49 protein-coding genes (1 of these 49 running past the window's edge) are annotated in these 57,671 nt (G+C 65.8%); 30 read left to right on the top strand and 19 right to left on the bottom strand.

Going from position 1 to position 57,671, the window contains the following annotated elements; translation table 11 throughout:
- Positions 1–202: the end of a LytTR family DNA-binding domain-containing protein gene (locus ACIPRS_RS00245; protein WP_446537122.1), read on the top strand. It extends 683 nt beyond the left edge of the window; the window shows 202 of its 885 coding nt (coding positions 684–885); its start codon lies off the left edge, out of view; it ends in the stop codon at positions 200–202.
- On the opposite strand, the gene ACIPRS_RS00240 is transcribed toward ACIPRS_RS00245, so the two are convergent.
- On the bottom strand, positions 199–2,163 hold the full coding sequence (locus ACIPRS_RS00240; RefSeq protein WP_446537121.1) for a diguanylate cyclase domain-containing protein: 1,965 nt from the start codon (positions 2,161–2,163) through the stop codon (positions 199–201). The genes ACIPRS_RS00245 and ACIPRS_RS00240 overlap by 4 nt on opposite strands.
- 80 nt (positions 2,164–2,243) lie before the next feature.
- Here ACIPRS_RS00240 and prfB point away from each other — a divergent pair.
- From prfB to ACIPRS_RS00220, 4 genes are all read left to right on the top strand, one after another.
- A protein-coding gene (prfB, locus tag ACIPRS_RS00235; RefSeq protein WP_446537120.1) for a peptide chain release factor 2 occupies positions 2,244–3,369 on the top strand; the annotation gives its coding sequence in 2 pieces (ribosomal slippage) (positions 2,244–2,318 and positions 2,320–3,369; 1,125 coding nt in all).
- Positions 3,370–3,472: 103 nt separating this feature from the next.
- Positions 3,473–4,984, top strand: coding sequence for a lysine--tRNA ligase (gene lysS / locus ACIPRS_RS00230; RefSeq protein ID WP_446537119.1), 1,512 nt, complete (start codon positions 3,473–3,475; stop codon positions 4,982–4,984).
- A gap of 409 nt (positions 4,985–5,393) precedes the next feature.
- Complete coding sequence (locus ACIPRS_RS00225) at positions 5,394–6,479, top strand: response regulator (protein ID WP_225590977.1); 1,086 nt, start codon at positions 5,394–5,396, stop codon at positions 6,477–6,479.
- A gap of 3 nt (positions 6,480–6,482) precedes the next feature.
- Positions 6,483–8,675, top strand: a complete 2,193-nt coding sequence (locus ACIPRS_RS00220) for an ATP-binding protein (protein WP_446537118.1) — start codon at positions 6,483–6,485, stop codon at positions 8,673–8,675.
- A gap of 181 nt (positions 8,676–8,856) precedes the next feature.
- Here ACIPRS_RS00220 and ACIPRS_RS00215 read toward each other — a convergent pair whose 3' ends face one another.
- On the bottom strand, positions 8,857–9,723 hold the full coding sequence (locus ACIPRS_RS00215) for a crotonase/enoyl-CoA hydratase family protein (protein WP_446537117.1): 867 nt from the start codon (positions 9,721–9,723) through the stop codon (positions 8,857–8,859).
- Between the two features lie 265 nt (positions 9,724–9,988).
- A complete protein-coding gene (locus ACIPRS_RS00210; RefSeq protein ID WP_446537116.1) occupies positions 9,989–11,668 on the bottom strand; it encodes a long-chain fatty acid--CoA ligase in 1,680 nt (559 codons plus the stop codon).
- 125 nt (positions 11,669–11,793) lie between these two features.
- On the opposite strand from ACIPRS_RS00210, the gene ACIPRS_RS00205 reads away from it, so the two are divergent.
- Entirely contained in the window at positions 11,794–12,225 is a 432-nt protein-coding gene (locus tag ACIPRS_RS00205; RefSeq protein WP_337729807.1) for a nuclear transport factor 2 family protein, read from the top strand.
- Here ACIPRS_RS00205 and ACIPRS_RS00200 read toward each other — a convergent pair whose 3' ends face one another.
- Positions 12,226–12,684 carry an LppP/LprE family lipoprotein gene (locus ACIPRS_RS00200; protein ID WP_446537115.1) on the bottom strand — a complete coding sequence of 153 codons (459 nt, stop codon included), beginning with the start codon at positions 12,682–12,684 and terminating at the stop codon, positions 12,226–12,228.
- Between the two features lie 254 nt (positions 12,685–12,938).
- Positions 12,939–15,707, bottom strand: a complete 2,769-nt coding sequence (acnA, locus tag ACIPRS_RS00195; protein WP_446537114.1) for an aconitate hydratase AcnA — start codon at positions 15,705–15,707, stop codon at positions 12,939–12,941.
- A gap of 226 nt (positions 15,708–15,933) precedes the next feature.
- Here acnA and ACIPRS_RS00190 point away from each other — a divergent pair, with 226 nt between their 5' ends.
- From ACIPRS_RS00190 to acnB, 3 genes are read left to right on the top strand one after another with little or no spacing between them, the layout of a single operon-like run.
- Entirely contained in the window at positions 15,934–16,140 is a 207-nt protein-coding gene (locus ACIPRS_RS00190; protein WP_337729804.1) for an AbrB/MazE/SpoVT family DNA-binding domain-containing protein, read from the top strand.
- Entirely contained in the window at positions 16,137–16,538 is a 402-nt protein-coding gene (locus ACIPRS_RS00185; protein WP_337729803.1) for a type II toxin-antitoxin system VapC family toxin, read from the top strand. Before ACIPRS_RS00190 ends, ACIPRS_RS00185 begins: the two co-directional genes overlap by 4 nt.
- Before the next feature lie 49 nt (positions 16,539–16,587).
- Entirely contained in the window at positions 16,588–19,179 is a 2,592-nt protein-coding gene (gene acnB, locus ACIPRS_RS00180) for a bifunctional aconitate hydratase 2/2-methylisocitrate dehydratase (RefSeq protein WP_446537113.1), read from the top strand.
- Positions 19,180–19,244: 65 nt separating this feature from the next.
- On the opposite strand, the gene hflD is transcribed toward acnB, so the two are convergent.
- From hflD to ACIPRS_RS00160, 4 genes are read right to left on the bottom strand one after another with little or no spacing between them, the layout of a single operon-like run.
- Complete coding sequence (gene hflD, locus ACIPRS_RS00175; protein WP_337729801.1) at positions 19,245–19,856, bottom strand: high frequency lysogenization protein HflD; 612 nt, start codon at positions 19,854–19,856, stop codon at positions 19,245–19,247.
- Positions 19,853–20,971 carry a tRNA 2-thiouridine(34) synthase MnmA gene (mnmA, locus tag ACIPRS_RS00170; RefSeq protein WP_446537112.1) on the bottom strand — a complete coding sequence of 373 codons (1,119 nt, stop codon included), beginning with the start codon at positions 20,969–20,971 and terminating at the stop codon, positions 19,853–19,855. Before mnmA ends, hflD begins: the two co-directional genes overlap by 4 nt.
- Positions 20,968–21,429: an NUDIX hydrolase gene (locus ACIPRS_RS00165; RefSeq protein ID WP_337729799.1), complete on the bottom strand. Its 462-nt coding sequence runs from the start codon at positions 21,427–21,429 to the stop codon at positions 20,968–20,970. Before ACIPRS_RS00165 ends, mnmA begins: the two co-directional genes overlap by 4 nt.
- The gene (locus tag ACIPRS_RS00160; RefSeq protein WP_446537111.1) at positions 21,430–21,912 is read right to left on the bottom strand and encodes a hypothetical protein; all 483 of its coding nucleotides are present in this window, start codon (positions 21,910–21,912) and stop codon (positions 21,430–21,432) included. It abuts the gene before it with no gap.
- Positions 21,913–22,010: 98 nt separating this feature from the next.
- Here ACIPRS_RS00160 and clpS point away from each other — a divergent pair, with 98 nt between their 5' ends.
- Together clpS and clpA are read left to right on the top strand one after the other, a co-directional pair.
- Complete coding sequence (clpS, locus tag ACIPRS_RS00155; RefSeq protein ID WP_192201152.1) at positions 22,011–22,331, top strand: ATP-dependent Clp protease adapter ClpS; 321 nt, start codon at positions 22,011–22,013, stop codon at positions 22,329–22,331.
- 149 nt (positions 22,332–22,480) lie between these two features.
- On the top strand, positions 22,481–24,760 hold the full coding sequence (gene clpA / locus ACIPRS_RS00150; protein WP_446537110.1) for an ATP-dependent Clp protease ATP-binding subunit ClpA: 2,280 nt from the start codon (positions 22,481–22,483) through the stop codon (positions 24,758–24,760).
- A 68-nt stretch (positions 24,761–24,828) separates the two neighbouring features.
- On the opposite strand, the gene ACIPRS_RS00145 is transcribed toward clpA, so the two are convergent.
- The 6 genes from ACIPRS_RS00145 to trxB form a co-directional block, all read right to left on the bottom strand.
- Positions 24,829–25,191, bottom strand: a complete 363-nt coding sequence (locus tag ACIPRS_RS00145; protein WP_446537109.1) for a hypothetical protein — start codon at positions 25,189–25,191, stop codon at positions 24,829–24,831.
- Positions 25,192–25,388: 197 nt separating this feature from the next.
- Positions 25,389–25,607, bottom strand: coding sequence for a translation initiation factor IF-1 (gene infA / locus ACIPRS_RS00140; protein ID WP_055943174.1), 219 nt, complete (start codon positions 25,605–25,607; stop codon positions 25,389–25,391).
- A gap of 86 nt (positions 25,608–25,693) precedes the next feature.
- Positions 25,694–26,440 (bottom strand): leucyl/phenylalanyl-tRNA--protein transferase, encoded by a 747-nt coding sequence (gene aat / locus ACIPRS_RS00135; protein ID WP_446537108.1) that lies wholly within the window; start codon positions 26,438–26,440, stop codon positions 25,694–25,696.
- Positions 26,441–26,481: 41 nt separating this feature from the next.
- Positions 26,482–27,609 (bottom strand): GNAT family N-acetyltransferase, encoded by a 1,128-nt coding sequence (locus ACIPRS_RS00130; RefSeq protein WP_446537107.1) that lies wholly within the window; start codon positions 27,607–27,609, stop codon positions 26,482–26,484.
- A gap of 9 nt (positions 27,610–27,618) precedes the next feature.
- Positions 27,619–28,506 (bottom strand): metallophosphoesterase, encoded by an 888-nt coding sequence (locus ACIPRS_RS00125; protein WP_446537106.1) that lies wholly within the window; start codon positions 28,504–28,506, stop codon positions 27,619–27,621.
- Between the two features lie 27 nt (positions 28,507–28,533).
- The gene (trxB, locus tag ACIPRS_RS00120) at positions 28,534–29,487 is read right to left on the bottom strand and encodes a thioredoxin-disulfide reductase (protein WP_337729792.1); all 954 of its coding nucleotides are present in this window, start codon (positions 29,485–29,487) and stop codon (positions 28,534–28,536) included.
- 290 nt (positions 29,488–29,777) lie between these two features.
- Between trxB and ACIPRS_RS00115 the strand changes: the two genes are divergently transcribed.
- From ACIPRS_RS00115 to ACIPRS_RS00075, 9 genes are all read left to right on the top strand, one after another.
- Positions 29,778–32,141 (top strand): DNA translocase FtsK, encoded by a 2,364-nt coding sequence (locus ACIPRS_RS00115; protein WP_446537105.1) that lies wholly within the window; start codon positions 29,778–29,780, stop codon positions 32,139–32,141.
- Positions 32,142–32,294: 153 nt separating this feature from the next.
- Complete coding sequence (lolA, locus tag ACIPRS_RS00110; protein ID WP_192201160.1) at positions 32,295–32,918, top strand: outer membrane lipoprotein chaperone LolA; 624 nt, start codon at positions 32,295–32,297, stop codon at positions 32,916–32,918.
- Positions 32,919–32,965: 47 nt separating this feature from the next.
- Positions 32,966–34,333: a replication-associated recombination protein A gene (locus ACIPRS_RS00105; protein ID WP_446537104.1), complete on the top strand. Its 1,368-nt coding sequence runs from the start codon at positions 32,966–32,968 to the stop codon at positions 34,331–34,333.
- A gap of 25 nt (positions 34,334–34,358) precedes the next feature.
- Positions 34,359–34,772, top strand: a complete 414-nt coding sequence (crcB, locus tag ACIPRS_RS00100; protein WP_192201162.1) for a fluoride efflux transporter CrcB — start codon at positions 34,359–34,361, stop codon at positions 34,770–34,772.
- 203 nt (positions 34,773–34,975) lie between these two features.
- On the top strand, positions 34,976–36,502 hold the full coding sequence (locus ACIPRS_RS00095) for a hypothetical protein (protein WP_337729788.1): 1,527 nt from the start codon (positions 34,976–34,978) through the stop codon (positions 36,500–36,502).
- A 117-nt stretch (positions 36,503–36,619) separates the two neighbouring features.
- Positions 36,620–37,042, top strand: a complete 423-nt coding sequence (locus ACIPRS_RS00090; protein WP_337729787.1) for a hypothetical protein — start codon at positions 36,620–36,622, stop codon at positions 37,040–37,042.
- Entirely contained in the window at positions 37,039–37,743 is a 705-nt protein-coding gene (locus ACIPRS_RS00085) for a C39 family peptidase (RefSeq protein WP_337729786.1), read from the top strand. The genes ACIPRS_RS00090 and ACIPRS_RS00085 overlap by 4 nt, the downstream gene beginning before the upstream one ends.
- Position 37,744: 1 nt before the next feature.
- Complete coding sequence (locus ACIPRS_RS00080) at positions 37,745–38,248, top strand: hypothetical protein (protein WP_446537103.1); 504 nt, start codon at positions 37,745–37,747, stop codon at positions 38,246–38,248.
- 53 nt (positions 38,249–38,301) lie between these two features.
- Positions 38,302–39,807, top strand: a complete 1,506-nt coding sequence (locus ACIPRS_RS00075) for an acetate kinase (protein ID WP_446537102.1) — start codon at positions 38,302–38,304, stop codon at positions 39,805–39,807.
- A 9-nt stretch (positions 39,808–39,816) separates the two neighbouring features.
- Here the strand turns inward: ACIPRS_RS00075 and ACIPRS_RS00070 are convergent, their stop codons facing one another.
- A complete protein-coding gene (locus ACIPRS_RS00070; protein ID WP_446537101.1) occupies positions 39,817–40,191 on the bottom strand; it encodes a DUF4345 domain-containing protein in 375 nt (124 codons plus the stop codon).
- Positions 40,192–40,348: 157 nt separating this feature from the next.
- On the opposite strand from ACIPRS_RS00070, the gene ACIPRS_RS00065 reads away from it, so the two are divergent.
- Positions 40,349–40,798 (top strand): hypothetical protein, encoded by a 450-nt coding sequence (locus tag ACIPRS_RS00065; RefSeq protein ID WP_446537100.1) that lies wholly within the window; start codon positions 40,349–40,351, stop codon positions 40,796–40,798.
- A 10-nt stretch (positions 40,799–40,808) separates the two neighbouring features.
- Here the strand turns inward: ACIPRS_RS00065 and hemN are convergent, their stop codons facing one another.
- Entirely contained in the window at positions 40,809–42,215 is a 1,407-nt protein-coding gene (gene hemN, locus ACIPRS_RS00060) for an oxygen-independent coproporphyrinogen III oxidase (RefSeq protein WP_446537099.1), read from the bottom strand.
- 45 nt (positions 42,216–42,260) lie between these two features.
- On the bottom strand, positions 42,261–43,508 hold the full coding sequence (locus ACIPRS_RS00055; RefSeq protein WP_446537975.1) for an MFS transporter: 1,248 nt from the start codon (positions 43,506–43,508) through the stop codon (positions 42,261–42,263).
- A 181-nt stretch (positions 43,509–43,689) separates the two neighbouring features.
- Between ACIPRS_RS00055 and ACIPRS_RS00050 the strand changes: the two genes are divergently transcribed.
- The gene (locus tag ACIPRS_RS00050) at positions 43,690–46,002 is read left to right on the top strand and encodes an FdhF/YdeP family oxidoreductase (protein WP_446537098.1); all 2,313 of its coding nucleotides are present in this window, start codon (positions 43,690–43,692) and stop codon (positions 46,000–46,002) included.
- Positions 45,986–46,801, top strand: coding sequence for a formate dehydrogenase accessory sulfurtransferase FdhD (fdhD, locus tag ACIPRS_RS00045; protein ID WP_446537097.1), 816 nt, complete (start codon positions 45,986–45,988; stop codon positions 46,799–46,801). The genes ACIPRS_RS00050 and fdhD overlap by 17 nt, the downstream gene beginning before the upstream one ends.
- Before the next feature lie 80 nt (positions 46,802–46,881).
- Here the strand turns inward: fdhD and ACIPRS_RS00040 are convergent, their stop codons facing one another.
- On the bottom strand, positions 46,882–47,955 hold the full coding sequence (locus ACIPRS_RS00040; RefSeq protein WP_446537974.1) for a LacI family DNA-binding transcriptional regulator: 1,074 nt from the start codon (positions 47,953–47,955) through the stop codon (positions 46,882–46,884).
- Here ACIPRS_RS00040 and ACIPRS_RS00035 point away from each other — a divergent pair.
- The 7 genes from ACIPRS_RS00035 to xylB form a co-directional block, all read left to right on the top strand.
- On the top strand, positions 47,849–48,229 hold the full coding sequence (locus ACIPRS_RS00035; protein WP_446538019.1) for a hypothetical protein: 381 nt from the start codon (positions 47,849–47,851) through the stop codon (positions 48,227–48,229). The genes ACIPRS_RS00040 and ACIPRS_RS00035 overlap by 107 nt on opposite strands.
- A 363-nt stretch (positions 48,230–48,592) precedes the next feature.
- Positions 48,593–51,736 (top strand): TonB-dependent receptor, encoded by a 3,144-nt coding sequence (locus tag ACIPRS_RS00030; RefSeq protein ID WP_446537096.1) that lies wholly within the window; start codon positions 48,593–48,595, stop codon positions 51,734–51,736.
- A gap of 154 nt (positions 51,737–51,890) precedes the next feature.
- Entirely contained in the window at positions 51,891–52,649 is a 759-nt protein-coding gene (locus ACIPRS_RS00025) for a SapC family protein (RefSeq protein WP_446537095.1), read from the top strand.
- A 26-nt stretch (positions 52,650–52,675) separates the two neighbouring features.
- The gene (locus ACIPRS_RS00020; RefSeq protein ID WP_446537094.1) at positions 52,676–53,677 is read left to right on the top strand and encodes a cupin-like domain-containing protein; all 1,002 of its coding nucleotides are present in this window, start codon (positions 52,676–52,678) and stop codon (positions 53,675–53,677) included.
- Positions 53,678–53,698: 21 nt separating this feature from the next.
- Positions 53,699–55,228, top strand: a complete 1,530-nt coding sequence (locus ACIPRS_RS00015; protein WP_446537093.1) for a tryptophan halogenase family protein — start codon at positions 53,699–53,701, stop codon at positions 55,226–55,228.
- A gap of 24 nt (positions 55,229–55,252) precedes the next feature.
- The gene (locus ACIPRS_RS00010; RefSeq protein WP_446537092.1) at positions 55,253–55,951 is read left to right on the top strand and encodes a DUF6445 family protein; all 699 of its coding nucleotides are present in this window, start codon (positions 55,253–55,255) and stop codon (positions 55,949–55,951) included.
- A 228-nt stretch (positions 55,952–56,179) separates the two neighbouring features.
- Positions 56,180–57,671, top strand: a 1,492-nt coding sequence (xylB, locus tag ACIPRS_RS00005; protein WP_446537091.1) for a xylulokinase, incomplete at its 3' end; no start/stop codon positions are given.

Below are 57,671 nucleotides of genomic sequence, written 5' to 3'. Positions count from 1 at the left end.
CGCCGGCATCGAGACCCGCCTGGATCCACGCCGTTTCACCCGCATCCACCGCAGCTACATCGTCAGCCTGGACCAGGTGGCCTCGATCGAGCCGCTGGACACCGGTGATGCGCGCGTGCACATGAAGGATGGCAGCGCGCTGCCGTGCAGCCGCCGCTACCGACAGGACCTGCGTCAGCGGACCGGGGCCGAAGCCGCCTAGGCGGCGCGGATCGCCGGCACGCGCGGCAGACGTTCCACGGCGTAGCTGGCCACCAGTTCGATGGCACCGCTGCGGACCGCGCCTTCAGGCTCCTCCAGCAGCGCTTGCAGGGCGACGCCGGGTGGGAGCGTGCGTCCCCACAATCCGGCCCAGGCGTTGCGGCGGTCCTTGGCCGCATACAGGGCGCGGTCGGCCATGCGCAGCGCGTAGTCCCAACCGCCTGTGGTGTTGTCGAAGAACGGGAAAGGGGCGAAGCCCAGCGAGACGGTCAGTGGCCAGCGCTGGCCTGGCGCCAACTCGTGCGTATCGCACAGTGTTTCCTGCACGCGCGCCGCCACCGCGCAGGCCTGGGCTTCGGTCAGGTCCGCGCACGCCATCAGGAACTCCTCGCCACCCCAGCGGGCGATGACGTCGTCCGCACGCCCCAGTTCGCGCAGCTGGCGCGAGAGCGCCACCAGCACCTGGTCGCCGGCGTGGTGACCATGACCATCGTTGACCTGCTTGAAGTGGTCGATATCGATGAGGAACAGCACATGGCGCGTACCGGCGGCGGGCCGCTGCAACGACATGGCCTTCAGCGACTCCGTGGCGGCGCGGCGATTGCGCAGGCCGGTCAGGGGATCAGTGGCACTGACCTTGCGCAGCTGCCGGTTCTTGCGACGCTGCAACAGGCCGAAGCCGACACCTGCCAGCACCAGCAGGGTCATCAGCGTCACGCCCGCACGACGCAACAGCGCGGATTTCTCGTCATTCAGCACGCGGATCTGTGCCTGGTGACGCATCTGCTCCAGTTCGCGCTGGGCCTGTGCGCTCTCGCTCCGCGCCTGCAGGTCGGCCAGCAACTCCAGCCGCTGATGCCTCAGCGCTTCCATCTCCAATCCGTGCAGGCGGGCACCCACCGCCAGTGCCTGCTCCGCTTGCCCCAGCGCGGCATGCGCCGCCATCCACGCGAGCAGCACTTCGCGCTGCTTCTGCGGCTGTGGCTGGTCGTCCACCAGGGCCCAGGCTGCGCGCGCGGTCTCCAGCGCCTGCATGCGTTCACCGGCCTTGCGCTGCAGGACCGACAGTTTCGCAAGCGAGCCCGCCTGCCCGGGCAGGTCCCTGTTCCTCGCCTGTTCGCGGATGGCTGCCGCCAGCACCGGCCGGGCCCGTTCCAATTGCCCCTGCCGGATCCACAGGCCTGCACGCTCGCTGCGCAGGCGATGCACCACGGTATGGGCCTGCTGGCGCTGGGCCATGGCTTCACCGGCGTCGATCGTTTCCATGGCGTCTGCATCGCGCTCCAGCGCGACCAGGTTGAGCGCATGGTTGTGCACGATCAGGGGGTCTTCCAGGCCCACGCTGGCCGCTGCGGCCAGGGCTTTGAGGTAGTACCCGTCGGCCACCTCGGGCGAGGCCAGATAGTCGGCATGGATCAGCCCGATATTGTTGAGCGTGGCGGCCTGCACCAGCCCGGCATCGCGTTCGTCGAGCCGCGAAGAGACGTCGTAGGCACGGAGGTACGCGGCCTCCGCGGCGCGGATGTGGCCGGCGCCCTGGTAGATCGACCCGATCTGCGAATACGCGCGCATCCGCAGCGCGGGTGCGAGCGAGGGCGTTTCATCGACGCGCCGTTCCATCCGCTCGGCGGCGCTGATCGCCCGCTCCGGCTCACCGCTCAGGCCGGCGGCGATGCCCAGGCAACTCAGCGTCTTGAGTTCATCCTCGACGTTCAGGTCTTTCGCTTGCAGCAGCGCGCTCGCCAGCACCACCGCCCTGGCAGGTTCGTCGCGCCTCAGTTTCAGGCACTGGCCGACCTGGTTCGCACGGTCGGCCACGGGCGCCGTCGGCGCGTCGCCGGCACAGGCCACGGAGAAGGCGAACACCAGCGCCAGGCCGAGCAGGCCGGACAGCAGCGATGCGGACGGTGCGATGTGGGTGGTCATGCCGGCGGCGACTCTGGGCAGGGCACCGGATGTCATGCAAGAACCGTTCCGCAGCCGGCGCGGCGCACCGCTCTGGTATCCTTCCCGACCGATTCCGCATCCCTGCCACGCACCCCATGATCGAGCTGAATCCCATCCGCCAGCGCATCGCCGACCTGCAAGACAGGCTGGCCTCGCTCCGGGGGTATCTTTGACTACGATTCCAAGCACGAACGCCTGGAAGAAGTGAACCGCGAGCTGGAAAGCCCGGATATCTGGAACAACCCCGAATACGCACAGCAGTTGGGGCGCGAACGTTCCCTGCTCGACAAGACGGTCAACGGCATCCGCGAGATCGAGGAAGGCCTGGCCGGCGGCTCCGAACTGCTGGAGCTGGCCGAAATGGAAAACGACGAGGACACCGCGCAGGCCGTGGTAGCCGACGTGGAGCGCTACGCCTCGCACGTGGACAAGCTGGAATTCCAGCGCATGTTCTCGGGCAAGATGGACGCCTCCAACGCCTTCGTCGACATCCAGGCCGGCGCCGGCGGCACCGAGGCGCAGGACTGGGCGGAAATCCTGCTGCGCATGTACCTGCGCTGGTGCGAGTCGCGCGGCTGGAAGACCGAGCTGATGGAAGCCAGCGGCGGTGACGTGGCCGGCATCAAGTCCGCCACGCTGCGCGTGGAGGGCGATTTCGCCTACGGCTGGCTGAAGACCGAGACCGGCGTGCACCGCCTGGTGCGCAAGTCGCCGTTCGACTCCGACAACCGCCGCCATACCAGCTTCACCTCGGTGTTCGTGTCGCCGGAAGTCGACGACAACATCGACATCGACATCAATCCGGCCGACCTGAGGACCGACGTTTACCGCTCATCCGGTGCCGGTGGCCAGCACGTCAACAAGACCGAATCGGCGGTACGCATCACCCACGTGCCCACCGGGATAGTGGTGGCCTGCCAGACCGGCCGCAGCCAGCACCAGAACCGCGATAACGCGATGAAGATGCTGGCCGCCAAGCTGTACGAGCTGGAAATCCAGAAGCGCAACGCCGAACGCGACGCGGTGGAAGCCACCAAGTCCGACATCGGCTGGGGCAGCCAGATCCGCAACTACGTGCTGGACCAGAGCCGCATCAAGGACCTGCGCACCGGCGTGGAGCGTTCGGACACGCAGAAAGTGCTGGACGGCGATCTGGACGAGTTCGTCGAGGCCAGCCTGAAATCGGGCCTGGAAGCGGGTTCGAAACGCATCGACGCCTGATCCGCCCACGAGTCACCCGTGGGAGCGACGCAAGTCGCGGGCTCTTCTCCGGCACTCGTTCGCGACTCACGTCGCTCCCACGCTCCAGAACACGACACGACCCATGACAGACCACACCCTTCCGCAGGACGAGAACAGCCTCATCGCCGAGCGCCGCGCCAAACTGGCGGCGTTGCGCGGGCAGGGCATCGCGTTCCCCAATGACTTCCGTCGCACCGACTACGCGGGCGATCTGCAGGTGCAATACCAGGACCCGGAGCTCTGGACCGGAGAGGCGCTCGAAGGCGGCGGCCGGCGCGTGAAGCTCGCCGGACGCATGATGGCCAAGCGGGTGATGGGCAAGGCCAGCTTCGTCCAGATCCAGGACGAATCCGGGCGCATCCAGCTGTTCCTGCAGTCCAATGCGCTGGGCGAGACCTACGATGCGTTCAAGGGGTGGGACATCGGCGACATCGTGGGCGTGGAAGGAGGGCTGACACGGACCCGTACCGGCGAGCTGTCCGTGAAGGCCGATGCCTTCCGCCTGCTGACCAAGGCGCTGCGTCCGTTGCCGGACAAGTGGCACGGCCTGTCCGACGTGGAACAGCGCTACCGCCAGCGCTATGTGGACCTGATCGTCACGCCCGAGGCGCGCGATGTCTTCATCAAGCGCTCGCGCATCATCCGCGCGATCCGCGAATGGCTGGACGCGCGCCGCTTCCTGGAAGTTGAAACGCCGATGATGCATTACATCCCCGGCGGCGCCGCAGCCAAGCCCTTCACCACGCACCACAACGCGCTGGATCTGGACCTGTACCTGCGCGTCGCGCCCGAGCTCTACCTGAAGCGGCTGGTGGTCGGCGGACTGGAGCGCGTGTACGAGATCAACCGCAACTTCCGCAACGAGGGCGTCAGCACGCGGCACAACCCGGAATTCACCATGCTCGAGCTGTACGAGGCCTACGCCACGTATACCGAGATCATGGACCTGACCGAGGGCGTCATCCGCGACGTGGCGCACGAGGTGCTGGGCACCGGCCAGGTGGCGTGGGACGGCCAGGACATCGACCTGGAGCCGGCGTTCCGCCGCTGGCGCATGGACGAGGCCGTGCGCCACCACAACCCCGAGATCAGCGCCGCCGACTGTACCGACCGCGACGCGCTGGCCCGCCACTGCGAGCGCCTGAAGATCCACGTCAAGCCATCCTATGGCTGGGGCAAGCTGTTGCTGGAGATCTTCGAGAAGACCGTGGAACACACCCTCGTCCAGCCGACCTTCATCACCGACCACCCGGTCGAGGTGTCGCCGCTGGCCCGCGCCAACGACAACGACCCCGGTTACACCGACCGCTTCGAGCTGTTCATCAACGGCAAGGAGCTCGCCAACGGGTTCTCCGAGCTCAATGACCCGGAGGACCAGGCGGCGCGCTTCATGGCCCAGGTCCAGGCGAAGGAGGGGGGAGACGATGAAGCCATGCACTTCGACGCTGATTACATCCGGGCACTGGAGGTCGGCCTGCCGCCGACAGGCGGGCTGGGCATCGGCATCGATCGCTTGGTGATGCTGCTGACCGGTTCGGACTCCATCCGTGACGTACTGCTGTTCCCCTACATGCGCCCGGAAAGCCAGGGCTGACGGGGGCGCCCCAAGCGTCAAGAGAGTGACGCTCAGGGGCAGAATGGGCTCCCGTCTGCATGAAGCGACGGGCCACCGGCCGCCGGCGGAGCTGTTTTCCGGCGCGCCACCCTGATCCACCGCGCGCCAAGGATGGACGGAAAGGCCTCATTCCGTGACGGAGGTCACCATGTTCTGCCCTGACACCCCCTGGCCACGGCTGGCACGCTTCCTGCGAAGATTCACACGCAGGACGGTCAATTTTCCGCCGCCCGCGCCGATAGAGATCAGGGGAGGGGGCCCCGGGATTCGCATCGGTTCCCTTCGTGGATCACGGACCCTGCCCGGGTCCGCGCCGCCGAACAGGACTGCCGACATGTTAGATGCGAGCGCTGCCACCGCCGGAGTATCCTTGCCCGACAGCCACGTGATGTGGCCACAAGGGGTGGGTAACGCTTTGAATATCGTCATCGTCGACGATCAGACGTCTGCGCGCACGATGCTGCGCCATGTCATCGAGGACATCGCGTCCGAGCTGACCGTCCATGATTTCGGCGATCCGCTGGCAGCGCTGGAGTGGTGCGAGAAGAACCGCACCGACCTGCTGCTGCTCGACTACCGCATGCCGGGCATGGACGGGCTGGAGTTCGCGCGGCGCTTCCGCCGGCTGCCGATGCATCGCGACATCGCGATCATCCTGATCACCGTGGTGGGCGATGAGCCCATCCGCCAGGCCGCGCTGGAAGCCGGCGTGATCGACTTCCTGGTCAAGCCGGTGCGTCCGCGAGAACTCCGTGCACGCTGCCGCAACCTGCTGCAGCTCCGCCAGCAGTCCGAGAACGTCAAGCAGCGTGCGCTCTCGCTGGAGCAGCGCCTGCTGTCCAGCATGCACGAGGTCGAGGAGCGCGAGCGCGAGACACTGTCGCGGCTGGCGCGTGCCATCGAGTATCGCGACAGCGGCACCAGTGCATACCTGGAACGCATGGCCCATGTGGCCGGTCTGATCGCCGAACAACTCGGCCTGCCCGAAGACGAAGTACGCACCATCGAGATGGCCGCCCCGTTGCACGACATGGGCAAGATCGCCATTCCCGATTCGGTGCTGATGAAGGCCGGTCCGCTGACGGCCGAAGAAACCGATGTCATGCGTCGCCACCCGAAGATCGGCCACCAGTTGCTGTCGGGCAGCCAGAACCGCTTCATCCAGACCGGCGCCCTGATCGCCTTGCGCCACCATGAGCGCTACGACGGCAGCGGCTACCCCGATGGCCTCGTGGGTGAGCAGATTCCGTTGGAAGCGAGGATAGTGGCGGTTGCGGATGTCTTCGATGCGTTGATTTCACCGCGGCCGTACAAGAAGGCCTGGGAGAAGGACGCGGCGCTGGCTTATCTGTACGCACAGCGCGGTCGCCTGTTCGATCCAGCATGTGTCGACGCGCTGATCCGTGGGCGGGCGCGGCTTGACGACATCTGCGAACGCTACTCGACGGTGCAGAGCCGTCCAGGGATGGAGTAAGCCATGTCCAATGTCCTTGCATGGATCAAGTCCCGCCTGGCGCACCGTGGCGACAGCGAGCACGGGCAGGCGCTGATCCGGATCGCGCTGATCTCCATCATCCTGACCTATGCGTTGCTGCCGTCCTCGCGCACCGCGCTGCCGGCGGACGAATACACCATCGTCCTGACCATCATCACGTCGGGCCTGGTCAACAGTCTCGGCATCTTCGCCTGGCTGCTGGTGCAGCCGGGCAAGTCCCACGTCCGTCGCGGACTGGGCATGATCGCCGACTACGGATTGCTGGCAGCGGCGATGAACGGCATGGGCGAACCGCTCTCGTGGGCGTACGTCGTGCTGATGTGGATCACGGTGGGCAATGGCCTGCGCTACGGCAATCGCTACCTGGTGGTTGCGGTTGCGATGGCCAGCACCGCCTTCGCGGCCGTGGTCGCGATGAACGACTACTGGCGCGCCAACACGACCCTGGGCGTCGGCCTGGTGCTGGGCCTGATCGCCGTGCCGATGTACCTGTCCGGCCTGCTGCGCGACCTGACCCGCGCGACCGACGAGGCGCGTCGTGCGAACGAGGCGAAGAGCCGGTTCCTGGCCAACATGAGTCATGAATTCCGCACGCCGCTGAATGGTCTGGCAGGCATGTCGGAACTGCTGGCGACCACCCGGCTGGATGCCGAACAGCGCGAATGCCTGTCCACCATCCAGGCTTCCACGCGTACCCTGCTGGGTCTGGTTGAGGACGTGCTGGACATTTCCGCCATCGAGGCGGGCAAGGTCAAGCTGAACGTGGTCGAGTTCGCGCCCCGCGAACTGGTGGAGAGCATCGGGCTGATCCTGATGCCGCAGGCGCGTGGCAAGCAGGTGCGTTACGAAGGACACGTGGACGATGCCATCCCGCTGAAGCTGCGCGGTGATGCCGGCCACCTGCGCCAGGTGCTGCTCAACCTTGCCGGCAACGCGGTCAAGTTCACCGATGAGGGCGAGGTGCGGGTGGCTGTCACACCGATGATGGTGGATGGCCAGCACATGCGCCTGCGCTTCACCGTCACCGATACCGGCATTGGTGTCCCCGTCGCCTTGCGCGAACGGTTGTTCGAAGCGTTTGAACAGGCCGACGGCAGCCTGTCGCGGCGCTACGGTGGCACGGGCCTGGGCACGACCATCGCGAAGGGGTTGACCGAGGCGATGGGCGGCACCATCGGCTTCGAAAGCAATGAGCAACGGGGCAGCTGCTTCTGGGTCGAGTTGCCCTTCGAAGCCGTGCCCGAACGGGTCATGGTGCCGGCGGTGCACGGGCACGCCGAGTGGCTGCAGGAAGAGCCGGAAGCCTCGAGCGCGGAGAACATCATCGCGTTCTCCGATCCGTTCCTGCGCCATCGTGCACGCGTGCGCAGCATGCAGATCCTGGTGGCCGACGACCACGAGGCCAACCGCATGGTCGTGCAGCGCCTGTTGCAGAAGGCGGGGCACCGCATCACCTGCGTCAACGGTGGTGAAGAAGTGCTGGACGCGCTGGAATCGGCGTCTTACGACGCGGTGATCTGCGACCTGCACATGCCCGGCCTGAGCGGCCTGGATCTGCTGAAACAATTGCGCGTGATGGAAGCCGGCAGCGGCAGCCGCACGCCGGTACTCATCCTCAGTGCCGACGTGACGCCGGAGTCGATCCAGCGCTGCGAACAGGCGGGTGCGCGCGCCTTCCTGGCCAAGCCCGTGGTCGCCACGCGGTTGCTGGATGCGCTGGCGGACATCGCCACGTCGGGCCGCATCTCCGCGACCGCGACGGTGGCCGCGCCCGTGCGTCCGGAAATGTCGGACGGTGTCCTCGATGTCAGCGTGCTGGACGAACTCACCGCACTCGGTATGGGGGATGCCTTCGAACGCGAGTTCATCGAGCAATGCCTCAACGATGCGGACGGATGCATCGGCGCCATGGCCCATGCGATGGAACGGGGCGACGGCGAACACCTGCGCGAGCACGCGCACGCGCTGAAAGGCGTGGCCAGCAACCTGGGCCTGGTGAAGCTTGCTGCAGCCGCAGGCGAGATGATGAGCCTGGCCGATTGGCAGATCACGCGTGAATGGCGGCACCGCCTGGCGGCGCTCAACTCGCACCTGAGTCACGGTCGCGCGGCGCTCGATGCGCGGCAACGGGTGCGTGGTGCCATCGAGAAAGGCGGCGAGGGCACTTCGTCGTGACGCGCGGATCCGCCGCTGTTCATGCGATGGCATGCAGTGGCGAAACGCAGCGCGTCGGGTGTCCACGGGATGGATGGTCCCTGGCGAGTACGGTGACCCGGACTCGCCCTTGAAGGCGCGAAGGCGCGCTTCAACCCCCTGATTTTCCCTGCGTGTTTGCAGCAGACTACGGACGCTGCTCTCAGGCGGCGCGGATCGACCGCTTCTCCTGCGCGCGGACGATGCGCTCCATCATCTTCAGCGACTTGTCGCCCAGGGTCAGTGCGGTATCCACCCACACTTCGGTGATGCCCATCAGTTCGTCGTAACCCACGGGTTGGGCCAGGTTGCGGCAAGCATTCAGCGCCAGATGCGCGTGCGGTGAACGACGCTGCTTGTCGATGATCGTCTGCACGGCGCCGGCGCCCTGGCCCTTCGGCACCAGTACGTCGACCACGCCCATCCTGTACAGCTCGTCGCTGGTGTAGATGTTGCCTTCCAGGATGATCTTCTCGGCGACCTGCGGCGACACGCGCTTGCACAGGAAGGAGTAGGCGCCCATGCCCGGGAACAGGCCGAACAGTACTTCCGGCAGTCCCATGTCCACGCCTTCTTCGGCCACGATCGTGTGGCAGGACAACGCGATCTCCAGGCCGCCGCCCAAGGCATCACCCTGGATCAGCGCGATGGTGCGGACGTCGCCGCCGAGGCCGGTGTTGAGGTGGTGGACGCCATCGATGCAGCGGCGCGCGTAGCTGAGCAGTCGGTCGCGGTTGTTCTCGCGGATCAGTTGCGAGAACAGTTCCAGATCGCCGCCAAGGTTGAACGCATTCGCGTCCGACGCGATGACGAGGTGACGCAGCTTGCCCGGCTGGCGCTGCGACTCGCGCAGGGTGATCGAGTTGGTGAAGCTCAGCACATCGTCGAGCATCTGGCTGCGGAAGCACGGACGCACGCCGGGTGCGGCATCGGAGTGCATGTACAGCCAGTGGGCATCACCGCTGGGTTCGGATTCGACGCGGATGGTCGGGAAGGCACGGGTGCGCTGCAGTTTTTCGACGTTGTTCATGAGGAGCTCCTTGGAGGGTTTCTTGCCCGCGCGGCAGGGGAAGCGGGTGACGGATTAATGTGACGCAGGTGGCATCACGCGCCGATCCTACACCTGAACGAATAATTAAAATCCAGTGCACGAGCGCGCTTGTGCGATGGAGAGCGCGCCAATGGCATACCAGCATCACAATCTGTGATGGGCGTCTAGAATTCGCCCCTAAAGTCCTGACGGAAAAGAAAAAGGCCGGCGCATGGCCGGCCTTCTTCAGACACATGAACAGGGCTCAGGACGCCTTGGCGGGCTCCCGAAGTTCCTTGCGCAGGATCTTGCCGACATTGGTCTTGGGCAGCTCCGTGCGGAACTCGATGTGGCGCGGTTGCTTGTAACCGGTCAGGTTGTCGCGGCAGTACGCCTTCACTTGTTCGGCGGTGAGGTTGGGATCCTTCTTCACGATGAAGACCTTCACGGCTTCACCCGACTTGTCGTCCGGCACGCCGATCGCAGCGACTTCAAGCACCCCTTCCAGGCCGGCGATGACGTCCTCAACCTCATTCGGATACACGTTGAAGCCGGAGACCAGGATCATGTCCTTCTTGCGGTCGACGATATAGAAGAAACCGTTCTCGTCCATCTTCGCCATGTCGCCGGTATGCAGCCAGCCATCGGCGTCCATGACGTTCGCGGTTTCCTCGGGGCGCTGCCAGTAGCCCTTCATTACCTGCGGACCCTTGATGCACAGTTCACCGACCTCGCCGACGGGCATGATGTTGCCATCGTCGTCCTTCAGGCAGGCATCGGTGGAGGGAACCGGCAGGCCGATGGCGCCGTTGTAGTCGTGCAGGTTCATCGGGTTGATGCAGGCCGCTGGCGACGTCTCGGTCAGTCCGTAGGCTTCGACCAGCGTCACGCCCGTGACCTTCTTCCATTTCTCCGCCACCGCACGCTGCACGGCCATGCCGCCACCGAGCGTCATCTTGAGGTTGGAGAAATCGACTTCATCGAAACCGGGCGTGTTGAGCAGGCCATTGAACAGCGTGTTGACGCCGGTGATCGCGGTGAAGCGGGTGGCCTTGAGTTCCTTGACGAAGCCCGGCATGTCGCGCGGGTTGGTGATCAGGTGGTTCAGTCCGCCCAGCTTCATGAAGACCAGGCAGTTCGCCGTCAGCGCGAAGATGTGGTACAGCGGCAGCGCGGTGATGATCACCTCGTTGCCGTAGTCCAGCCCCGTGCCCACCCACACGCCCGCCTGCTGCATGTTGGCCACGAGATTGCGGTGCGTGAGCATCGCGCCCTTGGCTACGCCGGTGGTGCCTCCGGTGTACTGCAGGAAAGCGATGTCGCCGGAATCGATGTCGACTTCGGGCAGCGTGTGCAATTGTCCCAGCGTCAACGTGTCCTTGAAGCGTACGGTGCCCGGGATGTCGTAGTCCGGCACCATCTTCTTCACGTACTTCAGTACGAAGTTGACGATCGCACCCTTGGGGAAACCGACCAGGTCGCCCAGCGCCGTGGTGATGACCTGCTTGACCTGCGTGCCCGCCAGGGCTTCCTGGGCGGTCTTGCCGAAGTTGTCCACGACCAGCAGCACGCTGGCGCCCGAGTCCACCAGCTGGTGCTTCAGTTCGCGCGGGGTGTACATCGGATTGACGTTGACGACCGTCAGTCCCGCGCGCAGCACGCCGAAGATGGCGATGGGGTACTGCAGGCAGTTCGGCATCATGATGGCGACACGGTCGCCCTTCTTGAGCTTCAGTTCGCCGAGCAGGTAGGCCGCGAATTGCCGGCTGAGCTTGTCGATCTCACCGTAGGTCAGGGTCTTGCCGAAGTTGCGGAACGCGGGACGGTCGCGGTACTTGCTGATCGCCTCATCGAAGACGGACACGATGGAGCGGTACTGCTCCAGGTCCACTTCCTGCGGCACGCCTTGCGGGTAACTCTTGAACCACGGACGTTCCTGACTCATCGTTCTGCTCCCTCCCCAGGGTCTTCGGGCTGCCTTGCGGCGAACTGTGGGCGAGCGCCCGGTCACGGACGCGTGTCGGGAGCATACCGTTCCGGATGGAAAAGGCGAAGGTTTCGATGTCGACAATGAGGTGGAAGGGAGCCGGATGTCTGCTGGCGCTGATGCTGGGTCTGGTCGCGTGCACGACCGATACACCCGAAGCGCAGGTGCGGCAACGGTTCGACGACATGCGGGCGGCCGTGGAAGAGGGCCGCGTCGGCGATTTCATGGATGGCGTGAGCCGCGACTTCAGTGGCGATGGCGGCATGGACAATGCTGCGTTGCACAACCTGCTCAAGATGCAGACGCTGGCAAATGCACGCATCGGCGCCACCACGGGACCGCTGGACGTTCGGGTGGAGGGCGACAGTGCTTCGGTTGCGTTCCGCGTACTGCTGACAGGGGGCAACGGCCGATTCCTGCCCGAGCAGGCGCGCAGCTACCAGGTGACGACAGCCTGGCACAGAGAGGACGGCGACTGGCGTGTGTATCACGCGCGATGGGAGGACGCCCGGTGATCATTTCGCCGGCGTGAGTTTTCCGGCCGTCCATCGGTAGCGCAGCGTCCTCTCGACGGTCGGACAGCAACGCGGATCGTTCGGGCCGGGCCATTTCGTCTTGAGTTCAACCACGCGATCGCGGACGGTCATTGCTTCGACGCTGCCCAAAGGTTCGTGCGTTTCGCCTGCCGGCACGTAGCGTGCTCCTTCCTGCGCCAGGACGGCCACACCATGGTGCCAATAGGTGGGGCCGTACAGGGTCCACAGCACGACGATCTCGTCCTGTCCGTCGTTGTCGAGATCGGTGATGACGACATCCCCCGCCTCGTAGCCTTCCTGCGGATTTCCACCTGCCGACTGCTTGTCGGCGACGTACTGTTCGGCGATACGCCGGGCCTGTCCTGCATCGGGCGACGCCGCCAGCGCTGCCGGGGCCGAGGCGCCGGCGATGCAGGCAGACGCCAGCAGCACGCTCAAGCGAAGGATCATGATGTCCATGGCAGGGCACTCTGCAGCCTTCGAACGAAGGCCCTCTGCAGTGCAACGGAACCGGCGTGCGCAACCGGCAGCATGGAGGCCCGCTCCAAGAGTGCATTTGCATGCAAGGCCCCCCGCTGAGGTGAAGCAGGGGCGGGCACGGGCCTCGAAATCCTCGGGCCAGGCCACGCGCAGGAAGAAGGCCGCCCGAAGGCGGCCCCATTCTCTTGCGCCGGAACCCCGCGACTGGCGGGTCAGGCTGCCTTGCGCGCCGCCAACTGGCGAAGGACGTAATGCAGCAGGCCGCCATGGCGGAAGTACTCGACTTCCTTGGGCGTAAGCAGCAATACCTTGGCCTGGAACTTCACCTCGGTACCGTCGACCTTGCGTGCACCGACCGTGGCGACCTTGGCGGCGCCGTCCTGCAGGCCAGTGACATCGAACGTCTCCGATCCGTCCAGGCCTAACGACTGCGCGTTCTGTCCGTCGATGAACTGCAAAGGCAGCACGCCCATGCCGACGAGGTTGGAACGGTGGATGCGCTCGAAGCTCTCCGCGATCACCGCTTTCACGCCCAGCAGATTGGTGCCTTTCGCGGCCCAGTCGCGCGAGGAGCCCGTGCCGTATTCCTTGCCTGCGATCACCACCAGCGGCACGCCATCGGCCTTGTACTTCATTGCGGCATCGTAGATGGACATCTTCTCGGGCGGCGTGCTGCCGAAGTACAGCGTGTTGCCGCCTTCCTCGCCGCCGAACATCAGGTTCTTGATGCGGATGTTGGCGAAGGTGCCTCGCACCATGACGTCGTCGTTGCCGCGGCGGCTGCCGTAGCTGTTGAAGTCCACGGGCTGTACGCCCCGCTGCTGCAGGAAGCGGCCCGCGGGCGAGTCCTTCTTGATGTTGCCGGCCGGCGAGATGTGGTCGGTGGTGATGGAGTCGCCGAACAGCCCCAGCACGCGCGCGCCATGCACGTCATCGATGCTGCCCACCTCCATTGACATGCCATCGAAGTAGGGCGGGTTCTTGATGTAGGTCGAGCCGCCGTCCCACGCGTAGAGCGCGCCATCGGGCGAGGCGATGGTGTTCCAGCGGCTGTCGCCCTTGAACACGTCGGCATAGTTCTTCGCGAACATTTCCGGCCCCACGGTGCGCGCGATGAAGTCGCCGATTTCCTTGTTGGTGGGCCAGATGTCCTTGAGGTACACCGGCTGGCCATCGCTGCCCCGACCCAGCGGTTGCGTGGTCAGGTCGATGTCGGTGGTACCGGCGATCGCATAGGCCACTACCAGCGGCGGGCTTGCGAGGTAGTTCATTTTCACTTCGGGATGCACGCGGCCCTCGAAGTTGCGATTGCCCGACAGCACCGAGGCCACCACCAGGTCGTTCTTGGAGATGGCGGCCGACACGTCGTCGGGCAGCGGGCCGGAATTGCCGATGCACGTGGTGCAACCATAGCCGACCACGTAGAAGCCGAGCTTCTCCAGGTCCGACAGCACGCCAGCCTTTTCCAGATAGTCGGTGACCACGCGCGAACCCGGGCCGAGCGATGTCTTGACCCAGGGCTGCGCCTTCAAACCCTTGGCCACCGCGTTGCGCGCCAGCAAGCCCGCGCCGAGCATCACGGCAGGATTGGACGTATTGGTGCAGGACGTGATGGCGGCGATGACCACCGAGCCATCCTGGAGATTCCAGGCGCCGCCGCTGTCCGGCGAGGATTCATGCGCGGCTTCGTGGGCGCCGACAGCGGTGCCGCCGCCACCCTCGTTCTTCAGGCGGTCTTCCTGCACCACGTCGATACGCTTGCGACGTGCGTCGATGAAAGGCGTCAGGTTGTCGCGGAAGTTCTGCTTCATGTCCTGCAGCAGCACGCGGTCCTGCGGACGCTTGGGGCCGGCCAGCGAGGGCCTTACGTCGCCCATGTCCAGGTGCAGCGTGGCACTGTATTCGGCGTGGGGACTGTTGGCGTCGTGCCACAACCCCTGCGCCTTGGCGTAGGCCTCGACCAGCGCGATCTGCTCCTCGCTGCGTCCGGACAGGCGCAGGTAGGTCAACGACTCGGTGTCGATCGGGAAAATGCCGCAGGTCGCACCGTATTCCGGCGCCATGTTGCCGATGGTGGCGCGGTCGGCCAGCGGCAGGTGCTGCAGGCCGTCGCCATAGAACTCGACGAACTTGCCCACCACGCCCAGCTTGCGCAGCATCTGGGTGACCGTCAGCACCAGGTCCGTCGCGGTCGCACCTTCCGGCAACTTGCCCGTGAGCTTGAAACCGACCACCTGGGGAATGAGCATCGAGGAGGGCTGGCCCAGCATGGCGGCCTCGGCTTCGATACCGCCCACGCCCCAACCCAGCACACCGATGCCGTTGATCATCGTCGTATGGCTGTCGGTACCGAAGACGGTGTCCGGATAAGCGATGGCCTGGCCGTCCTTTTGCCCCGTCATGACCACGCGGGCCAGATTCTCCAGGTTCACCTGGTGGACGATGCCGGTGTTGGGCGGTACCACCTTGAAGTTGTCGAACGCCTTCTGGCCCCAGCGCAGGAAGCCGTAGCGCTCCTTGTTGCGTTCGAACTCGATCTTGCCGTTGAGATCCAGCGCATCCGCGCTGCCGAACACGTCCACCTGCACGGAATGGTCGATGACCAGTTCGGAGGGGATCAGCGGATTGATCTGGTCGGCGTTGCCGCCCAGTTTCACCACCGCATCGCGCATGGCCGCCAGGTCGACCACGCAGGGGACGCCGGTGAAGTCCTGCAGCACCACGCGGGCCGGCATGAAGGCGATCTCGGTGTCGGGTTCCTTCGCCGCCTCCCAGTTCGCGACGGCATGGATATGCTCGGGGAGCACCGATACGCCATCTTCGCAGCGCAGCAGGTTCTCCAGCAGGATCTTCAGGGAGTAGGGCAGGCGGGCGAAACCCTTGGCCGGGTCCAGTCGCTCGGCAAGGGCCGGGAGGCTGAAATAGGTGTAGGACGTGCCGTTGACGTCCAGGGAACGGCGGGTGGCGAAGGAATCGCTCATCGCGGAGGCTCCTGTAGCTATGGGAAGGGGCGCAGGAGCAGCATAGGCCGCCGTTCCTTCGCGTCTTGTCGATGCTTGCCCGGATTATCCGTCAAGACCGAGACGGTCGTGACCCGACCAAAGCCGAAGGGCGGGACGGGCAGTGATAAGGGACGAGGCGAACTCCTGTGCTGGGGTATGCCGGAGAAAGTATGTATAATTCGTCCATACTCAAGAGGGCGTGACGATGGAAGCCACCGTTGCCGAGCGCGGACAGATCACGCTCCCGAAGGCCGTGCGGGACGCACTGGGCCTGACCAAGGGAAGCGTGCTCAAGGTCGAGCTGGAAGGTAGCCGCATCGTGTTGCGGAAGAGTGTCGACGACGCGATCTCGCGCGTGCGCGGCAAGTTCGCCCTCGATGCGGTGCCGACACCGGATACGCCCGCCGAATGATCGCCGTCGACGCGCCCGTCCTGATCGAACTGCTGACCGACGGCCCGCGTGCGGACGCCGTGGAGGCCGGCCTGCGCCAGAGTCTGGGCGGCGGTCGCGTGGTCGTCTGCGATGCCGCGCTGGCGCAGCTGTGTGCTTCGCTGCGCAACGGCGCCGATGCGCTGGCGGCGCTGGAGGAGATGGGCGTGCATTTCCACCCGGTCGAGGCCAAGTCCGCGCTGCGGGCGGGCGAGATGCAGCGACGTCATCGCCAGCGCGAAGGCGGGTCACGGCCGATCGCCGACTTCCTGGTCGGCGCGCATGCGCTGCTGCAGTGCGATGGGCTGATTACCTTCGATACCGCGTTCCACCGCGACTATTTCAAGGGCCTGAAACTCATCGTGCCCGCCAACGAGTAAGCCTCAACCGTTTTCCTCTCCACCGCCCCATCGAACGACCGGAGTCACCATGTTGGAAGCCTATCGCCACCACGTAGCCGAGCGCGCCGCGCTGGGCATCCCGCCGCTGCCGCTGACGGCCCAGCAGACGGCCGAGGTCATCGAACTCCTGAAGAACCCGCCGGCCGGTGAAGAAGACTTCCTGGTCGAGCTGATCACCCACCGCGTGCCTGCCGGCGTCGATGATGCTGCCAAGGTCAAGGCGTCCTACCTGGCCGCCGTGGCCTTCGGCGCCGAGAAGACGCCGCTGATCTCCGCGAAGCGCGCCACCGAACTGCTCGGCACCATGCTGGGGGGCTACAACATCCATCCGCTGATCGACCTGCTCGACAACGCCGAGCTGGGCGCGGTCGCGGCCGAAGGCCTGAAGCACACGCTGCTGATCTTCGACGCCTTCCACGATGTGCAGGAAAAAGCCGAGGCCGGCAATGCGCACGCGCAGGCCGTGCTGCAGAGCTGGGCCGATGCCGAGTGGTTCACCAGCAAGCCGGAAGTGCCGCAGTCCCTGACGATCACCGTGTTCAAGGTGCCGGGCGAAACCAACACAGACGACCTGTCGCCGGCACCGGACGCCACCACGCGCCCGGATATCCCGCTGCACGCGCTGGCGATGCTGAAGAACAAGCGTCCCGATGCGCCGTTCGTGCCGGAGGAAGACGGCAAGCGCGGTCCCATCCAGGAAATCCTGTCGCTGAAGGACAAGGGCCACCTGGTCGCGTACGTCGGCGACGTGGTCGGTACCGGTTCCTCGCGCAAGTCGGCGACCAACAGCGTGCTGTGGTTCACCGGCGAGGACATCCCGTTCATCCCGAACAAGCGCTTCGGCGGTGTCTGCCTGGGCTCCAAGATCGCCCCCATCTTCTACAACACGATGGAAGACGCCGGCGCGCTGCCGATCGAGCTCGATGTGTCGCAGATGAACCACGGCGACGTGGTCGAGCTGCGCCCTTACGACGGCAAGGCGTTGAAGAACGGTGAAGTGATCGCCGAGTTCCAGGTGAAGTCCGAGGTGCTGTTCGATGAAGTGCGTGCCGGCGGCCGCATCCCGTTGATCATCGGCCGCGGCCTGACCGCCAAGGCGCGCGAAGCGCTGAAGCTGCCCGCGACGGACCTGTTCCGCCTGCCGCAGCAGCCGGCCGATACCGGCAAGGGTTTCTCGCTCGCCCAGAAGATGGTCGGCCGCGCCTGCGGTTTGCCGGAAAACCAGGGCGTGCGCCCCGGCACGTACTGCGAGCCGAAGATGACCTCGGTGGGGTCGCAGGACACCACCGGTCCGATGACCCGCGACGAGCTGAAGGACCTGGCCTGCCTGGGCTTCTCCGCCGATCTGGTGATGCAGTCCTTCTGCCACACCGCGGCCTATCCGAAGCCGGTCGACGTGAAGACGCACCACACGCTGCCGGAATTCATCTCCACCCGCGGCGGTATCTCGCTGCGCCCCGGCGACGGCGTGATCCACAGCTGGCTCAACCGCATGCTGCTGCCCGACACCGTCGGCACCGGTGGCGACTCGCACACGCGTTTCCCGGTGGGCATCTCGTTCCCGGCCGGTTCGGGCCTGGTCGCGTTCGCCGCAGCCACCGGCGTGATGCCGCTGGACATGCCGGAGTCGGTGCTGGTGCGCTTCAAGGGCGAGATGCAGCCCGGCGTCACCCTGCGCGACCTGGTCAACGCCATCCCGTACTACGCCATCAAGTCGGGCCTGCTGACGGTCGCCAAGCAGGGCAAGAAGAACATCTTCTCCGGCCGCATCCTGGAGATCGAGGGCCTGCCGGACCTGAAGGTGGAGCAGGCGTTCGAACTGTCCGACGCGTCGGCCGAACGTTCGGCCGCCGGTTGCACGGTGCGTCTCAACAAGGAACCCATCATCGAGTACCTCACCAGCAACATCACGCTGCTGAAGTGGATGATCGCCGAAGGCTACGCCGACGCCCGTTCGCTGGCCCGCCGCATCAAGAAGATGGAAGCGTGGCTGGCCGACCCGCAGCTGCTGGAGCCGGATGCCGACGCCGAGTACGCCGCCGTCATCGAGATCGATCTGGCCGATGTGCACGAGCCGCTGCTGGCCTGCCCGAACGATCCGGACGATGTGAAGACGCTGTCCGATGTCGCCGGCACCAAGATCGACGAAGTGTTCATCGGTTCGTGCATGACCAACATCGGCCACTTCCGCGCGGCCGCCAAGCTGCTGGAAGGCAAGCGCGACATCCCGACCCGCCTGTGGGTCGCGCCGCCAACCAAGATGGACGCCTCCGAGCTGACCAAGGAAGGGCACTACGGCACCTTCGGCACCGCCGGCGCGCGCATGGAGATGCCGGGCTGCTCGCTGTGCATGGGCAACCAGGCGCAGGTGCGCGAGGGCGCGACGGTGTTCTCCACCTCGACCCGCAACTTCCCGAACCGCCTGGGCCGCAACTCCAACGTGTTCCTGGGCTCGGCGGAACTGGCGGCGATCTGCTCGCGTCTGGGCAAGATCCCGACCAAGGCCGAGTACATGGCCGACATCGGGGTGATCAATGAGAAGGGCGCCGAGATCTACCGCTACATGAACTTCGATCAGATCGAGGAATACCAGGACGTGGCCAAGACCGTCGCGGCCTGATCGGCCCGACGGGGAAAAGAAAAGGCCCGGCTATGCCGGGCCTTTTTCTTGCGCGTTCCACCGGGTCAGGCCAGCCAGTCCTCCACCGCCTCCAGCATCTGCCGGCGGCCAAGAACGAAATCCCACATCGTGCCGCCCAGCTGTCGCCAGAGCACGGCCGAGCGCACGGCGGCCAGCAGGATCGCGCGGATCTCGGCCACCACCCCGGGCTGACCGAGGTAATGCGGATTGCCCTGAACCATCACACGCGGGCGCAGGTGGCTGATGGTGTCGGCGTACAGCCCGCCCAACGCGGACAGCACATCCGGATGGGTGCTGCCCTGTTGTTCCGCACGTGGCGCGATCTCGCCAATGCCGCGCGTGACCGCATGCACCGTGTCGTTCTCGCGCACAAAGCGACGCTCCAGTTGCAGCACCGCCATCGCCAGGCGGGGCAGGGCTTCGTCGTGGGCGTCCTTCGCCAGATAGCTGCGCAGGACGCGCAGGCCGGGCGTGACCCCGGCCACGCTGCCGTAGACGTCCGCAGGCGACGCGGCATCGATGCGGAACACGCTGTCCAGTGCGGCCTGCACGGCCGATCCTTCGGACTGACCGGTTTCGGCGATGCGGCGGACCTGGTGGAGCGCCTGCGCCAACCCGGCCAAGGCCAACACGCGGTCGGAATATCGATTGCTCAAGCTGCTTGCTCCGCGAGTTTCATTTCAAGAGGTGCGTCGGTGCGCGCGATGACTGCGCCCCCCAGGCATTCGTCGCCGTCATACAGCACGAGCGATTGACCGGGCGTGACGGCACGCTGTGGCGCCGTGAATTCAACCGCGACCGTGCCGTCATCGAGCACGTCCACCTGGCACGGCTCGTCCGGTTGCCGGTAACGGGTCTGTGCGGTGCAGGCGAAGCGGTCAGCAGGCGGACTGCCGGCAACCCAGTGCGCCGACTCGGTCCACAGTCGCCTGGACATCAGATAGGGGCTCTGGGTGTCCTGATCGACGTACAGCACGTTGTGGGCCACATCCTTGCCCACGACATACCACGGTGCCTGCGGGCGCCCGCGAACACCGCCGATCTGCAGGCCTTCACGCTGACCGAGGGTGAAATAGAAGACGCCGGAGTGCTCGCCGATCACCTGACCTTGCGGATCGCGCATCTCGCCGCGCCTGGCGGGCAGGTAGCGTGCGAGGAACTCGCGGAAGTCGCGCTCGCCGATGAAGCAGATGCCGGTGGAATCCTTCTTGTCGTGCGTCTGCAACCCCGCCTCGCACGCGATACGGCGCAAGTCGGTCTTCTGCAGTTCGCCGATCGGGAACAGTGTGGCCGACAGCTGCGCCTGGCCGAGCTGGTGCAGGAAATAGCTCTGGTCCTTGCCGCGGTCGACACCGCGCAGCAGGCGCCAGCGTCCATCCCGCTGGTCCACGCGCGCATAGTGGCCGGTGGCGATCTTCTCGGCGCCCAGGTCGCGTGCAGCAGCGAGGAAGTGCTTGAACTTCACCTCGCGATTGCACAGCACATCGGGGTTGGGCGTACGGCCTGCGGCGTACTCGGCCAAGAAGTGCTCGAACACACCCTGCCAGTATTCGCTCGAAAAATCGCGGAAGTGGAACGGCATGCCGAGGCGGCCGCAGACGGCGACCGCATCGCGCCGGTCGTCCTCGGCGCGACAATCGCCGGAGCCATCATCGGCCCAGTTCTGCATGAACAGGCCCGCGACGGATTCACCCTGCCGCACCAGTTGCAGGGCGGCGACGGACGAATCCACGCCGCCCGAGACGCCCACGATGACGCGTGGCTGGCTCATGCGATCTGTTGCAGCGTGGACAGGGGAGAGCGACGTCCCGACAGGAAGTCCTGCACGACCTGCCACACCAGCGGGCTGCGGTGGCGGTCGGACTGCGCCTGCAGTTCGGCGGGCGTCAGCCACACTGCCTGCACGATGCCATCGTCGAGCGGGCGGTCCGGCAGATGGCGCACCGGCTCGGCGGCGAAGGCGAAGCGCAGGTAGTGCCGCCCCGTCTCCGCTTTCCATTGGTAGGCGCCGACGAAGGCGGTCAGTTCGACCTCCCAGCCGGTTTCCTCGAGGGTCTCGCGGCGGGCAGCCTCCAGCAGGCTCTCGTCCGGTTCCAGGTGGCCCGCCGGCTGATTGAAGACCAGACGACCCTGTGCACGCTCTTCCACCATCAGCAGCCTGCCATCGTGGACCACCACCGTGGCCACGGTGACGTCAGGCTGCCAGAAGCGTCCCTCCCGGTAGCTCACTTACAGCTCGTCCTTCTCGCCGGAGAGCTCGATTTCCTCGTTGTCCGCCGTCTCCGCCGCAATGTCCATCGCCGCTTCCAGCGCCGCGCCGTCCACGCTGTCGGGCAGCTTGATGACGAAATACAGCACGTCGCCCGACAGCTCCCAGCTGCCCAGCTTCTTGGTGCGGCTGTCCGCCATCAGCGCGAGTGCCTTGGCGCCATCGATGCCGTCGGCGGCGACGCGGCCGGCCGGGGAGAATACCTCGCGGATGCTGATGCCGTTGACGTGTTCGGTGCGTCCGGACACGAAGACCAGCTGGGTGCGGTTCTCCTGCTTGTAGGAGTAGGTGACCTTGTAATCGCCATCGGCGTCCACTTCGAACTGGATCCCGCGCGCCGTCAGCCGGGCGTCGACCGAGGCGTCGGCCGCCAGCACGGGCGTCGCGATCGCAGTGGCGCACAGCAGGGCGGCGGAGGACAGTCGGGACAGCGCAGGTTTCATGGTCGGCTCGGTGGTATTGGGATGGCGCATTGTGGCCGGGGTCACGCATGGCGTCCATGCGGGCGGCGACGGCCGGCTCCACCGCCTATAATTGGCCCATGTCCCGAAAGAACGAAAACGAACGCGACCATGGCCTGATGGTGGAGACCAGCCGGCCCGAGGTCGCGCCGCCACCCCTGTACCAGGTACTGCTGCTCAACGACGACTACACGCCGATGGACTTCGTGGTGACCGTCCTCCAGCAGTTCTTCGTCATGGACCTGGAAAAGGCGACGCAGGTGATGCTGCACGTGCATACCCGCGGTCGTGGCGTATGCGGCGTGTACACCCGCGAGGTGGCCGAATCCAAGGTGGCCCAGGTCAACGAGTTTTCACGTATGAACCAGCATCCCCTGCTGTGCACGATGGAGAAATCCTGAGGGGACCGGCGGGGTAGGCCGGGTCGGATACGGTGTGGGGGCACCGCCGCGAGGCACAAGGCAACGATCCCTGAACACTGAAATCCGGTAGGGTGATGGAAAACCGCCCGCCAAGCCGCATATTGTCGGCATAGGCCCCGGAGGCAACCATGTTCAGCAAAGACCTCGAGCAGACCATCGGACAGTGCTACAAGCGCGCCCGCGAAGCTCGGCACGAATTCATGACCGTCGAGCACCTGCTGCTCGCGCTGCTCGAAAACCCCTCGGCACAGGCCGTCCTGAAGGCGACCGGCGCGGATGCCAACCGTTTGCGGGCGGACCTGGAACAGGCCATCGAAGCATCGGTCTCGCGGCTGGCGGAAGACGACGGCCGCGACACCCAGCCGACGCTGGGCTTCCAGCGTGTGCTGCAGCGCGCCGTCTACCACGTGCAGTCCTCGGGCAAGAAGGAGGTCACCGGCGCCAACGTGCTGGTCGCGATCTTCGGCGAGAAGGACTCGCACGCGGTGTACTTCCTCAACCAGCAGGACGTCACCCGCCTCGACATCGTCAACTACCTGTCCCACGGCATCGCCAAGCAGGGCGAGGAGAACGAGGCCGGCGGACAGCCGGAGGGCGAGGGCAAGGCGGAGGGCGGTGAGGGCGAAGGCAAGGGCGACGCCCTGACCGAATTCGCCAGCAACCTGAACGACATGGCGCGCCAGGGCCGCATCGACCCCCTGGTGGGCCGTGGCGACGAGATCGAGCGGACCATCCAGGTGCTGTGCCGTCGCCGCAAGAACAATCCGCTCTACGTCGGCGAAGCCGGCGTGGGCAAGACGGCGCTGGCCGAGGGCCTGGCCAAGCGCATCGTCGAGGGCGAAGTGCCCGATGTGCTGCTGGATGCCGTCATCTACTCGCTGGACCTGGGCGCGCTGGTCGCGGGCACCAAGTACCGGGGCGACTTCGAGAAGCGCCTGAAGGGCGTGCTGGCGGCGATCAAGAAGATCCCCGGCGCCATCCTGTTCGTCGACGAGATCCACACCATCATCGGCGCCGGTTCGGCCAGTGGCGGCACGATGGATGCGTCCAACCTGATCAAGCCGGCGCTGGCGTCGGGCGAGCTGCGCTGCATCGGCTCGACCACGTTCCAGGAGTACCGTGGCATTTTCGAGAAGGACCGCGCGCTGGCGCGGCGCTTCCAGAAGATCGATATCGTCGAGCCCACGGTGGGCGAGACCTACGAGATCCTGCAGGGACTGAAGCCCAAGTACGAGGCGCACCATGGCGTGACCTACGCGGATGATGCGTTGCAGGCGGCGGTGGACCTGTCGGTGAAACACATCGGAGACCGCCTGTTGCCGGACAAGGCCATCGACGTCATCGACGAGGCGGGTGCCCGCCAGCGCCTGCTGCCGCTGGAGACGCGCAAGGAACTGATCGACGTCGAGGAAATCGAGACCATCGTCGCCAAGATGGCGCGGATTCCGGCCAAGCAGGTGTCCTCGTCCGACAAGGACGTGCTGCAGCACCTGGAGCGCAACCTGAAGATGGTGATCTTCGGGCAGGACCCGGCCATCGAGACGCTGGCTTCGTCCATCAAGCTGGCGCGCAGCGGCCTGGCCAATCCGGAGAAGCCGATCGGCAACTTCCTGTTCGCCGGTCCGACCGGCGTCGGCAAGACCGAGGTGACCAAGCAACTGGCGCTGCAGCTGGGTATCGAGCTGGTGCGCTTCGACATGTCCGAGTACATGGAACCGCATTCGGTCAGCCGCCTGATCGGTGCGCCTCCCGGCTATGTCGGCTTCGACCAGGGCGGCCTGCTGACCGAGAAGATCGTCAAGACGCCGCACTGCGTGCTGCTGCTGGACGAAGTGGAGAAGGCGCACCCCGACATCTTCAACATCCTGCTGCAGGTCATGGACCGCGGGGTGCTGACGGATACCAATGGGCGCGAGGCGAACTTCAAGAATGTCATCCTGGTGATGACCACCAACGCCGGTGCGGCGCAGGCATCGCGCCGGACCATCGGCTTCACCCGCCAGGACCATTCCACCGACGCGATGGAAGTGATCCGGCGCAGCTTCACGCCGGAGTTCCGCAACCGCCTGGATGCCATCGTGCAGTTCCAGGGGCTGGGCTTCGAGCACATCCTGCGCGTGGTGGACAAGTTCGTCATCGAACTGGAAATGCTGCTGCAGGAGAAGCACGTCAGCCTGTCCGCCACGCCGGCGGCGCGCGACTGGCTGGCCCAGCATGGCTTCGATCCGCTGATGGGCGCGCGCCCGATGGCCCGCCTGATCCAGGACAAGGTGAAGCGTCCGCTGGCCGACGAGCTGCTGTTCGGCAAGCTGGTGGACGGTGGCAGGGTCAGCATCGACGTGCGGGAGGGCGAACTGGTCGTCGATGCGCAGGCTGAACCTGAAAGGCTGTTGCCGGCGACGGTGTAATCGGCCGGACGCTCACGCGGCCATGTCAGAAAAGGCGGCCTCCGGGCCGCCTTTTCCGTACGGACGCCTTACTGTCGCGCACGTCGTTTGCGGACAGCGAACTCATCGGCCGTGATCTGTTCCACGGTGCTGACGCGGCAGCTCCCGCGCTTCGTCACCACCTTGGTGTCCTGGGGGCACAGCTGGCCCACCTGGCCATTGGTGGATATTTCCACGGTGGGCGTCATGGTGATGGGGGCGCAGCTGTTTCGGAATGCGACCCGGTAGTGGCTCTGGCCGTCCCGCAGATAGAACTGCTCACCGCCGCCGGCCCTGATGATTTCCTGGTCGTTGCCCAGGCTCACGCACGCGGTCACCGGCTCACCCGCCTGTGCCGCCAAGGGGACCAGGCTCGCTACGAGCAGCAGGAAGGGAAGAAGACGTGGATTCATGGCTCCGCTCGACGGGTTGGCAGCCGGAATTGGCCACGGCCACGCTACGCATCGGTCCCGAGCTGCAAATCTGCCGTTCGTGGTCCTTACCAGCGACCCGGTGCCGGAAGTCACGGCACCCGCACCAGCGCGCACGCTCGGGCGCATAAACGCAGAAAGCGGCCATTGGCCGCTTTCAAATCAAAGAGTTGCGCGCATTACTTCATGCGGTAAGTGATTCGACCCTTGGTGAGGTCGTACGGGGTCATTTCGACCTTCACCTTGTCGCCGGTCAGGATGCGGATGTAGTTCTTGCGCATGCGGCCGGAGATGTGGGCGATGATCTCGTGCCCGTTTTCCAGCTTGACCCTGAACATGGTGTTGGGCAGCGTCTCGGCAACGGTGCCTTCGAATTCAATGGAATCGTCTTTCGACATGTATGCCTGTGCTGTGCCGCGAGGGATGGCGGATGCCATGAAGCCGGGCATTGTACGCCTGCGGGGCTCCCGGTGCAAAAATTCCGTTACGGCACCAATGGTTGCGCCAGTTCCGGGGCCGCCATTGCACCGAATCGCTCCGTCCAGCCCTCGGCGGGGAAGGGGTGTGCCACCCATTGGGCAACCTCGGCAAGAAACGCCTCCCGGGGCATCAGGATTGCGCCCAACGAGCGCAGGTGTGCGTTCTCCACCTGCGCATCGATAAGCGGCCAGCCCCACGCCCGCAAGCGCATGGCCAGCGCCGCGAGCGCGACCTTGGATCCGCCCGGACGGGCACTGAACATGCTCTCGCCGAAGAACATGCACCCGATTGCCACGCCATAGATGCCGCCCACCAGCGCGCCATCGGCGAAGACCTCGACCGAATGCGCGTGCCCCGCCCGGTGCAGATCGATGTAGGCCTGGCGCATGCCGGACGTGATCCACGTACCCTCCTGTCCTGGTCGGGGTGCTTGCGCGCAGGCGGTGATGACCTGCTCGAAACGGGTGTCCGCGCGGACCTGCCACGTGCTGTGCTTCAGGTCGCGGCGGAAGCGCGAGGACAGGCGCACGCCGTCAGTGCGGAACACCATGCGGGGATCCGGCGACCACCACAACGGGGGCTGGCCCGGCGAAAACCACGGGAAGATGCCGTTTCGATAGGCGTTGAGCAGGCGCGGCAGTGACAGGTCGCCACCGATCGCCAGCAATCCGTCGGGTTCGCGCATGGCGTTGCCGACGGGAGGGAAAGGCGCGTGGGGATCGGAAGACAGGACGAACGGCCGTTGGCGCATGCCGCGATTGTAGGGCGCATTCCCGGCACGACGCGCGGGGTTCAGTCGCACTGCTTGAACGGCGTATGCGCCTGCAGGCTGAGGGCATAGCGGCGCACGGCCAAGGCTTCTTCCCCGCACCAATCGGCCAGGGCGGCGGAGAAGTCCGGACGGGCGATCCAGTGGCGTGAGTACACGAAGGTGGGCAGGAACCCGCGTGCGATCTTGTGTTCGCCCTGGGCGCCGGGCTCGAAGATCTTCATTCCCTCGCGCAGGCAATAGTCGATGCCCTGGTAGTAGCAGGTCTCGAAATGCAGTCCCGGCAGCACGCTCTCCGCGCCCCAGTAACGGCCATACAGGGTGTCCCCTCCGCGCAGGCACAGCGCCCCTGCGATCGTGCGGCCCTGATGATCGGCCAGGAACATCACCAGGTTGCGCGGCAGCGAGGTCGCGAGATGTTGCAGGAACTGCAGCGTCAGTGCCGGCGAGTTGCCGTAGTCGCGGAAGGTACGCAGGTAGAACCCGAACATCGCCTGCAGGTCGGCCCCGCTGGCTTCGTCGCCGTGCACGGTACGGAAGGTCACCCCGGCGCGCTGCACCTTTGCGCGCTCCTGGCGGATGTTCTTGCGGTGCTTGTGGTCGAAGTCTGCCAGGAAGCCATCAAAGTCGCACCAGTGCCCGGGGTTGCGCCAGTGGTACTGCACATCGATGCGGGGCAGCCAGCCGTCCGGAAAGCCTGCGTGCTCGACGGGCGTCGGGAAGTTGATGTGGGCGGAAGACAGGTTCAGCCGCAGCGCCTGGTCCTGGATCGACGTCAGCAGCAACGCGCGATGGCCATGATCCGATGCCAGCAGCCGTGGTCCCGTGACAGGCGAGTAGGGCACACCGCCCAGCCACTTGGGGTAATAGTCCAGTCCGTGCTGCGCGTACGCGTGTGCCCAGGCGTGGTCGAACACGAACTCGCCGTGCGAGTTTTCCTTGAGGTAGCCCGGCGCTGAGGCGACCAGCAGCTCTCCGTCCCACAAGGTGGCGTGATGCGGCGTCCAGCCCCATTCCTCGCGCAGGCAGCCGTGGGCTTCCAACCCGTGCAGGAACGCATGGGAAACAAAAGGGTTGCGGCCATCGTGCAAGGCGTCCCACGCGGGCGCCGGCAGGTCGGCAAGGGAAGGAAGGAAACGGACCGCAATCATCGGCAGAGGCTACGGACGCAGATCCAGCACGTCGATGGTCGGAGGATTGAACAAGCGCATCGGCAGGCCGATCTCGCCGGTACCCACGGTGGTGTACACGCGCACGCGGCCATGGGGCGTGCGCAGGAACTGCTCGCCGCGATCGAAGCCGTAGTGGCTGGGAATCACGCGTTTGTACAGCCACGGAATGCGGATCTGCCCACCATGCGTATGGCCTGCAAGCACCAGAGCCGCCCGGGCCGGATCGAGGTCGATCGCGCTGTCGGGATTGTGGGTCAGCACCAGGGTGGGGGAGGTCGAGGGCAGGGCGGAAAGGAAGCCGGGATCGTCCTTGTTCGCCCAGCGGTCGCCCAGTCCGGCGAGACGGAATCCGCGCACGGTGACGGTTTCGCCTTCGATCACGCTGATGTTGTGCGTTGCCAGTGCAGAACGGAGCTCTGCATCGATGTCGGGCCCCGGCGCCTGCTGGTCATGATTGCCGAGCACGGCGTACGTGGGCAGGTGGAGCTCCGCGAGGGGCGCGAACATCTGTTGCAGCGACTTGCCGGCAGGCTCGTAGGTGAAATCACCGGCAATCACCACCGCGTCCGCCTGCAGGGTGTTGATCCGGTCCACCAACCGCTGCAGGTATCTACTGTCCTTGTAGACGCCCAGATGGATGTCGCTGATCAGCACCAGGCGTGCCTGCCCGCCGGTGCCGGCGAGTACCGTCTCCTGTACGTGGATCCGCTGTGGTTCGACGAAGCGTGACCAGGCGAACAGCAGGCAGCCGGACAGAAGCAGGGCAACCAGCCAGCGCCCGCGCCTCTCGCGCAAGCGCCACACCAGCCAGGCCAGGAAAGGCCAGACCAGCCAGCTGCCGTAGAACAGGCACTGCTTGATCAGCAGCTTGTCCATCCCTGGCGCTCTCCCCTGGGGCCCGGATCAGCCGTCCTTGTCCAGGAAGCGCTCCGCATCCAGCGCCGCCATGCAACCGAAGCCTGCCGAGGTGATGGCCTGGCGGTAGTGCTGGTCGGTCACGTCGCCGGCGGCAAACACGCCCGGGATCGTCGTCGCGGTGGCGTTGCCCTCGATGCCGGAGCGGATCTTCAGGTAGCCGTTGCTCATGTCCAGTTGTCCTTCGAACAGGCCGGTGTTCGGCGTGTGGCCGATGGCCACGAAGAAGCCGTGCACGTCGATGTCGCGCGTGCTGCCGTCCTGCATCGACTTCACCCGGATACCGGTGACACCGGCCTCGTTGCCCAGCACCTCGTCCACCGTGTGGTGCCACACCGGCTCGATCTTGCCGGCCTGGATCTTGGCGAACAGCTTGTCCTGCATGATCTTCTCGGCGCGCAGGGTGTCGCGACGGTGCACCAGGTAAACCTTGCGGGCGATGTTGGACAGGTACAGCGCTTCCTCCACCGCGGTGTTGCCGCCGCCGATCACGGCCACGTCCTGGTCCCGGTAGAAGAAGCCGTCGCAGGTCGCGCACGCCGACACGCCGCGGCCCTTGAAGGCTTCTTCGGACGGCAGGCCCAGGTACTTGGCGGTGGCGCCGGTGGCGATGATCAGTGCGTCGGCGGTGTACTCGCCGCTGTCGCCGATCAGCTTGAACGGACGCTTGGACAGATCGGCGGTATGGATGTGGTCGAAGATCACCTCCGTTTCGAAGCGCTCCGCATGCGCCTGCATGCGTGCCATGAGGTCGGGGCCCATCAGGCCATGGGCATCGCCGGGCCAGTTGTCCACTTCCGTGGTGGTCATCAGCTGGCCCCCCTGCTGCAGGCCGGTGACCACGACGGGCTTGAGATTGGCGCGGGCTGCGTAGACGGCAGCGGTCCAACCGGCGGGGCCGGAGCCCAGGATCAACAGGCGGCAGTGCTTCGAAGTGCTCATGTATACTCGCGAAAAGAGGGTGATCGGGCAGGCAACGACGCAATTGGATCATCGTCTGCAAGCCCATAGAGTGGCGATGCGTATCCGGCGAATCAAGGCGCGCGGGTGGAAAGCGGTGGTGCACGCGCAAGCCCGACGGATCGATTGAAGACGCTGCGCAGCCACGCGGCGTTTTTTGCTGTCTGGGGCAGCGCAATCGTCCGCCCTGGCGGGATGCCCCTGCTGTTGCGTCGGGCATGATTCGTTTACTATCAATCACTAACAGAAATTTCCTAAGGTCTGGTCCAAAGGTGGCGAAGCAGCTCCCGGACAACGGCAAATCCAAAGGCGGCAACCCGGCCGCGCGCAAGCAGGCGTCGCCTCCAAATCCCCGCAGGCAGCGTCTCTGGCGTGATCTGGCGCTGATCGCCATCGCCCCCCTGTTGCTGTACCTGCTGGCCAGTCTCTTCACCTTCTCGCCGCAGGACCCCAGCTGGTCGCAGTCCGGCAGCCTGACCGCGCCGGTCCACAACATGGGGGGACTGGCGGGTGCGTACCTCGCCGACATGCTGTTGTGGCTGTTCGGCTACGTGGCTTTCCTGTTGCCGTTGATCCTTGGCGCGGTCGCGTGGATCGCGTTGTTCGGCATGGATACCGATGGCGACGGTGAGGCCGACCTGGGGCCGGCGCTGCGCCTGATCGGCATGGTCGGCTTCCTGATTTCGGCGACGGGGCTGCTGCATCTGCGTGGCGTGCCGGCCGAACATTTCTCCGCCGGAGCCGGCGGCATCCTCGGCACGCTGGTGGGCAAGTCGCTGCTCAAGCTGTTTGGCGGACTGGGTGGCAACCTGTTCCTGCTGGTGCTGTTCCTGACCTCGGTGACGCTGGCGACCGGACTGTCGTGGTTCGCCGTGATGGAGCGCATCGGCAAATACGTGCTGATGCTGCCCGACCTGTTCCGCCGCGGCAGCCAGCAGGCCAACGAATGGCAGCAGACGCGGGCGATGCGCGAAGAGCGCGAGACCGTCCGCAAGACCGACGCCATTGCCCGCGCCAAGCGCGAGCCGGTGAAGATCGAACCGCCTGCGCCCGCCATCGTGGAAAAGAGCGAACGCGCCAAGCGCGAGCAGCAGATCCCGCTGTTCCACGGCACCGGCGGCGACGAATCCGGCCTGCCGCCGCTGTCGCTGCTGGACGATCCGAAACCGCAAACCAAGGGCTATTCCGAAGAAACACTGGAAACCCTGTCGCGGCAGATCGAGTTCAAGCTGAAGGACTTCCGCATCGATGCCCAGGTGGTCGGCGCCTATCCAGGCCCCGTGATCACGCGCTTCGAGATGGAGCCCGCGCCCGGCGTGAAGGTCAGCCAGATCAGTTCGCTGGACAAGGACATCGCCCGCGGCCTGTCAGTGAAGTCGGTGCGCGTGGTGGACGTGATCCCCGGCAAGTCGGTGATCGGCCTGGAGATCCCGAACACCAGCCGCGAGATGATCTTCCTCAGTGAGCTGCTGCGCTCGAAGGAATACGACAAGTCGGGCAGTCCGCTGACGCTGGCGCTGGGCAAGGACATCGCCGGTCGCCCGACCGTGGCCGACCTGGCGCGCATGCCGCACCTGCTGGTCGCCGGCACCACCGGCTCGGGCAAGTCCGTCGCGGTCAACGCCATGGTGCTGAGCCTGCTGTACAAGGCCTCGCCGAAAGACCTGCGCATGCTGATGATCGACCCCAAGATGCTGGAACTCAGCGTCTACCAGGGCATCCCGCATCTGCTGGCGCCGGTCGTGACCGACATGAAGGAGGCCGCCAACGGCCTGCGCTGGTGCGTGGCGGAAATGGAGCGCCGCTACAAGCTGATGAGCGCGGTGGGCGTGCGCAACCTGGCCGGCTTCAACAAGAAGGTCAAGGACGCGATGGACGCGGGCCAGCCGTTGATGGACCCGCTGTTCAAGCCGAACCCGGACCTGGCCGAAGCGCCGCGCCCGCTGGAGCCGATGCCCTTCATCGTCATCTTCATCGACGAATTCGCCGACATGATGATGATCGTCGGCAAGAAGGTGGAAGAACTGATCGCCCGCCTGGCGCAGAAGGCGCGCGCGGCCGGCATCCACCTGATCCTGGCTACCCAACGCCCGTCGGTGGACGTCATCACCGGCCTGATCAAGGCCAACATTCCCACCCGCATCGCGTTCCAGGTCAGTTCGAAGATCGACTCGCGCACCATCCTCGACCAGTCCGGTGCGGAAACGCTGCTCGGCCACGGCGACATGCTGTATCTGCCGCCGGGCACCGCGATGCCCGAGCGCATCCATGGTGCCTTCGTCAGCGACGAGGAAGTGCACCGCGTGGTGGAACACCTCAAGGCCAGTGGCAGCGCCGACTACATCGAAGGCGTGCTGGAGGAGATCCAGACCATGGGCGACGGCATCGTCGTGGGGCCGACCGGCCTTCCGGAGTCGGGCGGCGGTGGTGGCGACGAATCCGATCCGCTGTACGACGAAGCGGTGAAGATCGTCACCGAGAGCCGGCGTGCGTCGATCTCCGGCGTGCAGCGCCGCTTGAAGATCGGCTACAACCGTGCCGCACGCCTGATCGAAGCCATGGAAGCGGCCGGCGTGGTGACGCCACCCGAGCACAACGGCGACCGCCAGGTCCTCGCGCCGCCGCCACCGCGCTGACGCTTGATTTTGGGGGAGCGACGTAAGTCGCGACGACGCGCTGCCGGAGATCGATCGCGACTTACGTCGCTCCCACCACAGCCGGGCGCCCACCCCCCATTCAGTTTCACCCGGCCACACTCCGCCCCAACGTCCCTCACCCCGGAACGCACCATGCTCCGCACTGCACGCTACGCCATCCTCGCCACCGCCTTGCTCGCCACCAGCGCCTTCGCCGGTGCCCGCGATGAGCTCAAGACCTTCACCACCGGGCTGAAAGGGTTGGACGGGCAGTTCACCCAGAAGGTGTACGACGGGGGGGGCAAGCTCAAGGAAACCTCGAATGGCCGCGTCGCGCTGTCCGCCCCGCGCCTGTTCCGCTGGGAGTACAACAAGCCCTACGAACAGCTGATCGTTGCTGACGGCAAGAAAGTCTGGGTCTACGACCCGGACCTGCAGCAGGCCACCGTGCGCGAGCAGGGCATCGAAGAAGAGAACAGCCCGCTGGCGGCGCTGATCGACCCTGGCAAGCTGGACCAGCAGTTCAAGGTCGCCGAAGCCACGGGGCAGGGCGGCGAACAGTGGCTGACGCTCACGCCCAAGCAGGAAGGCGATGCCAGCTTCCAGACCGCGCGCCTGGCGTTCACCAACGGCACGCTGGTGAGGATGGAAGTGAAGGATGCGGTGGGCCAGCGCACGGAAATCAGCTTCTCGGGCTGGAAGCGCAATCCCGCGTTCGCCGCGGGCACGTTCAAGTACGCACCGGCCAAGGGCGTGGATGTCGTGGGCGGCCCCTGAGCGGGACGCCACGCATGGCCTGCGGTCGCGCGACGTTACAATGAAGCGTGGCCAAGACACGTACCCCCCTTGAACCGCAGGCCGACCTGCTGAGTACCGACACCGATGCGCTGAGGCCGTTGGCAGAGCGCATCCGGCCGCGCAGCCTGGATGAAATGGTCGGCCAACGCCGGCTGCTCGCACCGGGGAGCGCGCTGCGTCGTGCCGTGGAATCCGGCCATGTGCACTCGATGATCCTGTGGGGCCCCCCGGGCTGCGGCAAGACCACCTTGTCGCTGCTGCTGGCGCGCTATGCCGATGCCGAGTTCAAGGCGATCTCCGCCGTGCTGTCCGGCCTGCCCGAGGTACGCCAGGTGCTTGCCGAAGCCGCGCAACGCTTTGCCGGCGGTCGTCGCACGGTGCTGTTCGTGGACGAAGTGCACCGCTTCAACAAGGCACAGCAGGATGCGTTCCTGCCGCATATCGAGCGCGGGACGATCATCTTCGTTGGCGCCACAACGGAGAATCCGTCGTTCGAACTGAACTCCGCGCTGCTCTCGCGCTGCCGCGTGCATGTGATGGAAGCGGTGTCGCCCGATGACATCCGGCATGCCCTTCGCCTTGCGCTTGCGGATGCCGAGCGCGGACTGGGCGAGCTTGGCGTGGAGGTGGACGACGAAGCGCTGCTGGAGATCGCGACGGCTGCCGACGGGGATGTGCGGCGAGGATTGACGCTGCTCGAAATCGCTGCGGAACTGGCTGCCGACGAAGGGGGGCGCATCACCCCGCAGACACTCGCACAGGTGCTGGCAGACCGCACGCGCCGCTTCGACAAGGGGGGCGAACAGTTCTACGACCAGATCTCGGCCCTGCACAAGTCGGTGCGCAGCTCCAATCCCGACGGCGCCGTGTACTGGCTGGCGCGCATGCTGGATGGGGGGTGCGACCCCGCCTATCTGGCACGACGCATGACACGGATGGCGGTGGAGGACATCGGCCTGGCTGATCCGCGCGCCCTGCAGATGGCGATCGACGCGTGGGATACCTACGAGCGGCTCGGCAGTCCCGAGGGCGACCTCGCGCTCGCGCAACTGGTGATCTATCTCGCCAGCACGGCCAAATCCAACGCCGGCTACATGGCGTTCAACGCCGCCAAGCGCGACGTGCGCGAATACGGCACGCAGGACGTACCCCTGCACCTGCGCAACGCCCCGACCAAGCTGATGAAGGAGCTGGGCTACGGCACCGGTTACCAGTACGACCACGATGCAGCGGGCGGCATCGCGCTGGACCAGACGGCATTTCCCGATGCGATGGGCGAGCAGGTCTACTATGCGCCGGTCGACCGCGGCCTCGAGATCAAGCTGAAGGAAAAACTCGACCGCCTGCGCGAGGCGCGCCGCCAGGCGCGACTGCAGGCCGGACGCGACGACTGACCTCCCCGCTGACGGAAGACGACCGATGCCGGCACACGCTGCACTCTGGTGGCAACAACTGATGCTGGTGATGGCGGGCGGTGCGCTGGGCGCGGCGGCGCGCTTCTGGCTGGGCGGCGCGCTGCTGCGACAGCTGGGAAGCGGATTTCCCTGGGGCACGTTCGCGGTGAACATGATCGGCTCGTTCGCCGCCGGCTTCCTTGCGATCTGGCTGGAAGGGCGCGGCCCTTCCGCACTCTACTGGCGCGCCTTCCTGCTCGTCGGGGTGCTGGGAGCACTGACCACGTATTCGGCGCTGATGGTGGAGTGCCTGTTGTTCGCGCGAACGGAGCGCCAGGGCGCCGCGCTTGGCTATCTCGCAATCACGCTGCTGACCGGGCTGCTGCTGGTGTGGCTGGGTGCACGCCTCGCCGATGCGGTCCGCGCACCGACCTGGTAACGGCGACAACGCTGGCAACTACCGGGGCCGGCCATCACGCGCTGGATATGACGCTCCCGCTTCGCCAGCGGACGAGCGGTCTGTTCGCGAACGAAAATTTAACGCGTCGCGCGAACAGGACTAACGATTGCCATGCAAGTGTGACCCGCGTCGCTTTTTAGGGGCTTCCCCTGGGTCCCGGAGCGGCCACAAGGAGAATCAACATGTGCATTCGCAAGACACTGATCGCATCGGCGGTATTGCTGGCGCTCGGCACGACGGGACAGGCATTCGCGCAACAGACCAATACCGAAAATGGCCCGGGTGACGACATCCTGGTCAACCTCTCGGCGGATCTGAGCAACAACAGCACCAACACGGATAACAGCGACCACTCCGACAATTCGGACAACTCCGACAATTCCGACCACAGCGACAACAGCACCCACGACGGCGACAACCGCAACAATCGCGGCAGGGCGACTGCGGAGGGCTTCGGCTCGACGGCCGCCAACAATGGCAGTACCGCGACGTCCACGTTCTCCAACTCTTTCAACCACAGCAAGGCCGTGGCCGAAACGAAGCTGATCGGCGCCGTTTCGGGCGTGACCGTGCACGACATCGGCAACGTGGCCAAGAACTGGGGTGACGCGAACGGTGGCGACGGTGGCAAGGGCGGCGCGGGCTACGGTGGCAAGGGCTACGGCGGTAGCGCCGCGGGTGGCACCGGCAACGGAGGTGACGGCGGCGACGGCGGCAATGGCGGCAATGGCGGCAGCGGTGGCGATGCCAACAACGGCAGCGCGACGGCGGGCGATTCGTCCAACGGCAGCGCAACCATCGGCGACGCGACGGCCGGCAACGGTGGTCGTGGCGGCAACGCCGACGATACACGCGGCGCCAATGGCGGCGACGGCAATGGCTGGGGCGGCGACGGCGACGCGACGGCCGGCAATGGTCGCGGTCGTGGCGGTGACGCCGGTGGCTGGGGCGGTGATGGTGGCGGAGCCACGGGTGCTTCAGGTGGCGATGCCGGAAGCGCGAGCGGCGACACCGGTTCGATCGCGGGTGCTTCAGGTGGCGACGCCGGAGCAGGCAGCGGCAACGTGCGCGAACGTGGCGCAGGCGACGGTACGAGCGGCGACGGCACGGCAACCGGTGGCGCAGGCACGTCAGGTGACGCGACTGCAACGGGCGGAGCAAGCAGCGCCACCGCCGGTGCAGGCACGTCGGGTGACGCGACCGGTACGGGCGGTGACGGCTCCGGCACGGGCGGCGCAGGCTCCGGGACGGGCGGCGACGCGACCGCCACGGGCGGTGCAGGCTCCGGTATGGGCGGCGCAGGCGGCACGGTGACGGCGACCGCAGGAGACGGCGGTGATGGTGGCGATGCCAGCAATGGCGACGCCAGCAACGGCAGCGCGTCCTCCACCGCCAGCAATGGCGATGCGACGGCCGGCAACGGCGCCAGCGGCGCGGTCGGTGCGACCGGTGGTGCCGGCGGCGTCGGCAACGGTGGCGATGGCAATGGCGGTGACGGCAATGGTGGCGTCGGCAACGGTGCGACCGGTGGTGCCGGCGGCGCGGGCGGTTCCGTTGCGGTCGATGCGGGTGCGTTCGACATGTCCAACAACATGACGAGCGTCGGGCAGTCGGCGGCCGGCATCATGGTGGCGGCACAGAACAGCGGCATGGCCTCGCTGATCCAGCAAGGCATCACCGTTCAAGCCAACCTGACCGTAGGCCCATAAGCGTTCCGCGGTGTCCTGGCCCAGCCGGGCCAGGCACTCCGTGCGGACGCAGGCGTCCCGCTTCACGGCGGGACGCCCCATGGCTGCGCGGTGGACGCATGGCAAGGGAGACTGACCATGCATACGCACCAACAGGCCGGGTTGCGCATCGCAGCCTGGGGATTGCTCGTCCTCGCGTTTGGCGCCTCGGCGGAAGACAACGCCGTCGCCCGCGCAGGATGGACACCCGCCATCACGTTCGAAACCAAAGTTCCGGACGTTCCGCTCGTGGCCGTCAGCGAATTGGGACGCGCGATCGCGGTGGACCGGTTGTCCGGCTTGCGAGGCGGTGACAGCAGCCAGACCGAGAACCTCATCGATGTGGACGGCTCCGTGGATGGCAACACGGCGCACCACATCACCAGTGGAACCAACAGCATCGCTGACGGCGCGTTCGGCAACGCCAGCGGCATCAACACGGTCATCCAGAACACCGGCAGCAACGTGCTGATCCAGAACGCGATGATCGTGACCATCGATTTCAGCGGCGGACCGCAATGAAACACCGTGTGCGGCAGCGTGGATGGCCGCGATGCGTCGCGCTCGCGTGCGCGCTGGCGGTGCTCGGTGGCGCATCGGCGGCCACCAGCGACATCCGCGTGCCGGGCAGCGCCTACAGCGTCCGCGTGACCAGCCTGAAGGAAGCGCGGTTCAAGACGACGCTGCCGCAGCAGTACGATTTCAGTTGCGGCTCCGCCGCCACGGCCACGCTGCTGACGCATCAGTATGGCCACGCTGTCAGCGAGGTCGACGTCTTCGTGCAGATGTACAACAACGGCGACCAGGCGCGCATCCGCAAGGAAGGCTTCTCGCTGCTCGACATGCGCCGCTACCTTCGCTCGAAGGGGTACGAGGCCGACGGCTTCGAGTTGCCGCTGGACAAACTGCAGCAGGAGAACGTGCCGGCCATCGTGCTGCTCAACGACCGCGGGTACCGTCACTTCGTCGTGGTGAAGGGCCTGCGCGACGGTCGCGTGCTGCTGGGCGACCCGGCGCGTGGCACGCGTGCGATGCCGCGCTCTCGCTTCGAGGCGCTGTGGGACAACCGGGTGATGTTCGTCGTGCACAACCAGCGGGAACGCGCCCGCTTCAACCAGGCCCGCGACTGGCAGACCGCACCTCCGGCGCCGCTCGACATGGGAATCCAGCGTGATGGCCTGCGCAACGTCACCGTGCCCAGGCGCGGTGCGGGAGACATCTGACATGGACAGGATCAGGCAGGGTGTATGCCGCGCCACGGTCATGCTGGCGGTGCTGCTGGCACCGGTGGGTGCACGGGGGCAGGGCGGTGACCTGGGCGCCGAATGGCAACCGGTGGATCCCGCCCGGCTGGCGCAGATGCGCGGGGGCTTCCAGATGCCGTCGGGCATGACCCTGTCGTTCGGCATCGAGCGAGTCGTCTTCGTCAACGGCGAACTGACGGCGCGTATCGCCGTGCAGGTTCCGGACGTGGCACGCATCACGCCGGACCAGGCTCAGGCGTTGGCCGATTTCAATCGCGGGCTGGTGGTCCAGATCGGCGAGGGCAATCGCTTCGATCCCGCGCAGGCCACCGGCGGCCTGGTGATCCAGAACACGCTGGATGACCAGGATATCCGCACGGTCACCCGCATCGACGTGGGTATCGACACGCTCGGGGCCTACCAGACCCTCAACGCGAACGGCGCGCTCACGGACGCGCTGATCCGCGCACCCGGCAGCCCGTGACATCGACGCAGGACCGGGATCACCGCGCTCACGCACAAGACAAGGGGCACAGCATGAAAGGGACGTCTCTGATGGAAGTCGCACCGCTGGCATTGGCAGTCAGCCTGGGGGTGCACGCAGGGCAGGCGCGGGCACAGGAACCGGTGATGCCGGCGTCGCCCCCTCCGCCGGTGCCGGCGCAGCCCTACGAAATCACCGCCGATGCACGGCTGGACGCACTGCAGCGCCAGCTCAACGAGCAGACGCATCGGTTGCAGGCGATGCGTGACGCCATGCAGGCCCAGGAGCAGCAGATATTCACCCTGCAGAATGCGCTCAACGAAGAAATCCTCGCCAATGCGCGCGCGCGTGGTGCGCCCGCCCCCGTGATCGTGCCCGCGCTGAACCAGGCACCGACCTTCCGCGATTCCCCTCCACCTGCGCAGACCTACATCGTGACCGGTCCAGCGCCGCAGGCGACCCCGGTGGCACCGGCTCCCGACGGCGCGCATGCGGGCACGCAGGTCGCGCAATCCGGTTCCCCCCCGCCCGCGGGCCAGCAGACACAGCAGGCAGACACGCAGGCGCCGCAACGTGTCGGACAGGCGCCGGAGAGCGAGTCGCGGCCGCCCGAGGTCGCGCAGATCTTCGATCAGCCGGGCGTGCTGACACCCAAGGGCAAGATGGTGGTGGAGCCGTCGCTGCAGTACGGCTACTCGGCCAATGATCGTGTCGTGCTGGTGGGCTACACCATCATTCCCGCCATCCTGATCGGCTTGATCGATGTGCGCCAGGTGAAGACCACGACCGCCGTCGCCACGCTGACCGGGCGTTATGGCCTCAGCCGGCGCATGGAACTCGAGGCGAAGCTGCCCTACGTCTACATCCACAGCGATACGGTCAGCCGCGAGATCTTCACCGGTTCCGCCCAGGACCGCGTGTTCAACGCACGCGGAAGCGGGATGGGCGACGTGGAAGTCACCGGCCGCTACCAGCTGAACCGGGGCGCCGCCGACAAGCCGTTCTACATCGCATGGCTGCGCTACAAGAGCCGCACGGGGCGCGATCTGTTCGAGGTCGTCACCGACTGCGTGACGCGCTGCGTGGCCAACACCACCGGTACCGGCCTGCCACTGGACCTGCCCACGGGCAGCGGCTTCAACGCCCTGCAGCCCGGCGTCACCTGGCTGTTCCCCTCCGATCCGGTGGTGTTCTTCGGCAGTCTCAGCTACCTGCACAACTTCAAGCGCAGCAATGTCTCGCGCCGCGTACTGGGCGGGCAGACCGAGTTCCTGGGCGACATCAAGGCCGGCGACATCCTCGGCTTCAACCTCGGCATGGGCCTGGCGCTCAACGAGAAGGCGGCCATCAGCATCGGTTACGACCAGAGCATCGTCGACAAGACCGAGCAGGATGGAAAGGAGGTGGCGGGCGCCGTGCGTACCACGCTGGGTACGCTGCTGCTGGGCGGCACCTACCGCTTCAGCGACCGCATGTCGCTCAATGTCGCGCTGGGCGTGGGCGTGACCCGCGACACGCCGGACCTCACCTTCACCGCGCGCTTGCCGATCAACTTCTGATCCGGCAACTCAGCTGGCCCGGCCCTGCCACCAAAGCCACAGGGTCGCCGCCAGCATCAGCCACTCGGTCACCGCCAGCATCATCGTGGTCGATTCCACCGGCCACCAGCGCAACAACGCTGCGCTGCGGTAGAGCACGATCGGCAGGTACAGCGCCATCGCCAGCAACAGACCGGTGCGCAGCTGCTGGGTCCAGGCGAACCACGCGAACAGGAACGCAAGCCCGAGTTGCAGGCCGCCGTAGATCGTCAGGTACTCGGTCTGCCCGGACCGGGTAAGCGACACGTAACCGACCGCCACCGCCGTGCGCGCGGGCGCGAACGTGCACCAGCCGGCGAGCAGCAGGTAGAGCACCGCGTTGAGGTAGAGGTAGGCGGCTGTCATCGGACGTCTCGCAGGGAACAGGCGCCTCTTCTCGCACGGCACGGGGTGATGGCGTGGTGAACGCGCGGGAAATCCCGACAGCGCGGCGCGGCGCGCCCCGATCCCGATACCCCTGCCATCGCCGGATCCTGCAACCTCCATCCCGCAGGAGCCCGCCATGTCCGCGTCTTCGTCGTGCGCGCTGCGCATCCTGCTGGCTGCCATCCTCGTCGCCGCCGGCAGCGCCACCTGGGGCAGCGACCCGATCCACAAGTGCCGGGGTGCGGATGGTCAGGCGCATTACCAGGCGATGCCCTGTACCTCGACGCAACGCACGGAATGGGTGCGCGCCTATCCCGCCGATCCGCCGATACCGGCGACATCCGCATCGTCCTCATCGGCGCCACGTGCGACGGCCAGGGCAGACAGTCCACGTCCGCGCTCCCGCACGGGCGCGCGACGCCGGCAAACCTCATCGCAGGGCGCTGTCATCTCGATGCATCGCGACGCAGCCGCCTGCGAGCGGGCCAAGAAGGCGCGCGACCAGGCGCATGTGCGCCTCGGGCTGAGGCGGGACTTCGATACCAGTCGCCGCCTGGACGACCGTGTCAACGCAGCATGCCGCTGATGTCGGGCACTCAGACCGTGCGCGAGAACCGCGGTGCTTCTGCCGACGCTGCCGCATGCAGATAGCGATCGAAGCACATCGCGATCACGCGCAACAGCAGGCGGCCACGTGGCGTGGCCTGGAAGCCGACCCGCGTGAACGTCAGCAGGCCGTCGTCGGCCAGTGTCTGCAGCCTGGGGAGGGCATCGGCGAAGTATTCGGTGAACGCGATGCCGTGGCGGCGGCCGATGCGGCCATAGTCCAGCCGTCCGTGGCACATCAGTTCCTGGATGACGTCTGCGCGCAGCACATCGTCACGGTCCAGCGGCATGCCGCGCCAGACGGGCAGGCGGCCGTCGTCGATGGCGCGCTCCCAACTCGCGATGTCGCGCGGATTCTGGCTGAAGCTGTCGCCGACATGGCTGATCGCGCTCACGCCGAAGCCCAGCAGGTCGCTTTCGGCATGCGTCGTATAGCCCATGAAATTGCGGTGCAGGTCGCCACGTTCCTGCGCACGCGCCAGCTCGTCGCCGGGCAGGGCGAAGTGGTCCATGCCGATGTAGACGTACCCCGCTTCCACCAGCTGTTCTATCGCGCACTGCAGCAGCTGCAGCTTCTCCTCGGGGCTGGGCAGATCCTCCAGTGCGATCCGTTGTTGCGGCTTGAACAACTGAGGCAGGTGGGCGTAGCTGTAGACCGCAATGCGGTCAGGCCGTGCCTGCACGACGATTTCCAGTGTACGCAGGAAGCCTGCGCGGGTCTGCTTGGGCAACCCGTAGATCAGGTCGATGTTGACCGATCGCATGCCGTGCTCACGACACGCGGCCACGATGGCGAGCGTTTCCTCCACGCCCTGCACCCGGTTCACGGCCTTCTGTACCTCGGGATCGAAATCCTGGACGCCCAAGCTCGCGCGGTTGAAGCCGATGCTGGCCAGCTCGCCGATATCGGCTGGCGTGACGAAGCGCGGGTCGAGTTCGATGGAGAAGTCCATCCTCTCCGGTGCGGCGAAACTGAACTGGCTGCGCAGCTCGGCCACGCAGTCGGCGATCTGGGCGGGGGTCAGGAAGTTGGGCGTGCCGCCGCCGAAATGCAGCTGTACCACCGGGCGCCCGCTGTCGAACAGCGGCGCCATCCGCGCAATCTCGCGATAAAGATAGTCCAGATACAGTTCCGCACGTGCCTTGTCGCGGGTGATCACCCGGTTGCAGCCGCAATAGAAGCAGGGACTGGTGCAGAAAGGAATGTGCACATACAGCGACAGCGGCCTGGTCTGCGCCTGCCGATTGCTGGCGGCGGCCTGGTCGCGCAATTGCTGCGCACCGAAGCTGGCGCTGAATTGCGGCGCGGTCGGATAGGACGTGTAGCGCGGCCCGGGCGTGTCGTAACGCCGCAGCAGGTCCGCATCGAACAACGGAGACGGGGAGAGGGTGCCCATGACGCACAGGCTAGGGGCACCGCGCGGGTGCCGCATTGATCGGGATCAATTCCGTTGCGAATCGCGTGCCTGGGTCGCTGGGGCGTCCGGGATCTCGGGCAGCATCTCCAGCGCGGTGGGCGTGGTGCGGAGCATGGGATGGAAGCGCGCCGGATGCAGCAGATGGCGGGCCTTGAGCAGGCGGCGTCCGCCGGCAATCAGGGCCAGCAGTCCCAGCGTGCAGGCGAAGAAGGCCGGCAACGCCGTTGCGCCGGACCGCTGCATCAGCACGCCTGCCAGCGCGGGGCCCGCCGCAGCGCCGATGCCGTTCAACAGGAGCAGCGCACTGCATCCGGACAGCAATTGCTCCGCCGGCAGGCGATCGAGCAGATGCGCGACCGCCAGCGGATACAGCGCAAATGCCAGCCCGCCGAACAGGAAGAACAGCGCGTGCATGCCGGCAGGCGTAGCGGCTTCCACACGCAATGCGAGCATCGCCGTGACCGAGCCCAACGCGGCCACGACGGCCAGCGTGCTGCGACGGTCGCCCCGGTCCGACAAGCGGCCGATGGGCAGTTGCAGCGCGGCACCGCCCAGGATGGTCACGGCCATGAACGTGCCGATGCCCGCACGATCCAGCCCCAGCGAGGCCGCATAGACCGCGCCCAGGCCCCAGAACGCGCCCAGCGCCAGGCCTGCGAGCAATGCCCCTGCGGCGGCGCTGGGGGCTGCGCGGCATATCTGCAGGATGTGGGTGCGCGGTGCCGTGCTCAGGGTGGGCGGCTGCAGTTGCGTGGTGCTGACCGGCAGGATGGCCAGCGCGAACAGGATGGCGACCAGGCTGAAGAGCACGGGGCTTCGCGGCGGCTGCAGGTCCAACAGCAATTGACCGCTGGCAAGCGCAAGCAGTGTCACCACCATGTACACCGCGAACACCCGGCTGCGATGTTCGGGCGCCGCCTGCGCGTTCAGCCAGCTCTCGATGACCGTGCACAAGCCGACCAGCGCCATGCCGGTGACGACGCGCAGCGCCAGCCATCCCATCGGCTCCATCCAGAGCGGGTAAACCAGCACGGCGGCAGCGGCAAGCGCTGCGTGGAAAGCGAACGCGCGGATGTGCCCGACGCGGCGGATCAAGGGAGGCGCAGTGAACGTGCCCAGGAAGAAACCCACGAAGTAACCCGACATCACCAGGCCGGTGGTCCGTTCGCCCCAGCCTTCGGTCTGGCTGCGCATGGCCAGCAGCGTACCCAGCAAACCGTTGCCGCCGAGCAGCAGGGCAACGCTGGCGAGCAATGCGGTGATGGGAAGCAGGACACGAAGCACGGAGAGCGGGCGACACCACGGGGAGACGCTCCGCATGCTAGCAACGCGATGCTGAGCGAAAGGTTCACGCGCCACGCTTCTGTCGTCCCGTGCGGCTGACGTACCGCGCGACGCCTTCGGTTATCCTGCGCACGTACCGTGGTCGATATGCAGCAGGCAGGGCTCCCCGATGAGTGAACGCAAGATTCCGGGCATCGATGACTACGAAGGCGCAGCGGGAGGGTGGGGCGCCCTCGGCGCCGTTGCGCGCGCACTGAAAAGCCAGATGGCGGTCGGCCGGGAAACCGCTGCGCTGCGACGCGTCAACCAGCCTGCGGGCTTCGATTGCCCTGGCTGTGCATGGCCGGATCCGCGCCACACTTCGTCATTCGAGTTCTGCGAGAACGGGGCGAAGGCGGTGTCGTGGGAGGCCACCGGCAAGCGCGCGACGCCTGCCTTCTTCGCGGAGCACACGCTCTCGGGACTCTGGGAGTGGAGCGACCATGCGCTCGAGGACGAAGGCCGGCTGACGTATCCGATGGTGTACGACGCCGCATCGGACCGCTACGTGCCGATCAGTTGGGAAGATGCGTTCGCGCGCATCGGTGATGCGCTGCGCGCACTCCCGCATCCGGACATGGCCGAGTTCTATACATCCGGGCGCACATCGAATGAAGCGGCGTTCCTCTACCAGCTGATGGTGCGCGAATACGGCACCAACAACTTTCCCGACTGCTCGAACATGTGTCACGAGGCGACCAGCGTGGGCTTGCCCGAGTCCATCGGCGTGGGCAAGGGCACGGTGACGCTGGATGATTTCGCGCTTTGCGACGCACTGTTCAGCTTCGGCCACAATCCCGGCACCAACCATCCGCGCATGCTGTCCACGTTGCGCGAGGTATCGAAGCGAGGAGTGCCCATCGTGGCGGTGAATCCGCTGCGCGAACGCGGGCTGGAGCGGTTCACTTCGCCACAGCATCCGGCGGAGATGTTGACCAACACCGCCACGCCGATCGCACAGACGTATTACCAGGTCAGGATCGGTGGCGACCTGGCATTGCTGAAAGGCATGATGAAGTGCCTGCTGGATGCCGATGCCGAGGATCTCGCCGCAGGTGGTCGCGGCGTACTGGACCATGCCTTCATCGCCGAACACACCGAAGGGCTGGATGCCTTGCGCGAGGACCTGGCGCGCACGACGTGGGACGAGATCGTCGAATGTTCCGGGCTGTCGCGCGATGACATCGCCGCCGCCGCGCGACTCTACGCCAAGGCGGAGCGCGTGATCCTGTGCTACGGCATGGGCATGACCCAGCATCGCCGTGGCACGCAGAACGTGCAGCAGATGGCCAACCTGATGCTGCTGCGCGGGAACATCGGCAAGCCTGGCGCCGGCATCGCGCCGATACGCGGCCACTCCAACGTGCAGGGCGACCGCACAGTCGGCATCACCGAGAAGCCTACGCAGGCACTGGTCGATGCGATCAAGCGAACCTACGGCTTCGAATTCCCGCTCACGCATGGCCATGATGCGGTGGAAGCCGTGCGCGCGATCCGCGATGGACGCTCGCGCGCACTGGTATGCATGGGCGGGAACCTAGCGGTGGCGATGCCGGACCCGGAGACCACCCTTCCCGCCATGCGCAAGCTGGACCTGGTGGTGCACATCGCCACCAAGTTGAATCGCTCGCACCTGATCCCCGCGCGGCAGGCGTTCCTGCTGCCGTGCCTGGGGCGCACAGAACGCGATGTGCAGGCAAGCGGCGTGCAGTCGGTGACGGTGGAGGATTCCATGTCCATGGTGCATGCATCGCAGGGTGGCCTGCCACCGGCATCGGAACATCTGCTGTCGGAGCCGGCCATCGTCGCCGGCATCGCCAAGGCCACGCTGCCGCAGACGAAAGTGGACTGGGATGGGCTGGTGGGCGATTACGACCGCATCCGTGACGACATCGAAGCCGTGTTCCCGATGTTCAGGGATTTCAACCGGCGCGTGCGCGAGCCCGGCGGATTCCGGCTGTACGTCGGCGCATCCCAACGGGACTGGGGCGGTGCGGGCAGGAAGGCGCAGTTCCTGGTGGCCGAAGGATTGAACGAGGATCCCGGCATCGATCAGCAGCATCTGCTGACCCTCACCACGATCCGCTCGCACGATCAGTACAACACCACCATCTACGGATTCAACGACCGTTACCGGGGCGTGAGCGGGCGCCGCGATGTGGTGTTCATGAACAATCTCGACATGCAGGCGCGTGACCTGAACCAGGGCGACCGGATCCTGGTGGAGTCCCGCGTTGGCGGCAACGACGCGGGTGCGCGTCAGGTCGCGGGCTTCATCGCGGTGGAGTACGACCTGCCGCGCGGCTCGGCGGCGATGTACTACCCCGAAGGCAATCGCCTGGTGCCGCTGGACAGCCACGATCCGCAATCGGGGACGCCGGCCTACAAGTCGATCCCGGTGGTGGTGAGGAAACTGCGCGATCCCGATGGCCATGCCGGCTGACCGCATCGAGGGAGCCGCGGGACGCCGGGTCATCGATGTCACCGGGGGGGCATCCACGACGCGGCGGGATCTGCTGGCGGAGGAAGTTCCGCTCGCGATCCGCTGCAATGGCGAACCGCTGGCGGTGATGATGGTCTCGCCCTGCGACCTGGAGGATTTCGCGTACGGCTTCGCGTTGACCGAACTCGGTGTTGCGGCTGACGAACTTGTTCAGGTGAACGTCCAGCCATTGCTGGAAGGCATCCAGCTCGACCTGCGCACGCGACATCCTTTGCCCACCCGAGCCGCAGATCAGCAGCGCTGGTTGCCGGGGCGCAGTGGGTGCGGCATCTGCGGACACCGGCATCTGGAAGAGGTTGTCAAACAGCCGAAGGCGGTCGGGCAGGGGAGTTTCATCGCGTCATCCGCGCTGGACGTCGCGTTGGCCGGCATCGGGGCGCGGCAGCCGTTGAATGCGGCGACCGGCGCGATCCACGCAGCGGCATGGGCGAGGGCGGACGGTACGCTGGTGGTGGTGCGCGAGGATGTCGGCCGCCACAACGCGCTGGACAAGCTGATTGGTGCGATGCTCCGCGAGGGCATCGACGCCGGATCGGGCTTCGCGCTGGTGACCAGCCGCGCGAGTTACGAGATGGTGGCGAAGGCAGCGGTCGCGGCGATTCCACTCTTGGCGGCGATGTCGGCACCCACGGCATTGGCGGTGGATCTGGCGACAGGCTGCGGGCTGTCGCTGGTCGGTTTCCTGCGTGACGACAGGCATGTGGTTTACAGCCACGCATGGCGACTCGGGTTGCGCTGAGCCCCGATGGGGTAAGCCCCATTGCGGCAACGTGCGTCGCCACACCGGATGCCTGCGCCATCCAGCGGCAGGTGTCCCCGCTACGGGGCCTTGGCTTTGCCTTTCCGCCGGGTCGCCACCGACGCGCGCTTCACCAGTTTGTGTGGAACCACATGGTTGACGATGACCCGCGCAGAGGCGCTGGGGCGTCGGATTTCCCGCAGCAGGATGTCGATCGCCGCATCGGCCATCGAGGCAACCGGCTGGTGGATGGTCGTCAGCTCCGGCCAGACCATGATGGCTGCGGATGTATCGTCGAAGCCCACAACGGACAGGTCGCGCGGCACGTCCAAGCCGCGGCGATGCGCCACCGAAACCACGGCCGAGGCCATGTCGTCGTTGCTGGCGAAGATCGCAGTGGGTGGGCTTGGCAACGCCAGCAGGCTTTCGGCGGCCTCAAGCCCGGAACGGTAGGTGAAGTAGCCGGGTTGGACCAGGTGCTCGTCGAATGCCACGCCTGCCTCCGCCAGCGCATCGCGGTAACCCTGCAGGCGATGGGCGCTGGCCGTCTGGTTCGGGTCGCCCTTGATGTAGCCGATCCGCGCATGCCCATGGGCGATCAGATGGGCCGTCATGTCATGGCTGGCGCGATGGTCGTCTATGCGGACGCAGGAAATCGTCTCGCTGAAGCGACCCGACGCGATCGAAACGACAGGGACCCCGGCCCGCGCGAACTCCATGACGATCGCCTTGGACTCACACAGCGGCGGCGGCAGGATCACGCCCGCCACGCTCCTGGCCAGTTCGCGCGCCGCCGCGCGTTGGCCCTCCACGTCCAGCGTGTCCCAGGTCGCGATGACCAGCTGAGCCGCTGCGCGCGCCGAACCACGCAAGGCGCCGACCAGCAGCTCGCGCAGGTAGCTTGAACTGGGATTGGTGTAGATGAGTGCGATGCACGTGTGTTGCGCCGCAGCGAGCGAACTCGCCGCCAGGTTGGGCCTGTATCCCAGTTCGCGCACAGTGCTCATGACGCGCTCACGAGTGGCGTCACGGACACCGCCGTGCCCGTTGACCACGCGCGATACCGTCATCGGCGAAACGCCTGCGTGGGCGGCGACCTCGTCGATGGTGATGGCGCCTCCCTTTCGCCGGACGGATTTGATCGATTTTTCCATGCTGCTCTGTCTGCTCCGTTTGCCGGGTGCAATCGAGGTGCTGCGAACAACGGGTGATGCGGTTGCGGCGAGCGTCGCACATGGAGATGCATCGAACGAACATCGGTACGTCGCCCAACTCGCTCGCACATGGAATCGCGGTTACATGAGCATTCTCGACCAACCCCCATGGAAACGCTTCCATTTCCCCGCTCGGTTAGCCATGGAACGTGGTCTTGACGAAGCCACTTACGGGATTGCTGCGCTGCATGGTGACAAACACAGGGGTGCGTGATTAGTCTGCGCCGAACTCGATGGTAGCGCTACCACATTGATCGATGCACTCATCGATCCGTCCTTGGAAGTTGACTGAACGCTTTGTCGCCTTGCGACACGGGAACCAGCCGGAAGAGTGTTTTCAACCGCTGTGCAATGACGGGCGCTATCACCATGCCCGGTCTGGAAATACGGGCCTGCGCCCGAAGGTGCCCTTGGGGAGGGCGACACATCCAATGATCGAACGTGAGAGGGGAGACCACATGAAAGAGTGCAGGTACCGATGCCGTGCACCGGACAAGGCCCAGACCATTGCGGGAGCGCGAATCCATGCCTGCCGCGGCGTTGCTGGCCCTTCAATTCCAGACCTGAGGACATGCTGATGAGTCGTAAGTTGGCGAGGTTCAAGTCGACGGCCATGTTCACCTTCGTGGGTGGCGTACTGGTCATCAATCCCGCTTTCGGGCAGGAATCGCAACAGGCGCAGGCTCCGGCCGCGCAGCAGACACAACAGCAGGCGACGCCGGACGCCACCACACTGGATACGGTCGTGGTCACGGGCTTGCGCAGCAGCCTGAGCCAGGCAATGGACATCAAGCGCGACTCCGCAGGCGTCGTCGATGCGATCAGTGCCGAAGACATCGGCAAGTTCCCGGATACCAACCTCGCCGAATCCCTGCAGCGCATCACCGGCATCTCGATCGAGCGCCGCGATGGTGAAGGTGCGCAGGTCACGGCACGCGGCTTTGGTCCCCAGTTCAACATGGTGACGCTCAACGGCCGGCAGATGCCGGGTGCGGATGCGTTTGGTGCTTCGGGCCAGGTCGCCATCGGCGGTGTGGACGGTGGTACCCGCGCGTTCAATTTCGCACAGCTCGCCGCCGAAGCGATCAACGGCATCGAGGTCTACAAGACCAGCCAGGCCCAGGTTCCCAGTGGTGGCATCGGCGCCACCATCAACATCCTGACCGCAAGGCCGTTCAACCATGACGGCGTGGTCGCCAGCGCGGGGGCGAAAGTCGTTTCCGACCGGAGCCAGCCGTTCGAGAATGACCTGACGCCGGAACTGTCGGGCATTTTCAGCTACACCAACCCCGACAAGACATTCGGCGTGAGCCTGAGTGCCAGCCATCAGAAGCGCAAGGGCGGCTCGGTGCAGGCGACCGAGAACTACTGGAACGTGCAGCCGTGGACCGGGACGATGCCCGGCGATCCGACCGTGGTCAATGCGCCGGCCATCGGCGATCTCTACGCACGTCCCAATGACTTGCGCTATGCGTTCTCGGAATTCGAGCGCGAGCGCGTGAACGGCCAGGCCGTGGTGCAGTTCGCACCGACCGACAGCCTGACCCTGACCCTGGACTACACGTACTCGACCAACGAGATCACCGAGAACCGTGGCGAACAGGCGATGTGGTTGCAGAACAGCAACTACACCGATATCGAGTTCGACACCAGCGGTGCGGTGGCGACGCCTGTCTATATCCGCGAGATCGCCGGGACCAAGGATTTCGGCATCGAGCAGCAGCGCAGCATGCAGAAGTACAAGCTGGGCTCCCTCGGTCTCAACGCCATCTGGGACGTCAGCGACAGGTTCCGTCTGAGCTTCGATGCCCACAACTCGAAGAACGAGAGCCGGCCCAACGACCCGCTCACCGGCGGCGGCTCGATCTTCATGAGCATCGCCGGCACCAACAACTGCACCGCCGGCCCGCATTGCGGCGGTTCATGGGTGCAGGAACTGGTGTTCAACAACGGTCTGCCGATCGGCACACAGACCTGGTACCCGACCACCGATGACGCTATCGCCGGGACCAACGGCGTGGTCAATCCCGGATTCGTGGAGGGCGAGGTCGGCTCACAGGTGCTCCGCGTCAATGCACAGACCCAGGTCAGCGAGATCAAGCAGGCCCGCATCGACGGCGAATGGAGCTTCGACCAGGGCCGCTTCCAGTTCGGCGTGGATACCAACAAGTCCACGACCCACCGCATCCAGGCGGCGGAGGCCTACTCGACACTGGGCGACTGGGGTGTGGCCAACGTGGATTCGGACACGGCGGCCGGGTTGATGGATCTTCTACGGCCGGTCAACATCGGCGGCTTGTTCGATGACTACAACGTCACCAGCTGGCCCGTCTGGCGGGGTAACGCGGGCGAACTCGCTCAGTGGGCAGCGGACCAGTATGGCGTGGGACTGGGCGTCAGCCCGCAGCGCGCTGCCGACAACCGGGTGGAAGAGAAGACCCATTCGGCGTACTTCCAGGTGGAGCTGGAAGGCGAACTGGGTGGCATGCGTACCAACACCCGTCTCGGCGTGAGATACGAGACGACGGATGTCGTGTCGACCTCGGTGATCGCGATCCCCGAGGCCATCGAGTGGCAGGCCAACAACGACTTCCGCATCGTGCTGTCCGACGAGCAGCAGCCCTTCAGCGAGAAAGCCAGCTACAGCTACATCCTGCCCAACCTGGACTTCAGCATCGATTTCACCGATGAACTGAAGGGACGCGCGTCGTTCGGCAGGAGCATCGCGCGAGCCCCCTATGGCAACCTGTACGCCGGCCCCGGCGCGCAGCAGCCCTTCGGTTCGGTGCTGCTCGATCCGTCCGTCCGCGCAAGCGGGAACGCGCAGAATCCGAGCCTGAAGCCGCTGGAGTCGGACAACCTCGACCTGGCGCTGGAGTGGTACTTCGCCGATGCGAGCTATGTGTCGCTGACGTACTGGAACAAGTCGGTCGACAACTTCATCGGCAACACCGTCGGTCAGGAATCCCTGTACGGTTTGAGGGATCCCACCTCGGGCCCGGATGCGCAGACGGCACTGGCCTTCCTCACCAGTGCGGCGTGTGTGACCCAGGTCGGGGCCGCCAATGCGGCGGCGTGTTCCGCCAACGACACGTCGCTGTTCACGGCCCTGGCCCTGCTGCGCAACGATCCGGCGGGCCTGGCGGCGTTCAATGGCACCGGTGCGCAGACGCTGGCGACCGAGGCGGCCTACAACCTGTACGGTGAAGCCGATGATCCGCTGTACCAGTTCAACGTCAACCGGCCGATCAACCAGAACCAGTCCAAGCTGCATGGCTGGGAACTGGGGGGCCAGTACTTCTTCGGCGACAGTGGTTTCGGCATCCTGGCCAACTACACCGTCGTGCGGGGCGATGTGGGATACGACGACGGCGGCGATCCGGCCATCGACCAGTTCGCTCTGACAGGCCTGAGCGACACGGCCAACGCCATGTTCATGTATGAGAAGCATGGATGGTCAGTCCGTCTGGCTTGGAACTGGCGCGACGAGTACCTGATCCTCGCCAACCAGGGCGCGAGCCGCAATCCGTACTACGTGGAAGAGTACGAGCAGTGGGACCTGAGCGTGAACTACACGCTCAACGACCACTGGTCGTTCGGTCTGGAGGCGATCAATCTGACCGGTGAGGACGTCCGTTGGCGTGCACGCACCGACCAGATGATCGTCAAGCTGGCCGACCAGAGTCCGCGCTACATGGTGGGCGTGCGCTACAAGTTCTGAGTTTGGCGATAGACGCCCTCTCCGGATATCGCCGAGCGGGGACCGCTGCGCGAGCAGCGGTCCCTTTTAGCAAGTCGTGCCGCCGGATGCGGCTCGAACACGATCTGCCAGCGTTAGTATCATCGGACGCCTCCTGGCTTCCCCGAGAGAAAAGATGGCCCGCTACGAACTCCTCAACAATGTTTCACACAAGGATCTGCGTGTCGCGACCGGCTTCGGCCCCCAGTTCGGTGACGACGTGGGCATGGTGCCGGCGTTCCCCAGCGAGTTCGCCGAGCTGCAGCGGGAGTATCCGATCTTCCTGAGGAAGGATCCGGGCACGGGCGAATGGCAATCCGTCGTTCTCCTGGGTTTCGAACAACGCGAGAATCTGTTTTTGCAGGAAGGCCGATGGAATGCCGCCTATCTTCCGGGTGCGGCAGCGAAAGGGCCTTTCCTCATCGGCTTCCAGGAGCAGCGCATCGACGGAGAGCTGAGGAAGGAAGCCGTGATGCATGTGGATCTCGACCATCCACGCGTGAACTTCGCAGCGGGTGAGCCAGTATTCCTTCCGCAGGGCGGTAACAGCCCCTATCTTGAGCATATTGCGGGCGTCCTGCGTGGCATCAGGGATGGCAGTGAATTCGGCTCCGGCATGTTCGCGGCCCTGGATGCGATAGGCCTGATACAGCCCGTCAATCTGGATGTGCAACTGGATGACCGACACCACGTGGGCGTCAATGGCTTGCACGGCATCGATCGGGAGAAGCTGGCCGCGCTGGACGGGCACGCATTGTTCGAATTGAACCGCTCCGGTTACCTGGAAGGCGCATACCTGATCCTGGCGTCGCTCCACAACATGCGCCGCCTCATGGCCGAGAAGCAGCGTCGCCTGCGTGCGCAGGATGCCGCGATGCCGCATGGCGGGAACTAGCCGTCATGTCGACGGACGGTGCAGCAATGCGTGTCCTGGAAAGCGTGCGTCCGGATGCGCTGCCGCTGGCAGAGCTGATCTCGGATGGCCAGCCCGTGCTGCTCAGGGGCGTCGCGCGCGACTGGGGGTTGGTGCAGGCAGGATTGCGATCCGCGCAGGACGCGATGTCCTACCTGCTCGGCTTTGATGCCGGCAGGCCGATCCAGTATTCCTTCGGTGGGCCCGGGATTGCCGGCCGGCCTTTCTACAACGAGGACTTCACCCGACTGAATTTCGACGTCAGGCGTGGATCCCTGGCCCAGGTGCTCGGAGAAATATCGGACCATCTGGACGACCCACGTCCGCCCACCTACTACGTGGCCTCGCTGTTGGTCGATGGAGCACTGCCTGGCTTCGCCCACGCCAATGGCCTGCCATTGGCCGCGCACGATATCGATGCGCCACCCAGCATCTGGATCGGCAATCGCGTGGTCGCGTCCTGCCACTTCGACGCACCTAACAACCTGGCGTGCTGCGCGGTAGGCAGGCGGCTGTTTACGTTGTTTCCGCCGGAACAGATCGAGAATCTCTATCCCGGCCCGCTTGATCCCACGCCCGGAGGGCAGGTCGTGAGCGTGGTCGACTTCGATGATCCCGACTACGGGCGCCATCCGCGATTCCGCAAGGCGCTGGCCACCGCGCAGACCGCACTGCTCGAACCCGGCGATGCCATCTTCATTCCCAGCATGTGGTGGCACCACGTGCGCAGCCTTGAGCCGTTCAACGTGCTGGTCAACTACTGGTGGCGCAGTTCGCCAGCGTTCCTGTCCTCGCCGTTGCCGGCTTTGCACCATGCCCTCTGGACGCTGCGGGATCTTCCGGAACGTGAGAAACACGCATGGGCGAAGGTGTTCGAATACTACGTCTTCGGTCCCGGCGAGAGGGCGGGGGAGCACCTGCCCGAACAGGCGCGCGACATGTTGGGACCGATGGATGAAACTCAGGCGCGGCGCATGCGCGCCATGCTGATTGGACGGCTCAACCGCTAGCCCACGCAAGGAGACACCGCATTGGACGATCGAGTAGCCCCGACGGGACACATCCGCAAAGTGGTGATCGCAGGCGGCGGTACTGCGGGCTGGCTCGCGGCGTGCGCGCTCTCGCACCAGTTCCGTGATCGGCTGGAAATCACCCTGGTCGAGTCCGAACAGATCGGTACCGTGGGAGTGGGGGAGTCCACCGTCCCGCCCATCCGCACGTTCCACCGTTTCCTTCAGATCGACGAACAGGAATTCCTGCGCGCCGTTGCCGGCACGTTCAAGCTCTCGATCTCGTTCGAGAACTGGCGCCGTCCGGGGGATCGCTACATCCATCCCTTCGGTATCACGGGGCAGGGCACGTGGGCGGCGGCGTTCCATCATTTCTGGCTCGACAGCCTGCGCCGGGGAATGCCGTCGGAGCTGGGGGATTTCTGCCTGGAGACGGTCGCTTCGCGGGGAGACCAGTTCTCGCTGCAGACGCAACCGCAGGTCAACTACGCCTACCACTTCGACGCCGGCCTCTACGCGAAGTTCCTTCGCCGCATCGCCGAAGGCCATGGACTCAAGCGCGTGGAAGGAAAGATCCGCGAGGTCAGGCAGCATGCGGATGATGGTGCCGTGCAGTCTCTGGTACTGGAAGACGGACAGGTCATCGAGGGCGACCTGTTCATCGATTGCACCGGCTTCCGCGGCTTGCTGATCGAGCAGACGCTGCGCACGGGCTATGAAGACTGGAACGAATGGCTGCCCAGCGACCGGGCGGTGGCGGTCCAGACCGAGTCCGTGGGTCCGCCCGTGCCGTACACGCGGGCGATCGCGCACGAGGCCGGCTGGCGTTGGCATATCCCGCTGCAGCACCGCGTCGGTTGCGGCCTGGTGTTCTCCAGCCGGCACATGTCCGACGATGAGGCGCGCGCCAAGCTCCTGCGCGACGTGGGTGCGCCTGCGCTCCGTGACCCCTGGCTGGTACCGTTCCGCACCGGGCGCCGACTGAAGGCGTGGAACAAGAACGTGGTCTCACTGGGTCTGGCCAGCGGCTTCATCGAGCCCCTGGAGTCGACCAGCATCCACTTGGCCATCAGTGCCGTGGTACGCCTGGTCCAGCTGTTTCCCTTCGACGGCATCGCCCCGTCGCTCGTGGAGCTCTACAACGATGTCAGCCGCGCGGAGATGGAACACGTGCGGGACTTCATCATCCTTCACTACCATGCGACGCAGCGCGAAGAGCCGATGTGGAAGGCGTGCCGCGAAATGGCATTGCCCGAATCGCTGGACATCCGCCTGCGCGCGTGGCGCGAACGCGCGCATGCCTGGCAGGATCCGGACGAACTCTTCCGGGTCGACTCCTGGACCCACGTATTGCTGGGCCAGGGCATCATGCCAGGGCAGCCTCATCCCCTGGCGCGTGCGCTGGCGGATGATGACCTCCGGAAACTGTTAGCGTCCATTCGCCAACCCATCGATCACGCGGTCGCGCAGATGCCATCGCAGCAGGCGTTCATTGATCGCTATTGCAAGGCCGGATCGGATGTGTGGGGCGGCCGGCCGGTGTCCCTTTAACCGCCGGGACGCGCGGACAAGCCCATGCTGATCACCCCTCATGCGGATATCCGGATCACGCGGCACACGATCGGCAAGGAAGGCGCGCCGCTGCTGATCATCGACAACGTGATGTCGGATCCGGAGCGGATGGTGCGGAAGGCGGCCACACGCCAGTACGTGAAGCAGTCTTCGATGTTTCCCGGCATTCGCGCGCCTGCACCGCCTTCCTATCAGCACTTCCTGGAGGTGACGCTCAATCCGTTGTTGCATGAGTGCTTCGATCTGGCACCTGGCCGCTTCGTCTTTCCCATGTGCCATTTCTCGCTGGTCACGCAACCACCCGCCAGCCTGCATTTCCTGCAGCGCGTGCCGCACATCGATTCGGTCAGCCATCGGGGTCTGGCCACGGTGCATTATTTGTTCCGCGGCACATGGGGCGGCACGGATTTCTACCGGCATCGTCAGACCGGATTCGAGTACGTGGATGAAAGCCGTCATGCAGCGTACTTCGATTGCCTCGCGCAGCAGGGTCATCACGACGCCGATTCGACTGCGGGATACATCAGCGGCGACACGACCTCGTTCGAGCGCATAGCGGAGGTCGAGGGGGTATTCAATCGGCTCATCGTGTACCGGCGGAACTCATTGCATTCAGGACGGATCGACAACCATCGGCCGCTTCCCGCGGACCCGGTGCTCGGAAGGTTGTCGATCAATGCCTTCATCGACGTCGCACGCTGAGCGGGGTGCCGCAGTCATTCCTGGCGAAGCCGCCTGGTACGGCTCAAGCGGTTGTTTTGCAATGCATTTTGCGGCGCAGCACGCTTTTTCTGTGGGTGCTGGTTACAGTGTCGTCGCCAGCACGGGAGGCACCGCCTCCGTGCTGGCAGAGGGAGCAATTCAGAGGTTCCCTTTTTTTACCGGACAAAATGGTAGCGCTAACTTTTTGAGCGCCGGAGGCAGGAATCGATGGCTTTGACCGCCGGAATCGACGCAGGCACGCAGAGCCTGAAGGTGGTGGTGTACGACGCGGCCGCACGTGCGGTGGTGGCCAGTGCCAGCGCGCCGCTTGACCTGATGAGCGGCGAGGACGGCAGCCGCGAGCAGCATCCGGCCGACTGGGTTGCGGCGATGCAGGCCTGCTTCGACCGCATCGATCCGGCACTGCGTGCACGCATCACAGCGCTGGCGGTGTCGGGCCAGCAGCACGGCTTCGTGCCGGTGGATGCGCAGGGTGAGGTACTCGCATCGGCCAAACTGTGGTGCGACACCAGCACCACGGCCGAGTGCGCGCAGATCATGGACGCGGTGGGCGGTTCGACAGCGACGATTGCGCTTGCGGGCAATCCGATCCTGGCCGGCTACACCGCCTCCAAGTTGCCGTGGACGAAGACCCACCGCCCCGAGGCTTATGCACAGCTGGCGAGCATCCTGCTGCCGCACGACTACCTCAACTTCGTGCTCACCGGCCAGCGCTTCTGCGAGTACGGCGATGCTTCCGGCACCGGCTGGCTCGACGTGCGCACGCGCACGTGGTCAGCCGATCTGCTGCGTGCGACGGATGCGGACCGCGACCTGGCCGACTGCCTGCCGCCGATCGCTGCACCCGATGCGCTGTTCGACATCGATGCGGGCATGGCCGCCACGCTGGGGCTGCCTGCCACGGCGAAGGTCGCCGTCGGCGGCGGCGACAACATGATGGCGGCCATCGGCACCGGCTGCGTGGAAGAGGGGAGGCTGGCGATGAGCCTGGGCACCTCGGGCACGCTGTTCGCCTACTCCGATACCCCGGTAGTCGATCCGGCCGGCGCCTGGGCCGCGTTCTGTTCCTCCACCGGCGGCTGGCTGCCGCTGATCTGCACGATGAACTGCACCGTGGCCACCGAACAGGTGGCCAAGGCGTTCGGCTTCAGCACGCGCGAGGGCGATGCCCACCTGCACGCCACGCCGCCCGGCGCAGACGGCCTGGTGATGCTGCCCTTCCTCAACGGCGAGCGCACGCCCGACCTGCCGCTGGGCAAGGGCGTGCTGGCCGGGCTGGATACGACCAACATGACCCCGGCGCACGTCTACCGTGCCGCGATGGAAGGGGCGACCTACAGCCTGAAGTACGGCTTCGATGCCTTCGTGCGCGCCGGCATGCAGTTCGATCGCATCGTGCTGACCGGCGGGGGCAGCAACAGCGCCGCGTGGCGGCAGCTGGTCGCCGATGTGTTCGGCCTGCCGGTGGATGTGCCGGTGCAGGCCGAGGGCGCGGCCTTCGGTGCGGCGCTGCAGGCGCTGTGGGCATGGGGCCGTTCGCGTGGCGAGACATCGTCCATCGCCGATATCGCACGCGCCCATGTCGCCACCGAGCCGGCCTTGTCCGCCACGCCCGATCCCACCCGCACGCAGGCCTATGCCGCGGCCTACCGCCGCTTCCTCCAGCACCTCGATGCCCTCACGCCGCAGCAGCGCGGCT

The sequence above is a fragment of the Pseudoxanthomonas sp. LARHCG66 genome, from assembly GCF_052871755.1.
The sequence above is the reverse complement of the archived record's forward strand: the minus strand, read 5'-3'. Positions and strand labels throughout refer to the sequence as shown.

Coding starts and splice junctions, on each gene's coding strand:
- fdhD (WP_446537097.1), top strand. CDS start 45,986: ATGGCCATGCCGGCTGACCGCATCGAGGGAGCCGCGGGACGCCGGGTC.
- ACIPRS_RS00190 (WP_337729804.1), top strand. CDS start 15,934: ATGGAAGCCACCGTTGCCGAGCGCGGACAGATCACGCTCCCGAAGGCC.
- ACIPRS_RS00020 (WP_446537094.1), top strand. CDS start 52,676: ATGCGTGTCCTGGAAAGCGTGCGTCCGGATGCGCTGCCGCTGGCAGAG.
- clpA (WP_446537110.1), top strand. CDS start 22,481: ATGTTCAGCAAAGACCTCGAGCAGACCATCGGACAGTGCTACAAGCGC.
- ACIPRS_RS00210 (WP_446537116.1), bottom strand. CDS start 11,668: ATGAGTCAGGAACGTCCGTGGTTCAAGAGTTACCCGCAAGGCGTGCCG.
- ACIPRS_RS00075 (WP_446537102.1), top strand. CDS start 38,302: ATGAAAGGGACGTCTCTGATGGAAGTCGCACCGCTGGCATTGGCAGTC.
- ACIPRS_RS00185 (WP_337729803.1), top strand. CDS start 16,137: ATGATCGCCGTCGACGCGCCCGTCCTGATCGAACTGCTGACCGACGGC.
- ACIPRS_RS00080 (WP_446537103.1), top strand. CDS start 37,745: ATGGACAGGATCAGGCAGGGTGTATGCCGCGCCACGGTCATGCTGGCG.
- aat (WP_446537108.1), bottom strand. CDS start 26,440: ATGCGCCAACGGCCGTTCGTCCTGTCTTCCGATCCCCACGCGCCTTTC.
- ACIPRS_RS00095 (WP_337729788.1), top strand. CDS start 34,976: ATGTGCATTCGCAAGACACTGATCGCATCGGCGGTATTGCTGGCGCTC.
- ACIPRS_RS00225 (WP_225590977.1), top strand. CDS start 5,394: ATGTGGCCACAAGGGGTGGGTAACGCTTTGAATATCGTCATCGTCGAC.
- hemN (WP_446537099.1), bottom strand. CDS start 42,215: ATGGGCACCCTCTCCCCGTCTCCGTTGTTCGATGCGGACCTGCTGCGG.
- ACIPRS_RS00220 (WP_446537118.1), top strand. CDS start 6,483: ATGTCCAATGTCCTTGCATGGATCAAGTCCCGCCTGGCGCACCGTGGC.
- ACIPRS_RS00085 (WP_337729786.1), top strand. CDS start 37,039: ATGAAACACCGTGTGCGGCAGCGTGGATGGCCGCGATGCGTCGCGCTC.
- ACIPRS_RS00050 (WP_446537098.1), top strand. CDS start 43,690: ATGAGTGAACGCAAGATTCCGGGCATCGATGACTACGAAGGCGCAGCG.
- ACIPRS_RS00040 (WP_446537974.1), bottom strand. CDS start 47,955: ATGGAAAAATCGATCAAATCCGTCCGGCGAAAGGGAGGCGCCATCACC.
- lolA (WP_192201160.1), top strand. CDS start 32,295: ATGCTCCGCACTGCACGCTACGCCATCCTCGCCACCGCCTTGCTCGCC.
- ACIPRS_RS00090 (WP_337729787.1), top strand. CDS start 36,620: ATGCATACGCACCAACAGGCCGGGTTGCGCATCGCAGCCTGGGGATTG.
- ACIPRS_RS00205 (WP_337729807.1), top strand. CDS start 11,794: ATGAGGTGGAAGGGAGCCGGATGTCTGCTGGCGCTGATGCTGGGTCTG.
- crcB (WP_192201162.1), top strand. CDS start 34,359: ATGCCGGCACACGCTGCACTCTGGTGGCAACAACTGATGCTGGTGATG.
- acnA (WP_446537114.1), bottom strand. CDS start 15,707: ATGAGCGATTCCTTCGCCACCCGCCGTTCCCTGGACGTCAACGGCACG.
- ACIPRS_RS00010 (WP_446537092.1), top strand. CDS start 55,253: ATGCTGATCACCCCTCATGCGGATATCCGGATCACGCGGCACACGATC.
- acnB (WP_446537113.1), top strand. CDS start 16,588: ATGTTGGAAGCCTATCGCCACCACGTAGCCGAGCGCGCCGCGCTGGGC.
- ACIPRS_RS00145 (WP_446537109.1), bottom strand. CDS start 25,191: ATGAATCCACGTCTTCTTCCCTTCCTGCTGCTCGTAGCGAGCCTGGTC.
- ACIPRS_RS00065 (WP_446537100.1), top strand. CDS start 40,349: ATGTCCGCGTCTTCGTCGTGCGCGCTGCGCATCCTGCTGGCTGCCATC.
- mnmA (WP_446537112.1), bottom strand. CDS start 20,971: ATGAGCCAGCCACGCGTCATCGTGGGCGTCTCGGGCGGCGTGGATTCG.
- ACIPRS_RS00160 (WP_446537111.1), bottom strand. CDS start 21,912: ATGAAACCTGCGCTGTCCCGACTGTCCTCCGCCGCCCTGCTGTGCGCC.
- ACIPRS_RS00130 (WP_446537107.1), bottom strand. CDS start 27,609: ATGATTGCGGTCCGTTTCCTTCCTTCCCTTGCCGACCTGCCGGCGCCC.
- ACIPRS_RS00215 (WP_446537117.1), bottom strand. CDS start 9,723: ATGAACAACGTCGAAAAACTGCAGCGCACCCGTGCCTTCCCGACCATC.
- ACIPRS_RS00070 (WP_446537101.1), bottom strand. CDS start 40,191: ATGACAGCCGCCTACCTCTACCTCAACGCGGTGCTCTACCTGCTGCTC.
- clpS (WP_192201152.1), top strand. CDS start 22,011: ATGTCCCGAAAGAACGAAAACGAACGCGACCATGGCCTGATGGTGGAG.
- lysS (WP_446537119.1), top strand. CDS start 3,473: ATGACAGACCACACCCTTCCGCAGGACGAGAACAGCCTCATCGCCGAG.
- ACIPRS_RS00240 (WP_446537121.1), bottom strand. CDS start 2,163: ATGACATCCGGTGCCCTGCCCAGAGTCGCCGCCGGCATGACCACCCAC.
- ACIPRS_RS00025 (WP_446537095.1), top strand. CDS start 51,891: ATGGCCCGCTACGAACTCCTCAACAATGTTTCACACAAGGATCTGCGT.
- ACIPRS_RS00030 (WP_446537096.1), top strand. CDS start 48,593: ATGAGTCGTAAGTTGGCGAGGTTCAAGTCGACGGCCATGTTCACCTTC.
- infA (WP_055943174.1), bottom strand. CDS start 25,607: ATGTCGAAAGACGATTCCATTGAATTCGAAGGCACCGTTGCCGAGACG.
- trxB (WP_337729792.1), bottom strand. CDS start 29,487: ATGAGCACTTCGAAGCACTGCCGCCTGTTGATCCTGGGCTCCGGCCCC.
- ACIPRS_RS00125 (WP_446537106.1), bottom strand. CDS start 28,506: ATGGACAAGCTGCTGATCAAGCAGTGCCTGTTCTACGGCAGCTGGCTG.